Source organism: Pseudomonas sp. TCU-HL1, assembly GCF_001708505.1.
Taxonomy (GTDB): Bacteria; Pseudomonadota; Gammaproteobacteria; order Pseudomonadales; family Pseudomonadaceae; genus Metapseudomonas.
In genome coordinates, this window is the sequence record NZ_CP015992.1 from 4,466,282 (window position 1) to 4,523,576 (window position 57,295).

53 protein-coding genes and 3 pseudogenes (2 of these 56 cut by a window edge) are annotated in these 57,295 nt (G+C 55.0%); 23 read left to right on the top strand and 33 right to left on the bottom strand.

The genetic code is table 11. The features are described from left to right. Together THL1_RS20590 and THL1_RS20595 are read left to right on the top strand one after the other, a co-directional pair. Positions 1 to 158 carry the final stretch of an SDR family NAD(P)-dependent oxidoreductase gene (locus tag THL1_RS20590; protein WP_069084970.1) on the top strand. The gene continues 589 nt to the left of window position 1, outside the view, so only the last 158 of its 747 coding nucleotides appear in the window; its start codon lies beyond the left edge, outside the window; the stop codon is at positions 156 to 158. A 221-nt stretch (positions 159 to 379) separates the two neighbouring features. Next, a complete protein-coding gene (locus tag THL1_RS20595; protein WP_069084971.1) occupies positions 380 to 1,216 on the top strand; it encodes an alpha/beta fold hydrolase in 837 nt (278 codons plus the stop codon). Between the two features lie 120 nt (positions 1,217 to 1,336). Here the strand turns inward: THL1_RS20595 and THL1_RS29835 are convergent. The 4 genes and pseudogenes from THL1_RS29835 to THL1_RS30810 form a co-directional block, all read right to left on the bottom strand. Further along, positions 1,337 to 1,429, bottom strand: a pseudogene (locus tag THL1_RS29835) (IS5/IS1182 family transposase); the annotation flags it as partial. Positions 1,430 to 1,514: 85 nt separating this feature from the next. Next, positions 1,515 to 2,081, bottom strand: a pseudogene (locus THL1_RS20600) (LysR substrate-binding domain-containing protein); the annotation flags it as partial. Between the two features lie 67 nt (positions 2,082 to 2,148). Beyond that, positions 2,149 to 2,760, bottom strand: a complete 612-nt coding sequence (locus THL1_RS29195) for a TetR/AcrR family transcriptional regulator (protein WP_145928353.1) — start codon at positions 2,758 to 2,760, stop codon at positions 2,149 to 2,151. Positions 2,761 to 2,857: 97 nt separating this feature from the next. Continuing rightward, the gene (locus THL1_RS30810) at positions 2,858 to 3,091 is read right to left on the bottom strand and encodes a hypothetical protein (protein ID WP_237234854.1); all 234 of its coding nucleotides are present in this window, start codon (positions 3,089 to 3,091) and stop codon (positions 2,858 to 2,860) included. On the opposite strand from THL1_RS30810, the gene camD reads away from it, so the two are divergent. From camD to THL1_RS20630, 5 genes are all read left to right on the top strand, one after another. Continuing rightward, complete coding sequence (gene camD / locus THL1_RS20610; protein WP_069084972.1) at positions 3,040 to 4,125, top strand: 5-exo-hydroxycamphor dehydrogenase; 1,086 nt, start codon at positions 3,040 to 3,042, stop codon at positions 4,123 to 4,125. The genes THL1_RS30810 and camD overlap by 52 nt on opposite strands. Positions 4,126 to 4,151: 26 nt before the next feature. Continuing rightward, positions 4,152 to 5,399 carry a cytochrome P450 gene (locus THL1_RS20615; protein WP_069084973.1) on the top strand — a complete coding sequence of 416 codons (1,248 nt, stop codon included), beginning with the start codon at positions 4,152 to 4,154 and terminating at the stop codon, positions 5,397 to 5,399. 19 nt (positions 5,400 to 5,418) lie between these two features. Then, complete coding sequence (locus tag THL1_RS20620; protein WP_083246076.1) at positions 5,419 to 6,687, top strand: NAD(P)/FAD-dependent oxidoreductase; 1,269 nt, start codon at positions 5,419 to 5,421, stop codon at positions 6,685 to 6,687. A 64-nt stretch (positions 6,688 to 6,751) separates the two neighbouring features. After that, complete coding sequence (locus THL1_RS20625; protein ID WP_069084974.1) at positions 6,752 to 7,075, top strand: 2Fe-2S iron-sulfur cluster-binding protein; 324 nt, start codon at positions 6,752 to 6,754, stop codon at positions 7,073 to 7,075. Between the two features lie 544 nt (positions 7,076 to 7,619). Next, a complete protein-coding gene (locus tag THL1_RS20630) occupies positions 7,620 to 8,600 on the top strand; it encodes an IS5 family transposase (protein WP_069084975.1) in 981 nt (326 codons plus the stop codon). A 165-nt stretch (positions 8,601 to 8,765) separates the two neighbouring features. On the opposite strand, the gene THL1_RS20635 is transcribed toward THL1_RS20630, so the two are convergent. The 5 genes from THL1_RS20635 to THL1_RS20655 all read right to left on the bottom strand — a co-directional run bounded on the left by THL1_RS20635 (position 8,766) and on the right by THL1_RS20655 (position 13,697). Then, the gene (locus tag THL1_RS20635) at positions 8,766 to 9,428 is read right to left on the bottom strand and encodes a TetR/AcrR family transcriptional regulator (protein WP_069084976.1); all 663 of its coding nucleotides are present in this window, start codon (positions 9,426 to 9,428) and stop codon (positions 8,766 to 8,768) included. Between the two features lie 215 nt (positions 9,429 to 9,643). Beyond that, positions 9,644 to 10,492: a 3-hydroxybutyryl-CoA dehydrogenase gene (locus THL1_RS20640; RefSeq protein ID WP_069084977.1), complete on the bottom strand. Its 849-nt coding sequence runs from the start codon at positions 10,490 to 10,492 to the stop codon at positions 9,644 to 9,646. Positions 10,493 to 10,527: 35 nt separating this feature from the next. Continuing rightward, the gene (locus tag THL1_RS20645; protein ID WP_069084978.1) at positions 10,528 to 11,715 is read right to left on the bottom strand and encodes an acetyl-CoA C-acyltransferase family protein; all 1,188 of its coding nucleotides are present in this window, start codon (positions 11,713 to 11,715) and stop codon (positions 10,528 to 10,530) included. A gap of 181 nt (positions 11,716 to 11,896) precedes the next feature. After that, the gene (locus tag THL1_RS20650) at positions 11,897 to 12,781 is read right to left on the bottom strand and encodes an SDR family NAD(P)-dependent oxidoreductase (protein ID WP_069084979.1); all 885 of its coding nucleotides are present in this window, start codon (positions 12,779 to 12,781) and stop codon (positions 11,897 to 11,899) included. Between the two features lie 130 nt (positions 12,782 to 12,911). Then, positions 12,912 to 13,697 (bottom strand): enoyl-CoA hydratase/isomerase family protein, encoded by a 786-nt coding sequence (locus THL1_RS20655; protein ID WP_069084980.1) that lies wholly within the window; start codon positions 13,695 to 13,697, stop codon positions 12,912 to 12,914. 309 nt (positions 13,698 to 14,006) lie between these two features. Between THL1_RS20655 and THL1_RS20660 the strand changes: the two genes are divergently transcribed. From THL1_RS20660 to THL1_RS20670, 3 genes are all read left to right on the top strand, one after another. Then, positions 14,007 to 14,789 carry an SDR family NAD(P)-dependent oxidoreductase gene (locus tag THL1_RS20660; protein ID WP_069084981.1) on the top strand — a complete coding sequence of 261 codons (783 nt, stop codon included), beginning with the start codon at positions 14,007 to 14,009 and terminating at the stop codon, positions 14,787 to 14,789. Between the two features lie 203 nt (positions 14,790 to 14,992). Further along, a complete protein-coding gene (locus THL1_RS20665) occupies positions 14,993 to 15,460 on the top strand; it encodes an NUDIX domain-containing protein (protein ID WP_069084982.1) in 468 nt (155 codons plus the stop codon). Between the two features lie 427 nt (positions 15,461 to 15,887). Next, the gene (locus THL1_RS20670; RefSeq protein WP_069084983.1) at positions 15,888 to 16,526 is read left to right on the top strand and encodes a TetR/AcrR family transcriptional regulator; all 639 of its coding nucleotides are present in this window, start codon (positions 15,888 to 15,890) and stop codon (positions 16,524 to 16,526) included. An 18-nt stretch (positions 16,527 to 16,544) separates the two neighbouring features. Here THL1_RS20670 and THL1_RS31450 read toward each other — a convergent pair whose 3' ends face one another. The 5 genes and pseudogenes from THL1_RS31450 to THL1_RS31460 all read right to left on the bottom strand — a co-directional run bounded on the left by THL1_RS31450 (position 16,545) and on the right by THL1_RS31460 (position 19,166). Next, positions 16,545 to 16,826, bottom strand: coding sequence for a cytochrome C oxidase subunit IV family protein (locus tag THL1_RS31450; RefSeq protein ID WP_083245968.1), 282 nt, complete (start codon positions 16,824 to 16,826; stop codon positions 16,545 to 16,547). Continuing rightward, the gene (locus tag THL1_RS20680) at positions 16,823 to 17,422 is read right to left on the bottom strand and encodes a cytochrome c oxidase subunit 3 (RefSeq protein WP_161490984.1); all 600 of its coding nucleotides are present in this window, start codon (positions 17,420 to 17,422) and stop codon (positions 16,823 to 16,825) included. Before THL1_RS20680 ends, THL1_RS31450 begins: the two co-directional genes overlap by 4 nt. Positions 17,423 to 17,505: 83 nt before the next feature. Continuing rightward, positions 17,506 to 18,246, bottom strand: a complete 741-nt coding sequence (locus THL1_RS20685) for a hypothetical protein (protein ID WP_069084985.1) — start codon at positions 18,244 to 18,246, stop codon at positions 17,506 to 17,508. Between the two features lie 446 nt (positions 18,247 to 18,692). After that, positions 18,693 to 18,794 (bottom strand): annotated as a pseudogene (locus THL1_RS31455) (hypothetical protein); the annotation flags it as partial. Positions 18,795 to 18,824: 30 nt separating this feature from the next. Then, the gene (locus THL1_RS31460; protein ID WP_083245970.1) at positions 18,825 to 19,166 is read right to left on the bottom strand and encodes a transposase; all 342 of its coding nucleotides are present in this window, start codon (positions 19,164 to 19,166) and stop codon (positions 18,825 to 18,827) included. A 491-nt stretch (positions 19,167 to 19,657) separates the two neighbouring features. Between THL1_RS31460 and THL1_RS29200 the strand changes: the two genes are divergently transcribed. Both THL1_RS29200 and THL1_RS20700 read left to right on the top strand, forming a co-directional pair. Continuing rightward, positions 19,658 to 20,101, top strand: coding sequence for a hypothetical protein (locus THL1_RS29200; protein WP_083245971.1), 444 nt, complete (start codon positions 19,658 to 19,660; stop codon positions 20,099 to 20,101). 726 nt (positions 20,102 to 20,827) lie between these two features. After that, a complete protein-coding gene (locus tag THL1_RS20700) occupies positions 20,828 to 21,184 on the top strand; it encodes a histone-like nucleoid-structuring protein, MvaT/MvaU family (protein ID WP_069084987.1) in 357 nt (118 codons plus the stop codon). A gap of 557 nt (positions 21,185 to 21,741) precedes the next feature. On the opposite strand, the gene THL1_RS20705 is transcribed toward THL1_RS20700, so the two are convergent. The 3 genes from THL1_RS20705 to THL1_RS20715 form a co-directional block, all read right to left on the bottom strand. Next, positions 21,742 to 21,948: an antitoxin Xre/MbcA/ParS toxin-binding domain-containing protein gene (locus THL1_RS20705; RefSeq protein ID WP_069084988.1), complete on the bottom strand. Its 207-nt coding sequence runs from the start codon at positions 21,946 to 21,948 to the stop codon at positions 21,742 to 21,744. Positions 21,949 to 22,069: 121 nt separating this feature from the next. After that, complete coding sequence (locus THL1_RS20710; RefSeq protein ID WP_069084989.1) at positions 22,070 to 22,324, bottom strand: BPSL0761 family protein; 255 nt, start codon at positions 22,322 to 22,324, stop codon at positions 22,070 to 22,072. 308 nt (positions 22,325 to 22,632) lie between these two features. Then, positions 22,633 to 23,721, bottom strand: coding sequence for a site-specific integrase (locus tag THL1_RS20715; protein WP_083245974.1), 1,089 nt, complete (start codon positions 23,719 to 23,721; stop codon positions 22,633 to 22,635). Between the two features lie 290 nt (positions 23,722 to 24,011). On the opposite strand from THL1_RS20715, the gene THL1_RS29840 reads away from it, so the two are divergent. Together THL1_RS29840 and THL1_RS29845 are read left to right on the top strand one after the other, a co-directional pair. After that, positions 24,012 to 25,043: a hypothetical protein gene (locus tag THL1_RS29840; protein ID WP_145928354.1), complete on the top strand. Its 1,032-nt coding sequence runs from the start codon at positions 24,012 to 24,014 to the stop codon at positions 25,041 to 25,043. A gap of 35 nt (positions 25,044 to 25,078) precedes the next feature. Then, positions 25,079 to 25,918: a hypothetical protein gene (locus THL1_RS29845; protein WP_145928355.1), complete on the top strand. Its 840-nt coding sequence runs from the start codon at positions 25,079 to 25,081 to the stop codon at positions 25,916 to 25,918. A 1,197-nt stretch (positions 25,919 to 27,115) separates the two neighbouring features. On the opposite strand, the gene THL1_RS20725 is transcribed toward THL1_RS29845, so the two are convergent. From THL1_RS20725 to THL1_RS20735, 3 genes are all read right to left on the bottom strand, one after another. Next, positions 27,116 to 28,771 carry an ATP-dependent nuclease gene (locus THL1_RS20725; protein WP_069084991.1) on the bottom strand — a complete coding sequence of 552 codons (1,656 nt, stop codon included), beginning with the start codon at positions 28,769 to 28,771 and terminating at the stop codon, positions 27,116 to 27,118. A 643-nt stretch (positions 28,772 to 29,414) separates the two neighbouring features. Further along, a complete protein-coding gene (locus THL1_RS20730; RefSeq protein WP_069086587.1) occupies positions 29,415 to 29,669 on the bottom strand; it encodes a BPSL0761 family protein in 255 nt (84 codons plus the stop codon). A 368-nt stretch (positions 29,670 to 30,037) separates the two neighbouring features. Further along, the gene (locus tag THL1_RS20735; protein ID WP_069084992.1) at positions 30,038 to 30,949 is read right to left on the bottom strand and encodes a site-specific integrase; all 912 of its coding nucleotides are present in this window, start codon (positions 30,947 to 30,949) and stop codon (positions 30,038 to 30,040) included. Positions 30,950 to 31,126: 177 nt separating this feature from the next. Here THL1_RS20735 and THL1_RS20740 point away from each other — a divergent pair, with 177 nt between their 5' ends. Further along, the gene (locus THL1_RS20740; protein WP_069084993.1) at positions 31,127 to 32,107 is read left to right on the top strand and encodes a DNA-binding protein; all 981 of its coding nucleotides are present in this window, start codon (positions 31,127 to 31,129) and stop codon (positions 32,105 to 32,107) included. A 270-nt stretch (positions 32,108 to 32,377) separates the two neighbouring features. Here THL1_RS20740 and THL1_RS29850 read toward each other — a convergent pair whose 3' ends face one another. Then, complete coding sequence (locus THL1_RS29850) at positions 32,378 to 33,202, bottom strand: hypothetical protein (protein WP_145928356.1); 825 nt, start codon at positions 33,200 to 33,202, stop codon at positions 32,378 to 32,380. Between the two features lie 280 nt (positions 33,203 to 33,482). On the opposite strand from THL1_RS29850, the gene THL1_RS29855 reads away from it, so the two are divergent. Genes THL1_RS29855 through THL1_RS29860 form a run of 4 tightly spaced genes read left to right on the top strand, consistent with a single transcriptional unit; the run spans position 33,483 to position 39,387 of the window. After that, positions 33,483 to 34,154, top strand: coding sequence for a TnsA endonuclease N-terminal domain-containing protein (locus tag THL1_RS29855; protein ID WP_145928357.1), 672 nt, complete (start codon positions 33,483 to 33,485; stop codon positions 34,152 to 34,154). After that, complete coding sequence (locus THL1_RS29215) at positions 34,151 to 36,073, top strand: DDE-type integrase/transposase/recombinase (protein ID WP_083245976.1); 1,923 nt, start codon at positions 34,151 to 34,153, stop codon at positions 36,071 to 36,073. Before THL1_RS29855 ends, THL1_RS29215 begins: the two co-directional genes overlap by 4 nt. Next, positions 36,051 to 37,025, top strand: a complete 975-nt coding sequence (locus THL1_RS20750; RefSeq protein ID WP_069084995.1) for a TniB family NTP-binding protein — start codon at positions 36,051 to 36,053, stop codon at positions 37,023 to 37,025. Before THL1_RS29215 ends, THL1_RS20750 begins: the two co-directional genes overlap by 23 nt. Beyond that, a complete protein-coding gene (locus tag THL1_RS29860; protein WP_145928358.1) occupies positions 36,988 to 39,387 on the top strand; it encodes a hypothetical protein in 2,400 nt (799 codons plus the stop codon). The genes THL1_RS20750 and THL1_RS29860 overlap by 38 nt, the downstream gene beginning before the upstream one ends. Before the next feature lie 339 nt (positions 39,388 to 39,726). Here the strand turns inward: THL1_RS29860 and THL1_RS29865 are convergent, their stop codons facing one another. From THL1_RS29865 to THL1_RS20760, 3 genes are all read right to left on the bottom strand, one after another. Next, entirely contained in the window at positions 39,727 to 40,524 is a 798-nt protein-coding gene (locus THL1_RS29865; protein ID WP_145928359.1) for a hypothetical protein, read from the bottom strand. A gap of 189 nt (positions 40,525 to 40,713) precedes the next feature. Further along, positions 40,714 to 41,082 carry a hypothetical protein gene (locus tag THL1_RS20755; RefSeq protein WP_069084996.1) on the bottom strand — a complete coding sequence of 123 codons (369 nt, stop codon included), beginning with the start codon at positions 41,080 to 41,082 and terminating at the stop codon, positions 40,714 to 40,716. Positions 41,083 to 42,012: 930 nt separating this feature from the next. Next, positions 42,013 to 43,449, bottom strand: coding sequence for an IS1182 family transposase (locus tag THL1_RS20760; protein ID WP_069084997.1), 1,437 nt, complete (start codon positions 43,447 to 43,449; stop codon positions 42,013 to 42,015). A gap of 337 nt (positions 43,450 to 43,786) precedes the next feature. On the opposite strand from THL1_RS20760, the gene THL1_RS20765 reads away from it, so the two are divergent. After that, complete coding sequence (locus THL1_RS20765; RefSeq protein WP_069084998.1) at positions 43,787 to 45,442, top strand: ATP-dependent nuclease; 1,656 nt, start codon at positions 43,787 to 43,789, stop codon at positions 45,440 to 45,442. 541 nt (positions 45,443 to 45,983) lie between these two features. Here THL1_RS20765 and THL1_RS20770 read toward each other — a convergent pair. Then, the gene (locus THL1_RS20770; RefSeq protein WP_237234739.1) at positions 45,984 to 46,331 is read right to left on the bottom strand and encodes an ArsR/SmtB family transcription factor; all 348 of its coding nucleotides are present in this window, start codon (positions 46,329 to 46,331) and stop codon (positions 45,984 to 45,986) included. A 71-nt stretch (positions 46,332 to 46,402) separates the two neighbouring features. On the opposite strand from THL1_RS20770, the gene THL1_RS20775 reads away from it, so the two are divergent. Genes THL1_RS20775 through THL1_RS20785 form a run of 3 tightly spaced genes read left to right on the top strand, consistent with a single transcriptional unit; the run spans position 46,403 to position 48,122 of the window. Continuing rightward, positions 46,403 to 47,290 (top strand): MBL fold metallo-hydrolase, encoded by an 888-nt coding sequence (locus THL1_RS20775; protein WP_069084999.1) that lies wholly within the window; start codon positions 46,403 to 46,405, stop codon positions 47,288 to 47,290. After that, complete coding sequence (locus THL1_RS20780; protein WP_069085000.1) at positions 47,287 to 47,709, top strand: YeeE/YedE family protein; 423 nt, start codon at positions 47,287 to 47,289, stop codon at positions 47,707 to 47,709. Before THL1_RS20775 ends, THL1_RS20780 begins: the two co-directional genes overlap by 4 nt. After that, entirely contained in the window at positions 47,706 to 48,122 is a 417-nt protein-coding gene (locus THL1_RS20785; RefSeq protein ID WP_069085001.1) for a DUF6691 family protein, read from the top strand. Before THL1_RS20780 ends, THL1_RS20785 begins: the two co-directional genes overlap by 4 nt. A gap of 353 nt (positions 48,123 to 48,475) precedes the next feature. Here THL1_RS20785 and THL1_RS20790 read toward each other — a convergent pair whose 3' ends face one another. The 8 genes from THL1_RS20790 to THL1_RS20825 all read right to left on the bottom strand — a co-directional run. After that, positions 48,476 to 50,971: an efflux RND transporter permease subunit gene (locus THL1_RS20790; RefSeq protein ID WP_202969647.1), complete on the bottom strand. Its 2,496-nt coding sequence runs from the start codon at positions 50,969 to 50,971 to the stop codon at positions 48,476 to 48,478. Between the two features lie 42 nt (positions 50,972 to 51,013). Continuing rightward, positions 51,014 to 52,108 (bottom strand): WD40/YVTN/BNR-like repeat-containing protein, encoded by a 1,095-nt coding sequence (locus THL1_RS20795; protein WP_083245977.1) that lies wholly within the window; start codon positions 52,106 to 52,108, stop codon positions 51,014 to 51,016. Positions 52,109 to 52,201: 93 nt separating this feature from the next. Then, positions 52,202 to 53,920: a DUF1302 domain-containing protein gene (locus tag THL1_RS20800; protein ID WP_069085003.1), complete on the bottom strand. Its 1,719-nt coding sequence runs from the start codon at positions 53,918 to 53,920 to the stop codon at positions 52,202 to 52,204. Positions 53,921 to 54,225: 305 nt separating this feature from the next. Continuing rightward, positions 54,226 to 55,224 carry a spirocyclase AveC family protein gene (locus THL1_RS20805; RefSeq protein WP_083245978.1) on the bottom strand — a complete coding sequence of 333 codons (999 nt, stop codon included), beginning with the start codon at positions 55,222 to 55,224 and terminating at the stop codon, positions 54,226 to 54,228. Between the two features lie 15 nt (positions 55,225 to 55,239). Then, positions 55,240 to 55,509, bottom strand: a complete 270-nt coding sequence (locus tag THL1_RS20810) for a cytochrome C oxidase subunit IV family protein (protein ID WP_069086590.1) — start codon at positions 55,507 to 55,509, stop codon at positions 55,240 to 55,242. A gap of 5 nt (positions 55,510 to 55,514) precedes the next feature. Continuing rightward, complete coding sequence (locus THL1_RS20815) at positions 55,515 to 56,102, bottom strand: cytochrome c oxidase subunit 3 family protein (RefSeq protein ID WP_069085005.1); 588 nt, start codon at positions 56,100 to 56,102, stop codon at positions 55,515 to 55,517. Beyond that, positions 56,099 to 56,812, bottom strand: coding sequence for a hypothetical protein (locus tag THL1_RS20820; RefSeq protein WP_069085006.1), 714 nt, complete (start codon positions 56,810 to 56,812; stop codon positions 56,099 to 56,101). The genes THL1_RS20815 and THL1_RS20820 overlap by 4 nt, the downstream gene beginning before the upstream one ends. Positions 56,813 to 56,880: 68 nt before the next feature. Next, positions 56,881 to 57,295: the end of a DUF1329 domain-containing protein gene (locus tag THL1_RS20825; protein ID WP_069085007.1), read on the bottom strand. Its footprint extends 944 nt past the window's final position; 415 of the gene's 1,359 nt are visible here — the last part of the coding sequence; its start codon lies beyond the right edge, outside the window — the gene reads right to left on this strand; the stop codon is at positions 56,881 to 56,883.

Here is a 57,295-nt window from a genome sequence, read left to right on the forward strand (position 1 = left end):
CCGATGAGAGCGGCGGGGATGCGCTGGGCCTGATTCCGCTGGGCCGTATAGCCGATCCCAAAGAGGTCTCCAACCTGGTGCTGTTTCTTGCCTCGGACGAGTCCTCCTACATCACCGGCAGTGAACACCTAGTTGACGCCGGGATGCTGGCTCAGTAACCAGCCCATCCTTGCAGATCAAAGCAGTCGTGCTTAGGATTTCTTTGCCAAGCTCGAAGCGTCAACAGCCCCTCGCGGCGCCCCAACTCGAGCGCTGCGAAGGGCTCAAAGCCGCGTGACTGGATCCGTGGCTGGCCAGCTGATTGCCCACGGCTCCCTGCTTCATTGAGCCGCCCGGCTTTCGGCTAATTCCTACAGCAAAGAAGCTGTGAGGCGAGAAAATGCGCAAGATGCGATTCAAGGGCGCCGCGGGCGTCAGCCTGGCGGCCGATGTCGGCGGCGATCCCGATCGTCAGCCCGTCGTGTTGCTGCATGGCGGGGGACAAACTCGTCACTCGTGGAAGAATACGGCGCAGCGTCTGGTTGACCGCGGTTATCACACAGTGTCGCTGGACTTGCGAGGCCATGGCGACAGCGACTGGTCGCACGACCAAGACTACAGCCTGGATCTCTTCGTTGCAGACTTACGCGAGGTACTGGGGACCCTTCGCCGACCACCTGTACTGGTCGGAGCCTCGCTCGGCGGGCTGACTTCGCTACTCGCCATCGGCGAGGCCCGTCAGCCGGCCCGCGGCCTGGTGCTGGTGGACGTAGTGCCGCGGATCGAGGCCGAGGGTGCAGCGGAGATCCTCCGGTTCATGCAGGCCGCCCCGAATGGCTTTGAAAACCTACAAGAAGCGGCCGATGCAGTCTCCGCCTACCTTCCCCATCGGCAGCGACCGACCGACTTCGCAGGGCTCGAGCGCAACCTGCGTCTGTGCGCGGACGGCCGCTACCGCTGGCATTACGATCCGGCGTTCACCTCCCCGGACAACCAACGCACTCGGCACGCCGAGCGTCTCGAAGCTGCTGCCTCCGGGGTGGGTATACCTACGCTGCTGATCCGTGGCGGCGCCAGCCGGCTGGTCAGTGAGAAGGGGGTAAAGCAGCTACTTGCGCAGATTCCGCACGCACGACTGGCCAACGTGGCCGGCGCCGACCACATGGTCGCCGGCGACAGCAACGACGCGTTCAACGATGCCTTGTTCGACTTCCTGAGCAACTCGGTAGAGGCTTAGAAACCATCCGCAAATAATGTTGATGGTCGGTGCAACCATTCGAAATGACGATGATTGCTGCGGCCAATCGGGAAGGGCAAGGAAGCTTCGCTCACGCTTTTCGCACGGGCTGTGGACGCTTCACATAGGTAGCCATAGCAACCCGCAGGCCTTGGCTACCATGCTTTCGTAATTTCGTTTCAGCTTGTCATATCGGAACGCCACAGCACGGTAATCATTTTGCCCAGTAGTGCGGACCTCGAACTAATTTCACCTCAACCCATACGCCTGACATTTTCAATTTATGCCAGTCCTGGCGCTAGGGCTGCCTCATGCCGCCCCCAAGCAGGAGAGCCTGCTTCGCCTGAGCCATTTCTCGCAGAAAATTCCAGGCTGCCTTCATTCGTGCAATGTCCTTCAGTTCAATTGGCATCAGCATCCAGAACGTCCGGGTGAACTCAATCTGCTCGCTCAACACTCGTCTCAAGCGCAGATCCGAATCGGCAGAGAATGACGGGAGGATCGCGATACCGGCCCCTGAGGCGGTGGCCTGCTGCTGCGCGAGAATACTGGTGCTTCGCAATGCAACATGCCGAGGCTTGCCGATTTCATCGAGATAGAGGAGCTCCTTGCTGTAAAGCAAATCATCGATATAGCTGACAAAAGCATGATCGCGCAGATCCTCCCGATGCCGAATGGGCGGATGCTGCTCCAGATAACTGACGGAGGCCTAGAGCTTGAGCACGTAGTCGGTCAGCTTGGTAATGATGAATGGCCCACGCACGGGACGTTCCAAGGTAATCACGATGTCGGCTTCGCGGCGCGACAGTTGCACGGTCCTAGGCACTGCCAGCAAATCGATCCCCAGGCTCGGATGACGTTGGGTGAATTCGGCCCGGTCGGCGAGCAGCCCTGAAGCCAAGGCGAAATCAGCAGGCCGCGAATAGGCCTGCCTACTCCTTTTCAACATTGAAGAGTGCAGCCAGAGTGATCTCGAGCATGGCCCTTTGCAGGGCCAGGTCTTGGGTGTCCTCGGCCTCTTCCCGGCTGACCGTGTACGTCAGCGAACCCAATGCCCCCATCCACAGCAACTGCGCCGTCTCCCTCGGCGGATACTTCAATAGCCCGCGCGCATGGAACTGGGCCAGGTCGTCAGCCAAGCCTCGCAGGGTATCGGCGACCAGGCTCGGTGGCTCTCCCGCCATGATCTGCTGGATCACTATGCGACACATATTCGGCTCTGAGTAAGCAAACTTCAGGAAGGTTGCCCACCCATCGCGAATCCCCTTGAGCGGCCCCTTCTCGTCGGTGCCGTCGTGATAGGCCTCGGCAACCTGCAGGTAGGTTTCGTCAATCGCAGCCTTGTGCAGCCCCTGCAGATCACCATAGTGGTGATACAACGTTGGCGGCGTTACACCTACCTCCGCACAGATCGCCCGCATGGTTGCACCGTCGCGTCCCTTGGTGCTCAGCAGGTGCATTGCTGCACGCAGCAAGTCCTGCTTGATATCGCCATTGCTGGGGTCGATCCGACCTTTTTTTTCCAGAGGGCACGCTGTTGTCAAAGTAAGTCCTCACTGCCGTGTTCGATCCAGGGCGACCCAAGCCACTCGGCTGCTAAACGCCCCTCCGGAAAACCGGTCCGCACAATACCAGCATGCTTCACAAGTCAAAACCACCCATCAACCAGGCCGTTGAATATTTTTCACCGCGCATGTTGACCATCAACGCCATCGTCCATATATTTACTATATCACCGATATACAGCTCAACCTGACCCGTTGAGCAACGCGGCTCGGCCTCGCTGGCCCAGGCCCAAAGCACAATAAAAACGAGGTGTAACAATGCAATATGCAAGAGCAGCTGTGATGGTCGAGCAAAATCGGGTCGAGACATGGAAAGTCCCGATTTTTGATCCTGCACCAGGCGGAGCCCTGGTACGCGTGGTCCTCGGTGGCGTGTGCGGCAGTGATGTTCACATTGTTTCCGGCGAAGCAGGCACCATGCCCTTCCCGATCATTCTCGGCCACGAGGGTGTGGGCCGCATCGAAAAACTCGGGGCCGGCGTCACCACGGATTACGCAGGAGTTCCGGTCAAGCAGGGTGACATGGTGTATTGGGCACCCATCGCCCTGTGCCATCGCTGCCACAGTTGCACCGTTCTGGATGAAACCCCCTGCGACAATTCAACCTTTTTTGAGCATGCGGAAAAGCCCAACTGGGGCAGTTACGCCGACTTTGCCTGTCTGCCCAATGGCATGGCCTTCTACCGCCTGCCCGATCATGCCCAGCCGGAAGCACTGGCCGCACTCGGCTGCGCCCTGCCAACTGTGCTGCGCGGCTATGACCGCTGCGGCCCCGTCGGCCTGGATGATACTGTCGTCGTCCAAGGTGCTGGCCCGGTCGGACTCGCAGCCGTGCTGGTTGCTGCAGCATCGGGTGCCAAGGAAATCATTGCCATCGACCACTCGCCGGTTCGCCTCGAAATGGCCCGTAGCCTCGGCGCGACCGAGACCATTTCGCTCAAGGACACAACGCGGGAAGAACGACAACGTATTGTCAGCGATCGCTTCGGCAAGCGTGGCGCCAGCGTGGTGGTGGAAGCGGCCGGCGCCCTGCCGGCATTTCCCGAGGGCGTGGATCTGACCGGCAACCATGGTCGCTACATCATTCTCGGCCTGTGGGGCGCGATCGGTACTCAACCCATCGCCCCCCGCGACCTGACCATCAAGAACATGCATGTTTCCGGGGCTACCTTCGCCAAGCCCAAGCACTTCTATCAGGCGATGCACTTTGCCGCCCGGATGCAGGGCCGCTATCCATTGGCCGACCTGATCACGCAGCGCTTTTCCATCAATGATGCCAACAAGGCGCTTGAACTGGTCAAGACAGGTGCACTGATCAAGCCCGTGATCGATCCGACGCTCTAGCCGCCCCCTTTTTCCGGAGAACAAAAATGAGTACTGAAGCCATACAGAGCAATGCCAATCTTGCGCCCCTGCCGCCCCATGTACCTGAGCACCTGGTTTTTGACTTCGACATGTACAACCCACCGAACATATCGGAAGGCGTGCAGAAAGCCTGGGCGACTCTGCAGGGACCGAATGTACCGAATATTGTATGGACTCGATGCAATGGCGGGCACTGGATTGCCACCCGGGGACGATTGATCCGTGAGGCCTTCGAAGATCCCGCACACTTTTCGAGCGAGTGTCCGTTCATTCCCCGCGAAGCGGGCGAGGCCTACGACTTCATTCCCACTTCGATGGATCCGCCGGAGCAGCGCCAGTTCCGCGCCCTAGCCAGCAGCGTGGTGGGTATGCCGGTAGTGGATAAAATGGAAGGTCATATCAGGGAGCTGGCGTGCTCACTGATCGACAACATCCGCCTTCAGGGTCACTGCAACTTTACCGAAGATTTTGCCGAGCCCTTCCCGATTCGGATCTTCATGCTGCTCGCGGGGCTGCCGGATAAAGACATTCCGCATCTGAAATACCTCTCGGATCAGATGACTCGCCCGGATGGCAGCATGACCTTTGCTGAAGCCAGAGACGCGCTCTATGAGTATCTGATGCCAATCATCGCAGAGCGCAAACTGAAGCCTTGTACTGACGCCATAAGCGTAATCGCCAATGGCCAGGTCAACGGGCGCCCAATCACCAGCGACGAAGCCAAGAAAATGTGTGGTCTGCTGCTGGTTGGTGGCTTGGATACCGTAGTCAATTTCCTCAGCTTCTGCATGGAGTTTCTGGCCAAAAGCCCAGAGCACCGCAAAGAGTTGATCGAGCATCCAGAGCGCATTCCGGCTGCCACCGAGGAACTGCTCCGACGCTTTTCGCTAGTAGCTGATGGCCGAATTCTCAAGTCCGACCTTGAATTCCATGGCGTGCTACTAAAGAAGGGCGATCAGATCCTCCTGCCGCAACTGCTGTCGGGCCTGGATGAGCGTGAGAACGCCTGCCCGATGCACGTCGACTTCGGCCGCCAGAAGGTATCGCATACGACATTTGGTCACGGCAGTCATCTGTGCCTTGGCCAGCATCTAGCCCGCCGCGAAATCGTCACCACCCTACGGGAATGGCTAGCCAGGATTCCTGACTTTGCCATTGCCCCGGGCGCGCAGGTGCGCCACCAGAGTGGCATTGTCAGCGGCGTGCATGCACTCCCGCTGGTCTGGGATCCGGCCACTACCAAAGCGGTATAAACACGTGGGGGTGGGTGCAGTGAACGCAAACAAAAATCTGGTCATCGTCGGTGCTGGCCACGCAGGGGTTGAGGTTGCTTTTAGCCTGCGCGCCAACGGCTGGGAAGGTAATATCTGGCTGGTGGGGGATGCAGCAGTTATTCCCCATCACCTGCCGCCCTTGTCCAAAGCCTATCTGGCTGGCAAGTCCACACCGGAAAGCCTGTACCTGAGAACCCCGGATGCCTACGCGGCGCAGAACATCCAATTGCTCAGCGGCACGCAGGTAACGGCGATCAACCGCAACCGACGGCAGGTCAGCCTGTCGGATGGCCAGGTACTGGACTACGAGCGGCTGGTGTTGGCTACTGGCGGACGTCCGAGGCTGCTACCGGTAGCCAGTGGCGCAGCCGGCAAGGCGGCCAACTTTCGATACCTACGCACACTCGAGGATGCCGAGTGTATCCGCCAACAGCTGATTCCCGGCAATCGCCTGGTAGTGATTGGCGGCGGCTATGTCGGCCTTGAAGTGGCTGCAACCGCCATTAAGGCGAACGTGCAGGTCACCCTGCTCGACACGACAGACCGCGTTCTCGCGCGAGTTACCGCTCCGCCGGTTTCGGCCTTTTACGAACGCCTGCACCGTGACGCCGGCGTTGACATACGAACCGGCATGCAAGTGTGCGGATTTGAGATGTCAGCCGACCAGCAGAAAGTGACCGCCGTACTGTGTGAGGACGGCACGCGACTGGCAGCAGATCTGATAGTTGCCGGGATTGGTCTAATCCCGAACTGTGAGCTGGCCAGTGCGGCCGGGCTGCTGGTAGATAACGGTATCGTGGTCAACGAGCAGATGCAGACCTCTGATCCCGTGATCATGGCGATCGGCGACTGCGCCCGGTTTCACAGCCAGATCTATGGCCGCTGGGTACGTATCGAGTCGGTGCCCAATGCATTGGAGCAGGCGCGGAAAGTTGCCGCTATCGTCTGCGGCAAGCCAACGCGCAACGAGACTGCCCCTTGGTTCTGGTCCGACCAGTATGAAGTCGGATTGAAAATGGTTGGGCTGTCCGAGGGATACGATCGGATCATTATACGGGGCTCTTTGGAACAGCCCGACTTCAGCGTTTTCTACCTGCAGGGGGACCGAGTGCTGGCGGTTGATACGGTGAACCGTCCGGTGGAATTCAACCTCTCAAAGCAGATCATCACGGATCGACTTCCGGTTGAACCAAACCTACTGGATGACGAAAGCGTGCCGCTGAAAGAAATAATTGCGACAGCCAACACTGAATTGAATAGGGCCTGAAATTTTCCCGCGATCGGTACCCGCTATAGATCGCCGTTTTTGCCCCAAGAGTGCGAGGATAAAAATGTCTAAAGTAGTGTATGTGTCACATGATGGAACGCGCCGCGAGTTGGATGTTGCTGACGGAGTAAGTCTTATGCAGGCTGCGGTCTCCAACGGTATCTACGATATTGTCGGCGATTGCGGCGGCAGTGCCAGCTGCGCAACATGCCATGTGTATGTTGATAATACCTTCATGGACAAGGTGCCGACTCCCACCGAGCGAGAAACAGGAATGCTGAGTTGTGCTGCGGCCGAAGTGAAGCCGAACAGCAGACTTTGCTGCCAGATATTCATGACCTCTGACCTGGACGGTATTGTAGTGAACATACCAGACAAGCAATGGTGATTTGCGGTATTGACGAACAGCGACCAAGGCCTGCCGGACAGACGTCTGTCCGGCAGCAATTCGAGATACGCCCTGATCGCCGCAATTGCACAGGGTCGCAAGACCTTGACGTGAACCTTGCGACTGCGGCTCTCCGCTCCCACCTGAACACCAGCGCCTGCAAGGCAAAGGCATTACTCGCTTCGTCCTATCCATTCATTGCACGGCAGAGGCCGTCAAGGCGTGCGTTTCATGCTTGAAGGTCTTTGCAAGGATGGACCATCAGAAACGTGCAACATAGATGAAAAGTTGAAAACGGGTGGCGCGAGAGTATAGTGCCGACACTGTGCATATAGAAACATCATAACTTTGCGATGAAATTCCCTCCCCTTACCGCCAAATCCACAGAACAGTAGATCGGGATACCGACAAAGACATTTCATGAATTTAAGATTGTCCCGATATCATGACCGAGCCCAGCTCTTGAACCAGGTCTCTTGGGAAATCCTGAAGAAGACTTCCTGAATCTGGTGAAATACGCCGATCCCGTTGCATGAGTTGCCCGATGAAGCAGATGACCTTCGCCGACGCCGAGTACGCCGGCAAGCGCAAGCAGACCCGCAAGGAGTTGTTCCTGATCGAGATGGATCAGGTGGTGCCGTGGCAGGGTTTGATGGCCCTGATCGAGCCACATTACCCGAAGGGCGAAGGTGGCCGCCCGGCCTATCCGTTGAGGGCGATGCTGCGGGTGCACCTGCTGCAGAACTGGTTCGGCTACAGCGATCCGGCGATGGAGGAAGCACTGTACGAGACGACGATCTTGCGCCAGTTTGCCGGGCTGAGCTTGGCGCGTATCCCCGACGAAACCACCATCCTCAACTTCCGTCGTTTGCTGGAAAAGCACGAACTGGCGGCCGGGATTCTGGCCGTGATCAATGGCTATCTGGGGGATCGCGGCCTGTCGCTGCGCCAGGGCACCATCGTCGACGCCACGCTGATTCATGCGCCGAGTTCGACCAAGAACCAGGACGGCCAGCGCGACCCGGAGATGCACCAGACCAAGAAGGGCAACCAGTGGTACTTCGGCGCGAAAGCGCACATTGGCGCCGACGATGAATCGGGACTGGTGCACAGCGTGGTGGGCACGGCGGCCAATGTCGCGAACGTCACCCAGGTCGACAAACTGCTGCATGGCGCGGAAAACGTGGTGTGTGCCGATGCTGGCTATACCGGGGTCGAGAAGCGTGAAGAGCATGCGGGGCGCCAGGTCATCTGGCAAATTGCGGCCCGGCGCAGCACCTACCAGAAACACGGCAAGCGCAGCGCCTTGTACAAAGCGATCCGCAAGATCGAGAAAACCAAGGCCCAGGTGCGAGCGAAGGTCGAGCATCCGTTCCGGGTGATCAAGCGCCAATTCGGCTACACCAAGGTGCGCTTCCGCGGCCTGGCCAAGAATGCAGCGCAAATGGTCACGTTGTTCGCCCTGTCGAATCTGTGGATGGCGCGCCGACATTTGTTGGCCACAGCAGGAGAGGTGCGCCTGTAATGCGGGGAGTAGCCGCCGCGAGGTGCTCGCAGCGGCTCAAAACATAGAAAAAAGCGGATGATCTGGGTGTTTTGGGTCGATTGACCGCTTTCCAAAATCGGCGGGGTCTGAAGTCAGCCGGAAAGACATGGCTACTTCAGACCATCCCTTGATCCTGACGTCAGGTCAGTCTTTCTGCATTCCAGTAAAGAATATATTGCAAAAAGCATCTGCCACCTCCTTGGCCGAAAACTTGCTTTTTGGGGTGTACCAGCGGTACGTCCAGTTCAACATGCCGAAGATAGTGTTGGCTGCCAGGCTAGCGGGGATATCATCCCGGAAGCTACCCTCGGCCACGCCCTGCTTAATCAGAGCTAGCACCGCATGCTCGAAACCCTTGGTTTTTTCAAGCATTTCCTGCGCCCAAGGAGTTTTGGCATCGGCGATCTTGTGCATCTCCTCCTGAATATAGACATACATGTAAGGATAGCTATCGCTGTATGACTGCATCAGCAGTTGTACCAGTTGCCTGAGCTTTTCCCGGGTACCTATATCCTCGCGGGCGAGCATCTGTTCGATATTCTTGGCATTCTGCTCAACACCACCCTTGACCGCATCGCGGAAAAATTCCTCTTTGTTGCCGACGTAATAATAGACGCTGGCCCGATCCATACCAGCATAATTGGCAATGTCGTTGAGGGTCGTTGTCTGATATCCCTTTTCCTTGAAAAGATCAGCTGCAAGGCGGATCAACTCATCTCTCTTGGCCTTGTACTTGACTCCCCCGTCATTCAAGGCAGTCTTGCGACGCCGGGATATATTGCTACTCGGAGGTGACGAATTGGGCATGCTGCAGGTTCTTCCTTAAGTCAAATGTAGTGACCCATTTGCTGATCACTTTTCAATCAATGCTACCGATTATCAACGCATGCGTAAAGAAGAAGATATTGCCACCTGACTGCTCCAACCACATGCTGCGGCACCTGAGCAATCTACAGCCAGCCGCACCGGCTTCCAGCCTGGCGCGTGCCGGCCTATCTTCAATCCAATGTCGTTAGGCAGCCTCAATAGCTGTAAAAGCCTTGGCCGCTCTTGCGTCCCAGATAGCCGGCTTCGACCATCTCACGCAATAGCGGTGCTGGACGGTACTTGGAGTCATTGAAGCTGCTGTAAAACACTTCCATCACCGACAACAGGGTATCCAGGCCAATCAGGTCTGCCAGCGCCAGTGGCCCGATGACATGGTTGCAGCCCAGGCGCATGCCCTCATCGATCGCCCTAGCACTGGCGATCCCTTCCTGCAAAACGAATACCGCCTCATTGATCATCGGTACCAGAATCCGATTCACGGCAAAGCCCGCGCTGTTCTTTACCGAGATAGCAGTCTTTTTGATATTTTCTACAAACTGCTCTGCTGCCTGATGGGTGGCATCATCGGTCTGCAGCCCACGAATCAATTCGACCAGCAGCATAACCGGCACTGGATTGAAAAAGTGCATGCCTATGAAGCGGTTCGGCGCGCTACTTGCCGCCGCCAGTTTGGTGATGGACATGGATGACGTATTGCTGGCAATAATCGCGTCTTTACGTACCGTTTTGTCCAGGGTCTGGATGATAGCCAGCTTGACTTTCTCCACCTCGGAGGCAGCTTCAATCACCAAATCTACATCAGCGAGATCGGCGTAATCGGTGGTGCTCTTGATGCGCTGCAGGGCAGATTCGCGGTCAGTCGGCGATAGCTTTTCCTTGCGCACCAAGCGCTCAAGGCTACCAGACACAGTATGGAAACCTCGCTCCAGTGACCGCTGATCAATGTCCAGCATGACCACGCTGAGCCCCGCAGTGGCACACACCTGAGCAATACCGTTACCCATGGTACCGGCTCCGACGACACCAACCTTGTTGATCTGCATAGCTGTTGTCCAACCTCTATAAAAAATGCTGTCTATTACACACGCTCAAATATGGCGGCAATACCCTGCCCGCCGCCGATGCACATGGTGACCAGGGCATAACGCCCACCTGTACGTTGCAGCTCATAAATGGCCTTGATGGAAATGATTCCACCGGTAGCACCGACCGGGTGCCCGAGAGAAATACCCGAACCATTGGGGTTCACAATCTCTGGATTCAACCTCAACTCCTTGATCACCGCACAGGCCTGGGCGGCAAAGGCTTCGTTAGCCTCAATCACATTAATCTGGTCGAGATTGATGCCGGTTTTCTCCAGCACCTGACGAACCGCCGGCACCGGACCTATACCCATGTAATCTGGATCGACTCCGGCATGGGCGTAGCCAACTAGGCGGGCTAGGGGAGTCAGGCCTAACGTCTCTACTGCCTTGCCCTCCATGAGTACTAATGCTGCGGCACCGTCGTTCAGACTGGAGGCATTTCCTGCGGTAACCGTGCCATTTTCTTTGACAAAAATCGGCTTCATGGCTGACAGTTGCTCGATTGTCACGTCGGCGCGGACATTTTCGTCGCGGCTGAAGTAGTTGGTGCCTTTGCGAGTCTTGAGTTCGACCGGCACAATCTGCTCGTCGAAGTAGCCCTTGGAAATTGCACGGGCAGCGCGGCGCTGACTTTCAACCGCGAGTTCATCTTGCGAAGTACGGTCAATGCCATAACGGACAGCCACATTCTCGGCGGTGACCCCCATGTGCATGCGCTTCCAGGGGTCATGCAGAATGCCGTTCATATAATCGATGGCTTCAGCATTGCCGAGCCGCGCGCCCCAGCGCAGATTGCCCATGATGAACGGACCGCGGCTCATGCTTTCCGCTCCGGCACCGATGGCAATATCCGTGTCGCCTAGCAGAATCGACTGCGCGGCGGATACGATGGCCTGTAGAGCGGAGCCGCACAGACGATTGACATTGAACGCTGGAGTTTCCTGCGGCACACCGGCATCGATGGCAGCGACTCGGCTCAGGTAGGCGTCCTTGGGCTCGGTGGGAATCACATTTCCCATGACCACGTGCCCGACCTGTCCCGGCTCGATGCCGGCACGCTCAATTGCCGCCCGTACCGCTACGGTAGCCAGAGTGGAAAGCGGAAGGTCCTTCAGGGAACCGCCAAAACTGCCAATTGCGGTGCGTGCAGCCCCCACCACAAATACCTGACGCTGTGTCATGTGTAGCCATCCTAATCAGTAATTTGGTAGCGGCCTTGGCGACAGTGCCGTCCCTATACCTTAAAAAAGAAGGGCCTGACTGACATTATCTGCCAGCGGCCCAAAATGGAGCGTTGCCACAAACTAAACCGGAAGTGCGAACTTCAGGGTAATTACCGAAAGTTCTCGTTACCCCGATACTTCAGCCATTCCTGTTCGGTAGCCAGCCGACCTTTCCGCTCTCGGTATTACCGATCCGTGCGTTGAAACTCTCAACCGCCTGCGCCACCACTCCGCCGATATCAAAGCCGGTCATGGAGGTTAAACCTCCGTCAACGGCAATGGACTGGCCGGTGACATGCGCAGAAGCATCGGAGGCAAAGAACAGTACCGCTTCAGCAATATCCTTCGGCTTGCCGGCCCGGCCCAGAGGAATCAGCTTGCCGTAGGGCTCCTCAAGACTTTCAGTGAAGGCCGCGTAATGCTCAGGTGCCACATCGCAAGCGGTACCAATGATTGGCGTGAGAATTAGACCGGGCGCGACCACGTTGGATCTGATTTGCTTGGGCGCCAGTTCATAAGAGGCTGAACGTGCCAGGTGCAGTACTGCGGCCTTAGCTGCATCGTAGGAAACCGATGACCAGCCGGCTTCGATACCGGCAATACTGGAAATTGAAACGATGCTACCGCCCTGCCCCTGGGCAATCATCTGACGCGCAGCATACTTGTGACCAAGTGCCGCAGAGCGAAGCAGCAGGGTTACCGTTTTGGTAAAACCGTCCGCATCAAGGTCGATCAGCGCGGTCTGATCGCCAAGGGCACCGGCGTTGTTAACCATGATGTCCAGGCGTCCGAAGCGTTCAACCGCATAGGTAACCAACGCCTCAATCTCGACATCGCTGGTCACATCCGTACGCTTGAAGGCAACCACCTCCGCGCCAAGCTGCGATTCGAGTTCGGCAGCCTGATCATTGATGTCACCGACCACCACCTTCGCACCTTCGGCAACGAAGGTCTCGACAATGCACTTGCCAATACCCCGCGCGCCGCCGGTGACGATAGCTACCTTGCCCTGCAATCTCGACATGCTAACCCCTTCTTGTCTTCGTTCATTTTAGGGGCACTCTTGCACATCACCGCCCCAGAAATCAACACATAAGTTGATTTGCGCTTCGCATTTGCTCCCCACCCCGAAGAGCAAGCGCATCAACCCTACCTCAGCGACGCCGCAAGCCTTCCAGCAGCGCTCTAAACTCGCAGGTAGCCATGCAGGCGATGATGGATTGCGCCTCGGCCTCAAGCTGCTGCTCAAATGGAACTGAGGCCGATTGCCAGACCAGACGTTTTGTGCCGGACACCGCTGCCGGGCTCAGCTCAGCCAGACGCTCAGCGTATTCACAGGTTTTGGCTTCCAGTTCGGCCGGCTCGACCACCCTGGACAACAAACCGAGTTGCCTGGCCCCATCAGCGTTCAACTCCGGCTCGTCCAGAAATATCTGCAGGGCGCGCCGAGCCCCTAGGGCCTGCACCAGACCGATCGTACCGCCACCGTCAGGTGAAACACCGATCTGCGCATAGGCCGGACGAAAACGGGCATTGGCCGCGGCAATACAGAAGTCCCCCATGAAGGCCATGGAAAAGCCGGCACCGGCGACCGCACCATGCACACTGGTCAGCACCAGCTTGTCCATGCGCCGCAGCACCAACAGAAAGCGGTTGAAATGCGCCAGTAACTTGCTGATCGGCGGTGCCAGATCGTCGATATGGGAGAGGAACAGATTGACATCACCGCCGGCACAGAACGCCTTACCCGCACCACGAATGACCAGCACCCGGACGCTATGGTTCCGCTCAACAGTCAAGGCCAGCTGCTCCAGACATACCGCCATATCTATATCTATTGCATTGAATGAGCTGGGACGGTTGAGCGTGATGATGGCAATCGCACCATCCATCTCCAAAAAGGCCGGCGCATCAGCTGACCGCGTATTCGTAAGCGTCATATGGCAGCGGAACCTGGGTTGATCGAAGGAGGCTAGACCCGAGCGCCCGCCCGACCTGCGGTTAAGTTCAAATCATGGTTGCATCACCAACGCCACCAAGTCAACGATTATGTTGATTATTCCAACAGAAAATCAACAAAACTGTTGACTTGCACATCCCTATAGCACCATCCTTGAAGGCGCCAGCGCTGCGCAGCAACTTGGCACGGCCATTTCCGGAACGGTCGGGAGGTTCGGCACGACGCCTTACGAGCCTCAGGTTTAGGCATACAGCCCTTCGATCAATAAGACAGAGAACAGGAAGGCAACATGAAACTGCTAGAAGGTAAAAGAATCATCGTAACCGGCGGCGCACAAGGTATTGGTGCGTCCGTGGTGCGGGCCTACATTGCCGCGGGTGCAACTGTTGCCTCAATGGATATGAACGACACGCTCGGACAGCAGGTGGTTTCCGAAGCTGGCAAGGCCAATCCCGGCTGCAAATCCCGCTACTACCATTGCAACATTGCCGACCGTCCCGAAGTGGAAAAGGCCTTTGCTACAGCGGCTGAGGATATGGGCGGCTTGGATGTCATGGTCAACGTGGCGGGAGTCCATCGCCACTCCCCGCCGGACGCCATAGCGGAAGAACTGTACGACATGCTTTTCCGCGTCAATGTACTAGGAACCATCAACACCAATGCCGTTGCCTATCGGCTTATGAAGGGGCAAGGTATCGGCAATATCATCAACTTCGGATCAGAATCGGGACTGACGGGCGAAATTAACAATGCCCTCTATTCTGCTACCAAGGCGGCGGTTCACACCTGGACACGCAATGTCGCCCGCCAATGGGGTCCTGACGGCATCCGCATCAACGCCGTTCTGCCTTATATGGTCACCCCCATGTATGTCGATTTCCGCAATGCACTGTCATCGGAAGATCTAGCTGCCCATGATGCCGCCACCAAGACCGACATACCGCTGGGCGGAAAATTCGGCGATGCCGACAAGGATCTGGCACCGGTAATGGTGTTCCTCGCCAGCGACGCGTCCCACTTCATGACCGGTCAGATGTTCCCGGTGGATGGTGGCCTGATCGCTGTACGCTAGGCGTCCCAAAGGCTCCAGCCATTCGGCTGGAGCCCCCACCTCAGGTTTCAACCACAAACGCGCCCCAGACAGGCTGAAATTGGACAAATCAGAGAGCGGCAGAAAAAATCAACGCACGAGTTGACTTTTGTCGATTTACGGCTAATCATTACGACAACGCCATTCCCCTACACCACCGCTTGTGCTGACTAATGGAGCACACCATGGGAAGTCAACGCGAATCAGCTATACAACGATTTTCCGGAAGCGTCTGCGAGATTGTTGCGGCCGTTCTTTCCCATAAGGGGGAGCTAGCTCTGCTACGTCGCAGCAATCTGGTAACAGGTGATGTCGGGCGCTGGAATTGCATTACCGGGTTTCTCGACCACGATCGCGATCCGCTTTCTCAGGCCCTGACCGAAGTGGAAGAAGAAGCCGGTATCTCAAAGCATCACCTGAAACTGCTCAGTAGCAGCGTGTTGCACCTGCTGGGGCAAGATGGTCGGACGTGGCGCGTTTACGCCTTTCACTTCCACAGCCTGACTCGAACGCTCACGCTTAACTGGGAAAACGACGCCTCAGTCTGGCTGGCGCCGCATGAACTGGGTCAGGTGCCCACCGTCTCCTGGTTCGCACACATCTTGAATGCCTGCGAGCTCAGATCCTCGTCAATGACGGCTAACCTAAGCTAAAACTCTCATTCACGTCCCGCCTACTGTCTACCAATCCCCAACAAGGACACTCTGAACATGTTTACTGGGGGACTATTCCTTCGTACATACCGGCTTCCTTGGACTCCCGCTAACTGCTGCTGAAGACAGCGACTCGGCCACCAGCTATGCCGAGGATACCGGCGAAGCCAGCGAACTTCTGATCAGTACCGCATGGACAGCCTTGCCAACAGCCATATCATCGATACTCGACTATCAATGGCGGCGTCCGTTGAGCAGAAAGATCAAAGTCAAGCAGGCATCTACTTAAAAGGTGAACGACTATCTGGCGGTAGTCGGCTACTACTACCCCAAACTGAATACATTGCCCCCACCGCCGACAAATCAGCTCTAGCCTGCAACTGCGTGGCAGGCCATGATCTGCGACAAAAATATTGCAGGAGATAGGATGGCCCCCTCAGAAAGCTGGCGAAAGAAACCGCAACAGGCGCGCTCAAGGCTGACAGTCGAAGCCATTTTGCACGCTGCAGAAGCACTGTTCGTCACCCATGGTTACGAAGCCACGACGCTGGAGAGAATTGCCGAAAAGGCTGGGGTGGGAATAGGGTCAGTATACGATTACTTTACCAATAAGCATGCCATTGCTCTGACCCTATATGAGCTGACCTCGCAACAAGCTGCACTGGACTCGCGGAAGCTGCTGATTGATCCGGGTATCGAGGATATCGAAACCAATCTGCCCAAGATCATCCGCGGCGTTTATCAATGCTACCGGGATCACCAGTCCATACTGATTGACTTAGTGGATGAGGTCGTTGAGCTGCGGGCGGCAGAAGCCTACTCCTTCGAACGGCTGATTTACCGAGCCAGCTTCATGTACCTGCAGATATACGAGGATCGATTTGCGCAGCATGATCTGCAGTCTGCACATGCTTATCTCATATTGATGGTCACCAGTACCATAAAGCAGTACATCAAGTCCGCACCGACGCAACTCAGCGAGGAAGACTTTCTCGCACACCTATCCCGAACCATACTAAGCCACCTGCTTGCCGAACCACCTTCTCCTCTCCTATTACGGCACTGAGAATTCGGAGCGCCGATCTCAAGGTACGATATAAACACCTACCAGTATGACTGACGCGGCAGCATAGACCCAGCCTCCATACAGCCGCCTCCAGGGTTCGGGAAAATGCCGAGCCTCCATGTAAAACATGATCACCAACTGAGCCTTTACTGCGGCAATCAGTATCACAAGCAATGCCACACCCTTCTGCACGGAACCAATTTCTCCAGAATAGACCGAGACCAAGGTTAGCAGCATTAGACATCCGCACAGAAAAACCGGTGTACGCACCAAACTCGCCACTATGGATTGTCCTTTCATACAAGATACAATAATGGAAAAATAAAAATCCACAACACATCGATAAAATGCCAGAACAACCCAGCATTCTCGACCCCTGACAAATGAACTGCAGGTTGATTATTTTCCTGAAACGCCCGCCGATAGCCATTCAAAAACAACAGGCCTGCCAGAACATGTAGCAGATGCACCATCGTAATGAAAAAATAGAAAGCGATGAACGAATTATTTATATCAATTGCAACACTCAACTCCTGGTAATACTCAAGCAGTTTGCTCAGGCAGAAAACGCCCCCCAGTGTTATCGCAAATCCAAGCTGCCGTGCAGCTCGTACCGAAAGCGCCTGGCGCGCGCTGCAGACAGCCTCGAACACTAGCCATGAACTCAGCAGCAAGATTAGAGTGTTCACCAATCCGAATAGCGGATTCAGTTGTTGCTGCCCCGCGATGTACTGCTCCAGATTGGCCCGCCGCTCCGTCATGAAGGCCAGAAATACCAGCAGAAAAATACCCATGTCCATCAACACGAAGATCCAGATACCTTCAGTGCCCGGTGCGGACTTACCTACTTTCATCCGCTCCGGGCTTGCAGCAGTTATTTCTTGCCACTTTGTCATATATAGGCCCCACATCGGGTCAGCGAGAGTCCCTCCCCACGCTGCTTTTCCGCAGAGACGGGGAGGGACAAGACAGTCACACCTCAGTGGGCATAGCTCGACGCGACTACCGGCATTAGAGTCGAGCCCTTCTTCACTGCCTGGATCATGTAGTAACTAAACGGGGCAAAGAATAGGAACAACCAGGTACCAAAGACGATGTAGAAATTCCACGTGCCGTTGACGGCAAAGGGGCCAGAGGAGACAAAGGGGATCAGCACCAATGGCATGAAGATGATACCCACCGCGATCGCGCCCCAGCCCGTCCAGCGCGGGAACAGATTCTGGCTCTTGGCTAGTACGACATACAGACCCAGCCCGGTCAGTTGTACCGTCGTGATCATGAAGGTCGTGTCGTAGATGAACCAGGTGAAGACGTGGACGAGCTTAAGCATCTCGGGATTCATTTCGTGTGCGAATATTGCACAAGCAGCCCAGATTGCAGGGCAAAAAGCGAGTACCCAAGCGGTCAGGATGCCACCGCCCAACTCCATATAGCCGAAAAGGCTGAAACTTCCATCTTCATCTCGGAGCATCCAAGCTAGCAAAATGGACCAGGGCAGATAGAGCATACCAAAGACAGCAGACCCGATCATGCCAACTGCGATCATGTTTTGGTACTTTCCGTAATGATTCGCCACCAACTCCTCTCCGGACATACCCATCATATTCGGCGGCGGCAAGTTATTTCCCATGATGGCCCAGAAGACAATGTAGGCAAAAATAAAGAGTGGCCCTATCCATGCAATTGCTAGCTCGACTTTTTTTCTTGTTTCGTTATCCACGGCAAAGCACCTCGATTGCGTTTAGTTAAGGTTCTCAAGCCCTAAGCTTGAACTGAAGAGCGACCCTCAGGATTGACACTAGGGATTGAGTTTTTAACGATCAATACGAATAGGCCTCGGTTTCATCTCGGAATTTGCTCGCATTTGGCGCAATACTGGTCACCACGACCGGTATGGTGAAGGAGTCCGGGTGAAGACCGCTTGTGCTGAACCGCTTAGAACAGAGCCCGTTAACCAACTCGGTGGTCAAGCGCTCTCCACAGTTTCACAAGTGATTACATCCTTCAGGCCAGCTAGCTTCAGCCATTCCAGTCACCCCTAATCGGTGGCTATGCATGTGATGCCCCATCCAGACCTCGTTGGGACGGGTCGGCTCGAAAACCTGCCCCAGCCTGCTCCAGTTAGTTCTCTGCCACCTGTAGCGCGTGTGTCGAATGGATGATTGCCTAGAAGTTGCTCCTTTGCCGGCATCGAAAGCCCAGTTTGCGACGCAGGCGGGTAATACGGTCGTACCCAGCAATAAAGCCGTCTTTCGCCAGCTCCGGCTGTAGGCGACGTGCTTTTTAAGTCTCGCGGGTCTAGGTGTGAGCTACTCGAATCGCCATGCTCAACCGTTCGTTCTCCGGTAACGGCGTTAGCCTGCGTACAAACCGGGTGCAGCCTTCGGGATCGAAGGCTGGCCATTTCACGATCAGCGTTTCTTGCCCGTACGGCAGGTCGTTGGTCACCGTCGCCTGGGGATGGCACTTTGCCCCGACCTTCAATGAAACAAATGCGGGCATGTTGGTGAATGGTTGGTCGCGGTAGAACGATAGCCACTTGCGCACGACATTGGCGTTGACACCATGGCTCAGGGCAACACTGGCCACCGCGGCACCAGGTTGCAGGCATTCCTTGACGACCTGGGATTTGAACGAAATTGGTTAGGAGTTTCGTTGGCAAATGGCGATCCGCTTGCAGGAGCCTGAATGGTGTCCACTTGAGATAGGTGGGCACCATTACCCTTGACGCAAGGATCAGGAAGGTGTGTTTGCTGCCAGCTTACGTAACTCGCAGCGCCACCATCCCTCATCTATCGAAATCGGTCGAGCGTGACGGTCGCGTCAGGCCACGCTTGACGACGGGAGGGCTTTCGCTCAGCCGTGACCGCCTGCTTCGAAGCAGACTGAAAATCGGTCCCGTTGCTGGCAGAGCGGGAGTGGTTAACCAAAGCGACTCTGAAGGTTGTGACAGGTCATGAAGCGCGTATTTCGGGAAATTTAATCGCGACAACCAGCAAAAATAGGTATCTACTAAAATTAGTGCGACGCTCTTACTGTTCGCCTAGCAATGTCACCTGCACAACCCAGTGGAGGAATCCGAGAACAACTCTGAACCTGAATCGCCAACTTCATTGAGCAGGAGGCGAGTCATGAATATAAAACGCTGGTCTAAACTTATAACAATCGCAGCTTTCCTAGTTGGCTGTACGACGTCCCAGAACCGCCAGGTGGCCAATATCCCGTTAACTCCCAGCATCCACAATGCTGGACAGATTGGGCAGGCAACCTTGGCATCGGCAGGAAAAGAAACAGCCCTATCAATCTTTATCAGCGGCGTTCCAAGCGACACAACAAGGCCGGTTCACATCTACACTTTTATCTACTCCGGCACTTGTAAGCAACCAGAAAGGACACCAGCATTTGAAATGAACCAGTACGCGCTGGCAGGCAAGGCATACGCCAAACGCGGATGGACCATTTACAGAAGCGCTCCTGTAAAACTAAGCACGCTTCGAACCGGTGGCTATTCGATCGTGCTCCGCGTCGGCCCGGCCGATGGGAATCGGACGATATTCTGTGGAGAAATCACGTAGAGGTCAGTGAGAAGCGGAGGAGATCTCTCCCGGCCGAGTGGTCGCTACATTAAGGTGGACCTCCGCCTCAAAAGCAGCCTGATGTGGCGCCTCCATCTTGGCATATTCCTTGCCGCGCTTCTCCAACTCACTTTGCCTACGTTGCGCGTTCCTTTCTGCTCGGCGGGACGCTGCCTGCATGGAGCGCAATGTTCCCTTCCATCCCATATTCGTGACTCCCCTTTGCTTCCCTATCGGTCTCTGGGTACCAGAAATACCGAAGCAACGTCATATAGCCATCACAGAGTACCTGAACGTAGGGGAACCTCAGGAGACCAAGTTTTAAAGCGAATTCGCTCGCAGCACAGCTGACGCTCTTGAAGCAACCTGCAAGTTGGCGAATACTGGCTTGCTTACTGACACCAGGCACCGCAGTTTGACTTTATTGGACGCTACAATTGCCCTCTTGCTCGCCGCTCAGATTCACTGTTCGGATAAGGCCATCAAAGCCACAGCGAAACGCTGCGCCCAACGTCTTCCCCGCAGCAAACGAGATTTGATGTTCTCCATCATCGACAGCGCCGAACCACTCAAGCTTGTCAGGTACATAGCAGAGAATTTGGACTGATGGATTGGAGGGTCGAGCTACCCTCGTAACTCGATCAAGGGCAATGGCATCCGCCAAAGTTATAGCAGACGATATCGGTCAACTGTGGTGTTTATTTGCATCACGCTAAGGAGAACGCAATGAGCAAACTGGCTGAATTTAAACGCCTGGAAGCCCAGCTGGCAGAACAACTAGCAGCCTTGGACAGCCTCAAGAACGACACGGGGCTCAAGCGCGAAATTGAGTTTGAAACCAAACTCAGAGCGCTGCTGGATGACTACGGCTTTGGGCTAAAGGCAGTAATCAACATCCTTGATCCAGGTCGCACGCGCACGCCACTACCAGCTCAAAAAGGCCAACGACGCGAGCGCACCGTCAAGGTCTACAAGAATCCGCACACCAATGAAGTGGTCGAGACGAAGGGCGGCAACAACAAGGTGCTGAACGCTTGGAAAGCTGAGTATGGGGCAGCAGCAGTAAAATCTTGGGGCCAGTGAGTCCGCGCAGCTTAAGGTCGGTAACGCCCGGCCTTAAGCACTCCCACAGCTGGTGATGTGAGCGAGCTGCTCGCCGTAGCAAATTTTAGGCAATCGGACCAGCCAAACGCCCAGCTGGCTCAAGCTCTCTACCTTTCTCCAGGCCGACTCTGAGAAAACGACGCTGATTGCCGGAGATCGCCCCGGCCGAACAGCGAGTTTTGGCTTTGGAGTCGACGACTTCCCGCAGCTTAGACAGGCGCGCTTTCGCTTTCATGGCCTTCACCAAGGTGTGGAATCCCGACAAGACTGCCCAGGCACATTAGCCGAGGGGACTCTCGGCCCCCGGGTCGCACCAGTTCCGCAGCGATCAGGTGGCCAGCTTCCAGCACCAAGGCGATCACCGCATCAAGCAGGGCGCGATCGACGTTCTGGCGAGCTAACGCTTTAGGTGACAACGGCTCAGGTCGTTCACGCATGCTGGTACCCTTACAGTGGGCTGGTGCAGGGACTGGCCTGCCGCCTCACCGGCAGGCAGGTCACGCCTGGGCGTTAGCGGTGGCCCTAAAAACTCAGGGTCAGTGATAGACCCCATACTCGATGCGCCCAAGAAAGGTCTCGAGCACTTCCAGGTCCTCTGCGTTAGAGAGCATGTCGATCGGACGACGCCGCTCGAGCCCCAAGGCCGGCGCCGCCATCCAGCGCTCGGCGGCCTCTCGACTGCCCAAAACTTGCGTGGCGCGCTTCAGCACTTTGGAATACTGCACAGCAAAATTCTCAGTCATGATGGTCGCTCCTCTCCGGGCCATGCAGGCGCCCGGTCCCAGTTAGCCAAGCCTAGTCACCACCAAGCGTCATGACGCGGGACTCAGCGCTGCTGACTGGGTTCTGTTGCCGAGCATGCGGTTAGTGGTCAATGGACCGCGTTCGCTTAAACTCTGTCGCCGAGCTAAACACAGGGCCCAAGGCACCTAAAGGCAAGGTTTCCGCCTGCTCCTCGATTTTGCCGGCCAGCAGTACATCGTGCTTGGTTGGAAAGTGACGCAAGAGAAAGCGGGCGGCGCGGCGCACGCGCTCTGGCAGGGTCGCATCACGGGAGAGCTCAACCAGAAAATCGTAGGTCTGTACCACCGCGCGGGTACGCTCGTGGGGCATCGTCATAATATCCACCTCGACAGGGCCACAGGCCACTGTGCTCCTGATCATTGTCCACTTGCACCGCCGTTGCTCGCCAGTACCTCAGGACCAGGAAGCTTGGTCTTCGCCGAGGGAGGTTAGCCCGATAATTTCGGCGTGGTCCCACATTACCGGAGAGCGGGGCCTTGTGAATCCCCTAGAACTCAAGTCCCTACCACTATGTGCTAGGGAAGGCGCCGGGATGAGTCATTGCGGACGTTGAACTGCTCCAGAATTCACGTAGCCCGTAATAGCCCGGACCAGGACCGCCGCCAGATAACCCGCGAGCTCCATTAACGGCGAAGCTCACCAAACGGCATGTCGGGTTCCACATAGCGCAAGGCGGCCTTGGCATCGCGCCAACCGACGTAGCCCATCAGCGCCTTGGCGCTCCACTGGTTGCGGCTCGCCCAGGTCGCAAACCCGCGGCGCAGGGAATGACTGCTGTAGCGTTCCCCCTCCAAGCCACTGCGGACCATCGCCCGGCGAAGGATCCGCGACACGCTGTAGGGATGCAGCCCGGTGTCGGCCAGATGCCCCCAGCGATCCAAGGCCCGAAACACCGGCCCTTGCTGTAACCCAGAGACCGCAAGCCAATCGAGATAGGCCTCCACCGGACACAACCGTTTCAATGCCGGCACCGTGAACGACCGCCCGGTGTTGTCGCGGTCGCCCTTGCTGCTGGGCAAGAACAAGTCCATTCCCTCCCCTGGCCGCGCGTCAATGAATTCCACCCGCAGGCGGCACAGGTCATCGCTGCGAAACGCCCGCCAGAACCCCAACAGGATCAGGGCGCGGTCGCGGCGGCAGCTCAACAGGGCGTGGCGGTCGATCTGTTCCTGCGCCACCAGCCAGTCGATGCAGCGGGTCAACTCGGTCAATTGCAGCGGCTCCGCCTGCCGCTCGAGCCGCGGGTGCAGGGCCTGGATGCCGCGGAGCACCTCCCGCACGTGCGGTGCTTTGGTCGGATCGGGAAAGCCCAGACGCAGGTGCCACTTGGCCAAGGCGGCAAGGTTCGCCCGCAAGGTCGAGCTGGCCAGGGTCTCGGCGTAATCCGCCAGGTAGCGGGCAATCGCCTCACTGGTCGCCGGCAGAAAGCCGCCCCAGGTGTCCTCGAAATGCGCGAGCGCCTGCCGATAACGGCGCTCGGTGCTCTCGCGCCGCGCGGCCTGCCGGTAGCGCTCCACCTTCTCCGTCACCGTTTTGCCCTCCTGCATACTGGAAAAACCGCCCTTTCCCCCTCCTCCGTCGCTGAGGTTTGAGAATGCCCGCTTCTCAAGCGCCAGCTCGTCCGGATATCGGACCAAAGCAGAAAGTAACCAGGCTTGATCTTCGAATAGATCATCAAACCTGGCACACCGAGCCACATCCCGGTTGCCCATGTCGCTCGGTCTAATTCAAGGCCCGAGCTGGCTGGACAGCCATGGAATCATCACCTACCTTCGAACGAATGATGGCCACAAGCCATACCAGCTGATTGTCCGGCAAATACCGATATTTGAGCCGGACGATCTCTTGGAAATAGAGGCGTACAAAGCATCGGAAGGGTGGTTGGGTAACGCACTATTCAATCGGAGAGTCCAAACGGGAATAAACCAACTTTCCAGGGAGCAATCTGAGCGGACCACTTTAGGACGCGAATTTACAATGGCAAATTAGGGAGCGAAAAGGAATGCGAAGATTTGTCTCGATAAGTTTTCTGCTTGGATTTTCGGCTTTGAACGCCAGTTCGGTTGCCGCCCTCGACGAGCCAATCGATGCAGCAATCGCAAGTGCTGGGGAGGCGCCGGGGAGCGTTGGATATGTCTCCCACTCTGGCGTAGATGTCATTAATGCGCAAATCGGTCGCTGGGATACGCCCTATCCATACCCAGATACCGGCGAATACGCACCTGGTCTTCAACCTATAGGCTATAGCACTTTTGCAATCGACGTCGACGTTAATGATGGAGGTCTGGTTAGTTTTAGGTACCGTATGCAGACTTACGACGCAGGAATCTATGACTGGTTCGATATTTTCATGGAAACGCCGACAGGTACCGTTCCAATCATTCAAAAGCTTGGTAAGCCAGGGTCTCAATATGGCACCTATTGGAGGAGCCCTACAACGACCACTTCGCAGTCGCTGGACGCATGGAGAAATCAGCGCGTACGTTTCGTTTTTCGCGTGATGCAGGACGGATGGGGTGACCAGACCGTCGGTGAGCTATTCGGCCTTTCCTTAAGTACCTGTGATGTTCCACCACTGACACCACTCACAGATCCCGCCGCAACTGCGTTCGAAAACGGTAATCGCATCGACACACAAAACCTAACAGCCGCTGCTCAAACTGGCTTGGCCTGCATGCAGAATCGGGTTGCTGCACTCGGCGGCGCGATGACGCTCTCCTCGGCCTATCGACCAGTGGCTTATCAAGATCACTTGCGGGAAGTGTGGGATACTTGGGATGCGGTTCGCAACAGGCAAGAAGCAGAATGCCGGACAGTGCGAAACGAGGCCCAGGCCGAGTTCCAGAATCATGGGTTGCTCCTCACCCAACGGCCAGCTGCGGGGAATCCAATGTCACCTCATGCGCGAGGGATTGCCATTGATGCTACGTTGACCGGCTTGCCCCCCGGGGAAACGCAAGACACGGTAGCCACCTTCTGTGGGATGTATCGGCCATGGCCAGGGAACGATCCAGTGCATTACCAACCTCGTTAACAGGCCGTTGAGATAATTTGGAAGGGATGACGAAGATGATCAGCAACTTCAAGAATCTATTGCCTGGTGTTGCGCTGCTTTTTATGAGCGCATCTCTCTCCGCAGGCCCCCGGGATGACCAAGTGGCGAATGTTGGAGTGTACGTACAGTCACACGCTGACCTAACCGCTTATACTTACACTATTCGAAACACCGGCAATCAACCTATCCTCGGCTTTTCGATTGGCTTTGATCATTACACTGGAGCCAGCGAAATAAGTGGAGACGCTCCACTAGAAGTTATTTCTCCGACCGATTGGAAATCACGCATCATTGCATTGGAGGAAAGCCCATACTATGAGGTGCGGTGGGAGCCGGCAGCAGAAACCGGTCGGCTTGAGCCCGGCACAGCGCAGAGTGGCTTCACCGTTGTGATGCGGAACCCCAACCCTCAACTTCAAAACAGTCATTGGACGGCGATTATTGATGGACCACCGACTTATGCGAGCTCGCAGCTTACAGTACTTGATGGGCCACCAAACGACTTGGATACGATTCCACCAAGCATTTCGGTTGAATTTGAGCCTAGCGTAGTCTGGCCGCCAAATAATAAAATTCGCAATATCACGGCCAGTGTCACGGCATCTGATGACAAGGACCCAGCGCCAGCTATCACCCTGGTTTCTGTAACTTGCAATGAGTGTGATCTACAGAAGGATGTGCAAGGAGCGGAAGTCGGAACAGCTGATCTTAACTTCTCTATACGTGCCAAGCGTGGAGGGCAGCCCAAGTCTGGTATTGTCTACACCGTTGTTTATTCAGCCACTGACGCGGCGGGAAATAAATCCGAGACCTCCGCAACAATCGCTGTGCCTCACGACCAGCGGAAGGAATAAGGCTTCACCGGGTTAAACCCCGGAATGACAAAGACCATCCCGGATGAGGTTTCCGTATCCGGGATGGTCCGCTCGGAATCCGCAAAAGCAGCCGTTCACTCCCCGCAGGCATGCATCTCTTGCATGATTAGATTGGCTCAGGCCTCTTGGGAATCCTGGCCTTTAGGCCTCAGATGTGAGCGAATGGTGAACTTCATGTTCAGTGATGAGGACCAAGACCTCTGCGATTTCAGGCGCGTTGCTCGCAATGAAATATACAATAACGGCGGCAACTCGGCCTCCTGATTTCCCTGCTGGGGCGGCATCCCAGAACTTTTATTTCAGTCCTTGCATCGCCCAGGATTGCGTGCTCCTTTTGTCCCGAGTCCCGGGACTAGGGACAGTTGGATCGGGTATTACGTGAAAGGTCAAGACATCCGTACTACTCAAGTTGGTTTGCCTGCAACGGCCTGTATCGCGCGGTAAGGCTGTGGCGGCTTCCCGGCTTGGACTTACGCTTCTAGTGCGCTGGAGAATCACCGGCTGCATGCGGTAGCGGTCGCAGTACACAAGCAGGCGATCGGCATCGTAGTCGTTGTCCGCCAGTAACCGTACCGGACGCGTGGCGCGTCGCGCGCTTAAGTGAATGCCGAGCCCCTATCCTTTACCGACCTAAACACGCCACTCTGCTCGCGCAGAAATCAAGAGGAGCGGCCATCCAAAAAGGGCTAAGTAAGTGCCATTCGGGGCAAATTTATTTTTATGGTCTGACTGCCTCCAGAGGGGCGACTCCGGTCGCTCTTGGCTGGTTTCTGCCGGCAGTGACAGGCCAGAATTGCCTCTAAGCTGCAGGTGGGAACCGGCAGAAACCGGCCAGAAGCTGCCGGTTGGGTCAGTTCTGGCCTGCCAGAAGTAGGCATTCGATAATAACCACGACGATTCTTCATTGAGTTAAGTACCGTCTTGCGATGTCTTAAAACATGCAGAAGAGGCCAAACTCTACGATAGCTCGGCCCCGGCAGTGTCAGGCAGCAGTTGCGAGGCGGAGTGAGCGTCGATCCGTGCGGGTAGAATGACCCGGCCTATCTAGTTGCCGGCCGCGACAGGTAAGATCTGGCGTTTGAAGCCGAATGTCTACAGCGGTCTGCGCCCGACTTTTTTCTCGATTCCCCACACATTTCCCGATAAAGGCCAAGGCTTTATATTTACTCGCGAGGGCTAAATGTCTTGCTTTTCAAAGGCTTTATTGATTGCTTTAAATAGCGCAAAAAATTTCTGACTTGAGTCGTAGGTTGTATCTTCATCATAACGATCCAAGATGTACTCCATAAAAGCTTTCTTTGAGCCGTCGCGAATTTTAAATGATATCAGTTTGTCATCGGCATCAATGACTGGCAAGCCGCCATTAAACCAAGCTGCCTCATACTCATACGCATCTTTAATCCATGAGTCAGGAAACAAACCTTCTATTGGGTGTCCACCGGGGATGAGCACATACTCTTTATTTCCGTCAAAGCTATACTCCTTGTTTGAACAGAAGCTAGACATCGCTCTAGCAGCATCAACCCCAGCCTTGTCTCCATCAAAAAGAGCTACAGAACAAATTTCGGTGCGGAATAGCCCAAAATTTGACTTAATAAATCCGAGCAAGTCCTGCACACCAGTAAAGTCCTTTATCAGTAACTGGCTTGAGTTAAGGTAAGGATAAAGTTCTTTCTGGTGAGGTTGCATCTGGGCCCAGACGTGCTCGATATAAGCTTTATCAGTTTCGCCCTCTACGAACAGACTAAATTTAGCAAGAGCAAAATAGTCAGAAAATTTCACGCCAAGTGATTTTCTGATCGACTCCGTCGCTTCTCTGTGAGTTGTAAATGTCTTTACAACAGTATTTTGAGCCTTACCAGAACGCCCTACACCCTGAACTAGGTTAATATCCGATGGGACAAAATTTATAGCATGGGTTGTTTTGACTACGGTGGATATTGCTGAGAGATCATCTAATATTTTCGCCGCCTGCAAGGCAAGCGAAGGGTGCATGTATGTTTCAGGTTCCTCTACAAGCCATATAACGTTTAAATTCTTTTGTTGCTCGGTTATCCACTTAAACGAAGAGAGAAGCACAGCAGCTTGCACGCCCATTCCCTTGGAGTAAATTGAGCTAATGCTTGGGTCAGAAACGCGCAGGTCGAAACTGGTTATTAGATCCTCGACAGTCCCATTGGGGATATCAAATCCGACGGAGATATCATCTAGACCGTTTTTATGTAGCACGCCATTCATGCTTTTCGCAATGGCTGCGACACTTTGTCGGATTTTTGGTAGGTGCTCCTCTAGGGCGCCCGCCACCTTCAAACGAATAAATGGCAGCACAAATTCGTTATAGAGTTCGTCGATAGATTTTTTGGACGGTATGTAGTAGCACTTGAAAGCATCCAGTACAGATTGCACAAATGCTTTCTGGGCCATGGAATATTGGGGTGATTTCCCCTCAGGCCTTTTCACTCCCGGGTAAACTTGATAGACGGGATTGTTGCCACTAAAGTAAACATTTATTGAGAATTCGTCGCTATCATCATCTTGCCCTAAAAGAGCTTTCAATTTACCCAGTTTTTCGAAAAGCTCCTCGTCCCCTGGCTCTCCTTTAAAGTAACAAGTCAAACTGGTTTTTACAGATTTATCGCCATGGGAAAGATCTGAAATATGATTATAAGAGTTAATATTTTCATAGCCAGTGAAGAACATGTGAAGAGCTAACAGGGCGTTTGTCTTTCCGGCATTATTTGGGCCAACTAGCGTCAGGCCATCTGAAAGCTTCAAAACCTGTTCTGTGGAAATAGTGCGGAAATTCTTGATCCTTAGGCTATCGATTTTCATATGGCATCCGTGTCGCGATTGAAATTTTCCGCCGATAATCTCAAAACGCCACCAAATCCACAACTGAGTGGTATATGAAATGGAAGAAAAATGACAGCTTATCCGCTGGAAGCAGCAATCTCCCTTGTCCGCCAACGCGGGAAAAGGGATAGCAAGAAGAAAGGGCAGACTTATTTGCCCAAGGTTAAATGTCTTTCCTTGGCCGCAAGCGGCTAATTGCTTACGGCTGCTAAGGGGGGCGAACGCACTCGGTCATGAGGGGCTGCTAATGGCCGGTTTCTGTCTGATACAACAGGCAGGTTTGGGTCGACTCCGGCCTGTCACGACCGACAGAAACCGGCCCAAGCCATGTAAAAACTCCCGTTCAAACTTGAGGGACGCGTCGCTACAGGAAATCTGGCGGATTTTTTGCGTCCGAACCTGCCTGGATTTCCCTGGAGAGCGCCAAGCTTAATCGTCTCTTGATCAGTGCTTGGTCTTCAAAGCGTTTTACACAGCCTCGGTCAAAAGCAGACCCTAATCGTTACTCAATTCGGAACTGCTGCACCGTAGCGTGCTGAATCGCCCCTGGTTTCGTAGTCCCCCCAAGCCTCAAGCCTCGGGACTCAGCGCTACTGACTGGGCTCTGTTGCCGAGCATGCGGTTAGTGGTCAATGGACCGCGTTCGCTTAAACTCTGTCGCAGAGCTAAACACAGGGCCCAAGGCACCTAAAGGCAAGGTTTCCGCCTGCTCCTCGATTTTGCCGGCCAGCAGTACATCGTGCTTGGTGGGAAAGTGACGCAAGAGAAAGCGGGCGTCGCGGCGCACGCGCTCTGGTAGGGACGCATCACGGGAGAGCTCAACCAGAAAATCGTAGGTCTGTACCACCGCGCGGGTACGCTCGTGGGGCATCGTCATAATATCCACCTCGACATGGCCGCAGGCCTCTGTGCTCCTGATCATTGTCCACTTGCACCGCCGTTGCTCGCCAGTACCTCAGGACGAGGAAGCTTGGTCTTCGCCGAGGGCGGCTCGCCCGATCATTTCGGCGGGGTCCCACCACGCCGGAGAGCGGGGTCTTGTGAATCGGCGAGCCAACCGGAGCCTGACGGCGCGGTGGGCAGCCTGGCGGGGCGGTCGATCCCGGCGGGGACGCCGGGACTCGGCGATGGCTGTTGGCGCGCGGCAAGTTGGCGGGGCGGTGCCGGGAGTCGCCATTGCCACGGCTAAGGACCGCCGGCAGGCCTGTCTCGGCGGGCCACAGTGCCCGCCTCAGCAGCGTCCGGTCAACTGAGTGGAAACACCGGCGCCGCTTCGATGTAGCGCAAGGCAGATTTCGCATCGCGCCAGCCCACATACGCCATGAGGGATTTCTGGTCCCAGCCATTGCGGGTGGCCCAGGTCGCGAAACCGCGGCGCAGAGAATGGCTGCTGAACGCCTGGGCCTCCACACCGGCGCCTTGCAGCGCTTGCCGCAAGATCGGAATGACGCTGTTCGGGTGCAACGCCGACGCCTGCACCTGTCCCCAGCGGTTAATCGCGCGAAACACCGGCCCTTCCTGCAGCTGCGCCGCCGCCACCCAGTCGAGATAGGCCTGCACCGGACAGAGGCGTTGCAGCGCCGGTGCCTTGTAGGTCACGCCGAGGTTCTCCCGATCCCCCTTGCTCTGCGGCACAAACAGCTGCAGGCCCTCGCCGGCCTGGGCCTGAATCAGCTCGACCCGTAAGCGACACAGCTCGTCACTGCGAAACGCGCGCCAGAAGCCGAGCAGGATCAGGGCGCGGTCACGCAGGCTGCGGCGATAGCGGCCCCGCTGCCCCGCCGCCAGCGCGACTTGGGCTTGGGTCTCCAGTCGGTCGACCGCCGCCTCCAGTTGCTGCAGTTGCAGCGGGGCCGCCTGCCGCTCCGGGTTCGGGTGCAAGGCGCGGATGCCCTTGAACACCTGGCGCACCAGCTCGGTCTTGGTCGGATCACTGAAGCCCTGCTGCCGATGCCAGCGCGCCAAGGCGGCCAGCCGATGGCGCAGGGTGCTGGTCGACAAGGACCTGGCGTAACAGGCCAGGTAGCGCGCCACGCTTTCGCCGCTGGCGGGCAACAGCCCACCCCACACCAGCTCGTAATGCGCCAACGCGGTCCGGTACGAGCGCCGCGTGTTGTCCCGTTCGGCAGCTTCGAGGTAACGATCGAGCTCGGTCATGCTGAGTGCCCCTGCGTTGTACTGCCCGCCCCGGCCGATTGGCCAGAAAAGTCCCCTAACCGTGGATAAATCTAGATTATCCACGGTTAGCCCGTCGCCCCATTCGGCCCACCGCCTCCCGTCCATACAGCTGTAATCCCATACTCTGGAACACACTACGAAATCGTCGGAGACCCCATGGCACGCGGCGGAATTAACAAAGCCCTGGTCCTGAAGGCCAAGCAGGCGCTCCAGGCCCGCGGCGCCCGGCCGACTATTGATGCAGTCCGGACGGAGCTAGGCAATACGGGTTCCAAGTCCACCATTCATCGATACCTGCAAGAACTCGCAAGGTCGTCGGAAGCGCCACCGCCCTCACTGAGCGAAGAACTTGGGTCACTGATTGCCCATGTGGCCGACCGCCTGGTTCTCGAGGCTGAGGCCAAAGTAAGCACGGCACGGGAAGCCGTTGCCCGGCAGCACAACGAAAACCTCGCCCAACGGCGTTATAGCGAGGAGCGCATTCAAGAACTGCAGGCGGGAAATGCTCGCTTGACCGAGCAACTGAACGATTGCCAACAGAACCTGGAGCAGCTGCGTGATCGTTACCAGGCCAGTGAGTTTGAACGTGCTCGGCTCGAGCAAAGCCTCCACGGTCTTCAGGAGCTGCTGGAAGAGCGCGCCAACCAGTTGCAATCACTGGAGGATAAGCACCAGCTCGCCCGCCAGGCCCTCGACCACTATCGAGAGGCTCGCAAAGAGCAGCGCGAGCAAGAACTCCAACGTCATGACGCGCAAGTGCAACAGCTGCAGGCCGAGCTGCGCCAGCTTCGCCAGAGTTTGCTGAGTAAACAGGACGAGCTTTCCACGCTAAATAGAGATAACGAGCGCCTCTTGGTCGAAGCCCGAAACACGGTGAAACACCAGTCGGCGATCGAGAGTGAACTGGCCATGCAGCGCAGCGCGTTACAAACTCTTCGCCAAGAATTGACGGCACGCAGCACGGAAAAAGCCGCATTGGAGGAGCGATTGAAACAGCACAATGCGGAGCGCTTACGACTTAAGCATCAGGTACAGCAGCAAGCCCGGCAGCTCGAAGTTTTGCAAGCTCGACTGGTCACCCTGGCAGGTCTAACCCCACCATCCGAGGCCGCTCCCCCTCCCTCCCCAGCGGGATAACCAGCGGCCCCTCCATGTCGACAGAACAGAGGTCTACCTATCGTCCCAGTTGTGCTCATTGGCACTCCTGATCAGGATTGCCAAGAAGCACCTAAGGATTCGACGAGTACGCGTTCCTCACGTCTTCCACTGGGAAACGGCGAACTGAGAAAGGATCGGTATTCTGCTCGCTATGCCCTAGTCCGGGTGGAGGCGACGAGTCGGTCTAATTGGCTCGCCTCACCATGCCTGCTGGATTCGAGCGAGCCAGACGACGCCCTCGTGGAGCAGTTATTTAACAAACCTCGATTTCAAATAGGCTTTGCGCACGACCTGCAGCCTGTATCGAACGAGACTGGGACACCCAATCTGAAACTCCCAGCGCCTACGCCTTAACCGGTCAACAAGTCGCAAACGGTACTCAACATCAAACCCAAATAAAATCCAAAGTAGCAAATAGGCACCAGGTTTTACTTCAGGCACCCACCCCTTTTGCACCGCCCTGCCTGCTAACAGCTTTAAGAACCGCAAATTTCGACGAAACTCTCGCTCATTGGCAGGCCAAAAAGGAATAGCCGGAATACCGAAACAACCTTTACTCGTCAACTCTCCAAGTCGACGATAGAGCTCGGAACTGATGTGAGAAAGCGGCGGTGCAAGACAGGTCATTTGCACATACACAGATATATTTTTGCTGACCCAGAGACGGTGCAATGCGTACCAGGCAGAAGTTGTACGCAGCAGCATCAACAAAAGTCCCAATCGATACCACTCCGGACAGGCAGCAAACGCCGCCAGCTTTGGTTGGCTGAAAACCCTTAAACGCTTCCCCTCGCGTTCTGCCAGGATCGCAGCCTCCCAATCAATCCTCCGTCCATGTTCCTCGGTCAAACTCAACCAGAGTGGACTATCAAGGATGGGCTGCAGCACTGGGAATAGATCAACCAACTCTTCCAGCAGGTCGCCTCTGGCCAAGCGCCCGTTGAAAAACGCGTACCACTTGTTGTCCCGCTGGGATCCCTTCGCCTCTCCCCGATGTCGCTCATACCAACGAGCTAATGCATATCCACTGTGCATACAACGTGCCGACGACGCCAGTGTATGCGCAAAAAGCATACCCCGGAGCCTTCTGGCGGCGGTGTCGAGTTGCCGCCCCCAAGGCAATTTGCGGCGTGGCTTTGCCACCCATGGCCTCGCGACAAATGCTGAATTTTTTCAACCACAGAATACGCGCAATAGAGCGGTTGCAGAGCAATTCAGCCACACGTCAGTGGCAGTCTTACGAGCTTGTACAAACGAGAGCAGCGTAGAACCCACGCCAGGACAGGCCCGCCGAACGTCCTACCAATGGGACAACGGACTCACGCAGCGGTAGGAGTCTACAGAGGTGAATGGCATGAACGGGCAATCCGTGGGATATCCCCGATCGCTAATGACGTCTCCCCCGAAAAAGTTAAGAACGGGAGAATATGGCAAACACATCACCTACTTTCCCTCCCAAAAAAATCGCGAATACATCTCGTGCGAGTCGCTATTGGAGTCTGACTTCTGCCTGTATCTAGAATACCTACCAGCCGTACAGAGATACATCAGCCATCCTATTCGTTTCATCTTAAATTTCGGACCAACAAAAACATTAAAATACACTCCTGACTTCTTTGTAAAACTGGCAGATGGTTCCTGGGTCTTCTACGAAATCAAACCCGACTCTCAACTCGAAGGAAGCCGAACCCAAGAAAAGCTCCTTTGTTTTCAGCGCGCACTCGCCGAACATGGCTATCTACTTGAAACAATAGCCGAATCCCATTTCCGAAAGCCCACACTATTCCACAATCTCAATTACTTATATGCCCATAGTTTTGGCGCCACTCAATTAGGAATCGCACGCGTTGTCCATATTGTAGAGGACGCCCCCTCGAGGACCATCAGAGTTCACCAACTTCTCGAAGTTTTAAACCCACCCACAGTCTCGGATATTGCCAGCGCTGTTTTTAATCGTAAAGTCCATGCAAATCTGAACAGATTCTTCAGCACTCAAACTCAGATTTCCGTAGGAGAGCGAAGATGAAAGATACTCTAGAGATTAAGATCGGAGAACGTTATCGGTACCACGGAAAGTCATACGAAATTGTTGACACCAGAGACGATCAAGTGCAAATGCGAAGCACGGATCGAGACAAGTCCGTTATATTCCAGAGCAAAATTAAACTCCAAACAAAATACAACAAAGGTGAGCTGGTTAGAACCCAAGAGGCGCCAATATCCCGAGATAATGCCCAAGTCTTGCTTTCACTACCAGAAAAGCATCAAATAAATCTAAAGAGAAAGCTAACCTATGTTGATAGAATCCTCGCAGAATTCTCCGGGCGCCTTCCTTGTCACGCAACCAAAAACCTCATAGCTAGCATCGCGAAAGAGATAGACGACCTTAAACCGCCAGCCTATTCCACCATTTATATATGGCTATCCGCATATAAACACTCAGACCGAAATCCCTTCTCATTGCTCGATCCTCTCTGCAGAAAGAAAAATAGCCGGTTTGATCGCCAGCACCCTGAGATCCGTGAAGCACTTCGTTATTATCTAGATGCACTGTATTTAATTAAGCGTCCATCGACCATTACAGATGTAATTGATGCCGTGCAAACAAGCGCGAAAAGCTCAAACCACCAGAGACCGGCTTGGGACCAGATTCGAATTCCATCCATCACCACTCTATACAGGCTAATTAAAGAACTGGACCCGCTGGCGGTCAGCGTGAAACAGAATGGGTTAACGACGGCAATTCGACGCCACAGTTGGAGCAAACGCTTTAGCGAACCATTAAGGCTCTTTGACTTGGCCGAATGTGACACACATACCGTTGACATAGTAGCGGTTGACGAACTTGGACGCCCAATTGGAAAGCCCTTCCTAACCATAATAATTCTTATTAAACCCCGTTACGTCATTGGATTTGATCTCTCGCTAAACCCGCCTTCTGTGTCGAAGACAGTGCGCGCCATCAAGCATTCTCTCGCTAGCGAGCGGGAATACACAGGGCAAGCTGCGCACTACATTATGGATAATGGACCGGATTTTAGATCCGTACACCTTCGTGAAAGGTTGGAGCTGATCGGGGCAAAGCTCACCTATTGCGAACCGAGGAATCCCAATCAGAAGCCTCATGTAGAAAGCTGGTTTAAGACGCTAGTCGTTCAATTCACCCATCACTTGCAAGGCACCACATTCTCCAATCTGGAAGAGCGGGGAGACTATGACTCCGAAAAGGAGGCCGTTTTCACACTAGAAGAACTCCGCCTCAAGTTTGAAGAATGGCTGGAAATCTATCACTCGAGCTTTCATCGTACCCTGAACATGTCCCCTAGACGTGCGTGGGAAACCATGCGAGACGATCAATTCCCCGCCAGACGCTACTCACAGGACCAGTTGGATGGCCTTTTTCTGAGCCAAACGTCCTCAAAGGTCATAAAAGGACGGGTAAGACACAACAATTTGTTTTGGACTGGCCCAGGCATAGCCCGAATCGGATCGTTACTGAAAAAGAATGAAGAAGCCATTGTTCTCTACGACGAAAGCGACCTTGGCAAAGCCATTGTCTATCATCCGCGCCTACCGGAAAACCGGTATATCGCCGATGCAGTTGACCCAACCTACCAGTGCGGACTGACAATGTATGCACATAATTTGGTGCGTGCAAAAATACTAAAGGAGGCCAAAAGATTCTCTTACCGTGAAGCCAAAGAGGCTCGCTTAAGACTGAACATGGAACTAGCACAGGGTAAATCCAAGTCCACAAGACGAAAGAGGGCCATCCTGGAAGACTTGCAAGGAATTGTAGATAACTTTCTGGACGACACAAAAGATTCGCCTGACTACTGCGACATCGCTGAAGAGGTCGACGAAAACTCCTTCCTGAACGAAAGCACTACGCCAACCACATACGCCACCGTAGAGGTGAGCCATGAACGCAGAAATCGAAAGTAGAGTAGATGAGTTTGAGAGGCAGATCGTGTTCTTTCCTCCTTATCGAAGGGCCTTCGAGTTATTGAACCTGGCGATAGAGAGCACAAAACTCAGAGGAATACCAACCTCAACGGTAATCTCCGCGCCTTCTGGTGCAGGCAAAACTACCTTGCTCAATTACTTCCATGACCAATTCGAGGCTGAAAGCGAAGAGTTGACTGCGGAAGGTGTCCGCCGAATCATACCGGTCATTTATCTTTCAGTCCCCCCCAAAGTCACGATCAAAGACCTTGCAAAGGCCATACTTGAAAAACTTCACGTGTTCGGCGTGAAAGGTGACACGGTAGACTTGACGAGGATGGTGATTAAAAACCTGAAAACTTGTCAGACGCGCGCCATCCTTCTCGACGAAATTCAACTATTTGCCAAACACAATCCCGCCAAGAGTGTCGAGGACGCAGCCGACTGGCTACGCAATCTTCTCGACCAAATCAATATAGCAGTGATTGTTGCCGGCACTCCGGAATGCAAGGAATTTATTTATGGAAGCAGCCTCCTTGCGCGACGGTATCCATACCTGGCGACCCTGGGCTATTTCAATTTCGACGACTCACCGGAATGCGACTACACCATTACTTTAAAAGAGCTAGACAAAAAAATGTATTCGATTGGGAATCTGCATAAGGGCGCTCACCTTACCGATTCCGGAATACGCATTCCTCTCTATGTCGCAACAAGCGGAAACCTTGAATACATTCGCCAGATCCTTCACTTAGTATTCTTGCACTGCCTACGGAATGAGGCATCTGGTCCTTGCATAAACGACTTCGCCATGAGCTGCTCTCTACTTGAGCTAAAACTAAATCTGGCCAAAACCAGAAATCCGTTCGAGATGAATCTCGCAGATAATCTTAATCTAATTGAGAGACATCAAAATGAAAGCCCTAAACTTCGTCGCCACCTCGCTGCCTAATGAGAGCCCAACCAGCCTATTAAATAGAACCGCTTACGCGAATGGCCATAAAAACTTTCGCAGGTTCAGGACCCATTACCTGGGCTACAGCGCCTTGGTCAGAGAATGCTTTATTCCGGATTTTCAAACAGTCAACTTCCTCAAAGAGGAAAGTGCCTCATACGCTGACAAAACCGTGGTAGCATTTTACCCAAGAACTTACGAGGCCACAAAGCACGCGCCCTTGATCGTCCATGGAATAAGAGTGCCACAAAAACTCCTGCGACTTGAGTACGCAGCGATTTGCCCGATATGCCTTCAGGAGGGTTGGGAGCGATACATCAAGGACATTCGCCTTGCTGATTACTGCCCTTATCATTGGGTCGAGTATATGACCGCCTGCCCAAACTGCCGAAAGCCTTTTGTCTGGTACAGACAAGAGGAATCAAAATGCGCGTGCGGCTTCGACATGCGCAGACTTCAACCAACGCCACTAAATCAGCCTCCTCTGGAGACCCAACTCTTAGACATATTCAAAGCTGGCGACCAACAAAGATTCAACAGACTTCTAGAGTCACTAATTGCCGTGGGCCATGATCGCACCAAAGGGCAGTTACCACACAACCGGAAGTTATTGGAAGCCGGCTTCGCCATATTGAATGGCAACGTCGAGGGGATCGTAAGCTATCTAAACTACTTATCGAGACGGCATCCTCAGATCAACCCGCACTTGATTGCCGCCAGCCTCCCCATCCAGGAGCAGGAGGGACTCACAAAAGCTGTCTCAATTTTCCTAAATGCGCCCCCATCATGTGCCGAATGCACGATTAATGAAGACTTTACACTTCTTACCAATCAGGTTAAAAAATACCTTGGAATAAGCACTCGGCAATGGCTAAGAATAGTCCACCACCTCCCTATCAATCGCCACCAAACCACCAACAATCGTTACAACTTATCAGAAATCGATTGTATAGCGTCATTCTTGCAGCAGACAACAACTTGCTCGTTGAACTATACACCAGCCAGTTACACCACCCTGAAAAAAGCGGCCATAAGACTTGGCGCTCACTATGAGGCCTGCCGACGCACCGTGAGAGCGGGACTCCTAGAAGGCAAGAAAACAAGAGCGGGGATTCTTATCCCATTATCAAGCATCGAAGCCTTCGAGAGAAAATATATATTCTCTACAAAGATTTATAAGATACTCAATAAATCAGCCCAACCGGTATTAAAAAAGATCAGGGAAAGCCTTATTGCCCCAGTTTCCAGCGCTGAAATTGACGGTAACTTTATACCAATTTTTCCACTCGCCGAAATACAAGAACTAATTAGCACCCCAGGCTTCCTGGAATCACTAAACCCGTCTAGAAAGCCAACCAAAAAAACGTTTGTCTCGCATTTACCTCGCGCCAGAAAAATATCAACAACCAACTATAGCAACACCAAGGAAACAAGTAATCTTCTCCACATCCACCCAGACCTAGCCCGTCAACTAATTCGGACAGGCCTTTTAGGACAAGCATTTGGCGGCCGGGGCAATAGTGTTCTTGTAGAGAACAAAAAGATTGAATCGTTCCACCGCGACTATGTTTTCACAGAAGAGCTCTCTAAGGAGCTCCATTATCCGCGCCGCTACCTAGGCCCAGCATTGCAAGCGCTTGGAATATCGGCCGCATCAGGCCCACTTGTGGATGGAGAACATGTTGTTATTTACCGGCGATCAGACCTTCCCTCTGACCTTGACACACGCTTGGAGAATCAGCCTTACAGGTTTTATCGTTACCCCACCCGATCAAGGCCTACGCATCTAACAATTAAGCAAGTCACACAAAGACTAGGATTATCAAGACGCGAGGTATCCAGATTAACGCTCAACAAGACCCTGACGCTGGCGAAGTCCGCTCCCGGACTTCGTCCACCGCAACCTGGAATCTCTATTGTCTCCGTAGAGAGATTTGAAAGGCTGGTGAAAACCCTTGTTCCACTGAATGACGCCATTCAATCACTCCAAATAAGCGCACATCATTTTGCCAGACGCTTTGTGGCAAGTAAATTTCTCGAGATCATCACCTATAAACACGCCAAGTACATTTCACAGCACGACCTAAACCGAGCAATTGAACATATGCACAATTTTTGCAACTATGGCGACTCAGATCGGCTTGTTGGCGCAGCGAAAGGCTTTACTCGTTACTGTGTAATTTCTGGCAAACTGAGAAACCCACCAGCAGAAAGAGCCAACGGGGTCAAGACAGTTAAACTTATAGCCAAAATGGACATTCTTGCTCTCCGACCGACGTTACCCTGGCTGGTTAACGATAAGAAGAGCGAGAACGGCTCGGAAGTTAACTCGATCAAGACGAGCATCAAAGCTGTCTAACCAGTTTTGTTTTAATGCTCGTCACTGGTTGCGGAGTCCGCCGTACCCGGAACGCATCAAATACGGGCTCAGCACCTGGCATCAGATAGCGTCTCGGGCGACTGGCACGTTATCGCGTTGGCCGCCAGATCGACCCAAGCAAAACCACCAACGAAAACTTATGCCCGGGTATTCAGTCTTGCATAATGGCCTTGAGACACCGTACCCCATGCGGTAAGAGCCGAGCGTCGAACCGACCGACCGAACAATAGGAATTTCTTTTGAGGCTAATGCTGGAATTTCCGGCACTGCCCAAGTAAGGAAGAAGAACCCCCGGATATGTGCCGGGCTTCCGTTCGCTCAGTAAGGGTATTGCTTCAAGTTCATGTATGGCTGGGTGTGGACACCAGATTCATTATGCATAAGGACCATCCCACTATCTAGCGGAGCTTCAGGCCATAGTTGATGCACAAGCGGAACAGTCATCAGTCTAAGAGAGACTATGTCGTCAGGCATTTCAAAGCAATTTGAAATCTCCAAGACGGACTTAAAGGGGAAGGTATAAGTTGGATTGTCGAAAACAAATGCAATCGCCAGCGGATAAGTTTTGTATGCACTGATGGTTATAGGGGTTACACCTTTCAGTATGCTTGCAATTCCAACGCTGTTAAGGAGGACTTGATCTTTGTATGGAAACAACCAAATCCCGATCCGCAGACGGGGAGATCGCTTTCCTTTAAACACAAGTCTACGAAGGTCTCGCGCAATTGGAGCTTTGTAGTGGGCTTGCTTGGAGTATGCAAGAAGGTGAGCGGAAGCTGCCCTTATTGCCTTCTTTAGATCAACGTCTCTAACAATGATTGATCCGCCGCCTAGAAATTTTAGATAGCCAAGCTCTCTGTCCACGTCCTTGTACAGTTTAGTTAAATGGGGATCTAGATAGGTGCCAAGTAGTGAATTGTTGCAGTGCTCACATATATTTGACTCTGTGTATCCGTTTTGCGCGATTTTTGTGGGCTTTGACGTTAAAGCGGCTCCGAGTCTTCTTCCTATGTCACTTACTCGACGCTGTACCTTTTTCGTAATTGATCTGGGAAAAATATGGTCCCTGCTCATCTTCGATCGGCGCAAACAGATATTGCATCGTCTCATACTCATGTAACGCTCCGTTCCGTAAGCTTGTGGATATCGCCCGCTTGAGCAGGTGGGCGTAATAGTGATTTCCAGTCAAGGTATGGTGGTTTGTAATGGCTACAGGGAAATTTTTGTGATAGGACGCCGGCGTACAGTCGGCGAAATTATGGCGAAAGGAGAAAGGAGCCCCGGTAAGGTGCCGGGGCGTCTTTGTCACCCCTTGGCGGGGACTCGCTTCACTGATGGTGTTCCCACTTTATAAAGAGCCGCTGCATCGCCGGTTTCATTCCAGACAGTTGCTTTCAGATTCCAGTAAAAACGGTGGACTACTTGTCCATTGTCTTTGGTGTACTTCCGCGGAGTGCCGCTGCCCGTTCGGAGGGCCACAAACTCCCCTTTTTTGACAATGCGGGAGGGAAACCAGAAGGTATGACGGTGCTTATCGCTTAGGTTTCCCTTGGCGTCATATGTGTGATCGGCCACCAAGTAATCACTTAATTCCAGTTCTTCTGTGGCCTTAAAGAACACATGCTCTTTTTCCAGGACTCCTGCCTCATAGACACCTTGAATAACCAGGTTCACGCGATCGACTCCTTTCTTTGGAAGAAGCGTAACGGTAGCGAAAGGCCACCCAAGCGTCCATAGCTAGGCATAGGCGCTGCGGAGACGCCCCCCTCTCTCAAACTGCACGCTCGGCGGACTACTTGGTGGTGTAGAGGTGCGTCAGGCGCCGTGGCCGGGCCTGGTCGCCCGCGGTGACCTTTTTTCTGCCCAGTCTTCTCGTCGCGGTACCAAGCGACTATACCGGTCTAGCCCCATAGCAACTCAAGGTAGAGTGCGGCGCAGGTTCACTCCTTCTCCACGTGGATTCGCCAGACCGCTGCCGCTGGCGGGCAGCGGTCTGGCGAATCCACGATCAATGCCGATTCAGCTGCAGGTGAACTGCTAAGTCGCGGCACTACTTTCCATGAAAAATAAATCCAAGGCTTGATGAAAAGCTACTCCCTAAGCCATTGTTTTACTTGATCTTCCCCTTTGATGCCTATTGAAAAGCAACGGCTGGGATTGATTCCGGACCGCGTAACTTTTCAACAAACACTGAAACTTTTTCACAGAACTTTGCAACGATGCACCGATACGGTGCAGGGAGGCAGCGGCGCTGGCCATCGAAAGGTGGCCTGAGTAGTAAGGTCGAGAGCATCGCCCCCGAGGAATGGGGGTGAACGGAGAAGGGGCTGGACAATCGCTCAGGGTCGAGTGCAGGCCTGGACTAGCGACCAGGAGATGCCATTCAAGAAATGGTAGCTTTCGACCCCATAGCTGCCGGCGGGAGCCGGCAGAAACCGGCCCAGGCTGTGTGAAAAGAGCAAAACTCGGGGTTCTGCATCGCTCCTGGTCCATGGCAAGGGCTGAGATGGGATTTGGGCCGACATAGCGTTCTGCTTGCGGTAGTAGGTCTCTGAGGTCTCCGATGGCATCGGGAGACGGCAAGGAACGTGGAAAAAGTCCTCCTCAGGACTGCAAGGCCGCCACCGCTTCGCGGATGCCCAAGATGCTCATCAACCGCTTGAGGTTGTAAGCGAGCACATGCAGGCTCATCTCCGTGCTCACTCGGGGTAACGTTTTGGTCAGGAAGTGCGTCGAGCCCATCCAGTGCTTGAGCGTGCCAAACGGGTGCTCGACGGTCTGGCGGCGGATGCCCATCATCTCTGGCTGATGATCGAGGCGACGCTGCATGGCATCGATGACGTCCTCGTGCTCCCAGCGTCGAACTCTCCTGAATGGCTCACTGGTGCATTGCGATCGGATTGCACATTGCTTGCAGTTCGAGCTCCAGTACGCATGTGTCGTCAGGCCGGCCTCGAGATTCGTGTAGCGATAGATCAGGCTCTGCCCCGCGGGACAGCGGTACTCATTCTTCTCCGGCACATACACAAAATCCTGCTTGCCGAAGCGCCCATCCGCCTTGCTATTGGATGTCAGCGGCTTAGGGACATAGGCGGTGATGCCCGATTGGTCGCAGGCAAGTATTTCTTCGCCCTTGAAGTAACCACGGTCGGCGACGACGGTCAGGCCCTCAACCCCGGTGGCGCTACGCGCCTGCTCGGCCATTGTCGCCAGTGCGGCGCGATCATGGCCGACATTGGTGACCTCATGGGCGACGATGAGGTGATGCTGGGTATCGACGGCCGTCTGCACGTTGTAGCCGACCACGCCGGTTCCTTTGCCGCTGGTGGCCATGGAGCGGGCATCAGGATCGGTGAGAGAGACCTGTCCATCCGGCGCTTCTCGTAGCTGCTGCTCCATCTCCTTGAGCGCCTGCATCTGCTGCTGGAGCTTCTCGATTTTGTCCTGGAGGCGGCTGGCCTTGGCCTCGGCAACATCGGATTGAGTCCGATCGGCGGTGTCCATGGCCGCCAGATAACGGTCGATGCTTTTCTCGATCTGTTCCATGCGGGCACGGAGCTTGCCCTGGGTGAAGTTGCGATCACGATTGTTGACGGCTTTGAACTTGCTGCCGTCGATGGCCACCAGAGACTGCGAGAACAGATCGAGCTGGCGGCAGAGCACGACGAACTGCCGGCAGGCATTGCGGATGGCCTTGCCGTTGTCACGACGGAAATCGGCGATGGTTTTGAAGTCCGGTGCCAGTCGTCCGGTCAGCCACATCAGCTCGAGATTGCGCTGACATTCACGCTCCAGACGCCGACTGGACTGGATGCGATTAAGGTAACCGTAGAGGTAGATCTTCAGCAGCACGGCGGGGTGATAGGACGGTCGTCCGGTTGCAGCGGGGGCCACCCCGTCAAACCCCAGGGTCGCCAGGTCGAGTTGCTCGACGAAGGCTTCGACCACGCGGATCGGATTGTCTTCAGCGACGAAGTCTTCCAAGCATTCGGGAAGCAAGCTGACCTGAGTCCGGCTCACCTCTTCGATGAATCGCTTCATACGCCGCCCCCGCTGACGTTGCTTCAGCAACTCTAGGCGAGGCCGACGTTTTCACACAGCCTGGGCCATTAGCAGCCCCTCATGACCGAGTGCGTTCGCCCCCCTTAGCAGCCGTAAGCAATTAGCCGCTTGCGGCCAAGGAAAGACATTTAACCTTGGGCAAATAAGTCTGCCCTTTCTTCTTGCTATCCCTTTTCCTGCGTTGGCGGACAAGGGAGATTGCTGCTTCCAGCGGATAAGCTGTCATTTTTCTTCCATTTCATATACCACTCAGTTGTGGATTTGGTGGCGTTTTGAGATTATCGGTGGAAAATTTCAATCGCGACACGGATGCCATATGAAAATCGATAGCCTAAGGATCAAGAATTTCCGCACTATTTCCACAGAACAGGTTTTGAAGCTTTCAGATGGCCTGACGCTAGTTGGCCCAAATAATGCCGGAAAGACAAACGCCCTGTTAGCTCTTCACATGTTCTTCACTGGCTATGAAAATATTAACTCTTATAATCATATTTCAGATCTTTCCCATGGCGATAAATCTGTAAAAACCAGTTTGACTTGTTACTTTAAAGGAGAGCCAGGGGACGAGGAGCTTTTCGAAAAACTGGGTAAATTGAAAGCTCTTTTAGGGCAAGATGATGATAGCGACGAATTCTCAATAAATGTTTACTTTAGTGGCAACAATCCCGTCTATCAAGTTTACCCGGGAGTGAAAAGGCCTGAGGGGAAATCACCCCAATATTCCATGGCCCAGAAAGCATTTGTGCAATCTGTACTGGATGCTTTCAAGTGCTACTACATACCGTCCAAAAAATCTATCGACGAACTCTATAACGAATTTGTGCTGCCATTTATTCGTTTGAAGGTGGCGGGCGCCCTAGAGGAGCACCTACCAAAAATCCGACAAAGTGTCGCAGCCATTGCGAAAAGCATGAATGGCGTGCTACATAAAAACGGTCTAGATGATATCTCCGTCGGATTTGATATCCCCAATGGGACTGTCGAGGATCTAATAACCAGTTTCGACCTGCGCGTTTCTGACCCAAGCATTAGCTCAATTTACTCCAAGGGAATGGGCGTGCAAGCTGCTGTGCTTCTCTCTTCGTTTAAGTGGATAACCGAGCAACAAAAGAATTTAAACGTTATATGGCTTGTAGAGGAACCTGAAACATACATGCACCCTTCGCTTGCCTTGCAGGCGGCGAAAATATTAGATGATCTCTCAGCAATATCCACCGTAATCAAAACAACCCATGCTATAAATTTTGTCCCATCGGATATTAACCTAGTTCAGGGTGTAGGGCGTTCTGGTAAGGCTCAAAATACTGTTGTAAAGACATTTACAACTCACAGAGAAGCGACGGAGTCGATCAGAAAATCACTTGGCGTGAAATTTTCTGACTATTTTGCTCTTGCTAAATTTAGTCTGTTCGTAGAGGGCGAAACTGATAAAGCTTATATCGAGCACGTCTGGGCCCAGATGCAACCTCACCAGAAAGAACTTTATCCTTACCTTAACTCAAGCCAGTTACTGATAAAGGACTTTACTGGTGTGCAGGACTTGCTCGGATTTATTAAGTCAAATTTTGGGCTATTCCGCACCGAAATTTGTTCTGTAGCTCTTTTTGATGGAGACAAGGCTGGGGTTGATGCTGCTAGAGCGATGTCTAGCTTCTGTTCAAACAAGGAGTATAGCTTTGACGGAAATAAAGAGTATGTGCTCATCCCCGGTGGACACCCAATAGAAGGTTTGTTTCCTGACTCATGGATTAAAGATGCGTATGAGTATGAGCCAGCTTGGTTTAATGGCGGCTCGCCAGTCATTGATGCCGATGACAAACTGATATCATTTAAAATTCGCGACGGCTCAAAGAAAGCTTTTATGGAGTACATCTTGGATCGTTATGATGAAGATACAACCTACGACTCAAGTCAGAAATTTTTTGCGCTATTTAAAGCAATCAATAAAGCCTTTGAAAAGCAAGACATTTAGCCCTCGCGAGTAAATATAAAGCCTTGGCCTTTATCGGGAAATGTGTGGGGAATCGAGAAAAAAGTCGGGCGCAGACCGCTGTAGACATTCGGCTTCAAACGCCAGATCTTACCTGTCGCGGCCGGCAACTAGATAGGCCGGGTCATTCTACCCGCACGGATCGACGCTCACTCCGCCTCGCAACTGCTGCCTGACACTGCCGGGGCCGAGCTATCGTAGAGTTTGGCCTCTTCTGCATGTTTTAAGACATCGCAAGACGGTACTTAACTCAATGAAGAATCGTCGTGGTTATTATCGAATGCCTACTTCTGGCAGGCCAGAACTGACCCAACCGGCAGCTTCTGGCCGGTTTCTGCCAGTTCTCACCGGCAGCTTTGGGTCTGAGGCGGCCTCACACGAGAGGCCGCAATTGGTCTCAATGTCATCCTTCGGCTTCAAGCCTGCGAGAAAAATGCGGATAGGGCGTGAAATCAGAATCCTGATCGAGAGCCAACTGGCATTTTTTTATATCCATGTGGTCAGTACGGGCAGGACCGACTGGTCATTTCGACTGCCGACGGCCCTTGGTGCGGCCGCAGTAGGCCTCGTGCAGCGCATGCATGACGCCCAAGGCGGGACTGTCCGTAAGCGAGTAGTAGATGGTCTGCGCTTCACGGCGGGTCGAAACTAGTCCGGCCTCGCGGAGCACGCTCAGGTGCTGCGAAAGGGCCGACATGGATAGCGTGCCGCCAACCTGCAGTTCCGATACCGATGCCTCGGCATCGACCAAGCGGCATAGCACCAGCAGTCTCGCAGGATGTGCCAATGACTTAAGGAGAGCGGCGGCCTCTTCTGCGTGGGCAGCCATTTCCTCTAAATCCGGTGACTCGGTTTGCTGGCTGGATTTCATCGGAGCGCTTGACCGTTATTTTAGAATTATCTAATTTACAAAAATCTAAAGTTAATGACAATGACGATCCCATGCCTCGTTCAGCGTCTACCGTCCTGGTCCAGCCATTCTTCGACAAGGACACCAGCACTTTTACCTATGTGGTCTATGAGGGTGACGGCGGCGCAGCAGCCATCGTCGATCCCGTGCTCGACTACGATTCGGCTGTCGCTCGGACGTCATCCCAACCAGCGGACGTCATACTGGACTTTGTGCGCACGCACGACCTCAAAGTTGAATGGATCCTTGAGACCCACGCCCATGCGGATCATCTGAGCGCTGCCGGCTACCTCAAGGACAGGCTCGGCGCCCCAATGGCCATTGGACGCGGGATTATCGAGGTCCAACAGCGTTTCAAAGTGCTATTCGGCCTGGGTGACGAATTCGTCGCTGACGGGCGCCAGTTCGACCGATTGTTCGAAGACGGCGAGCGGTTTCAGGTGGGCTCGCTGGAGGGTTATGTGATAGCAACACCTGGGCACACTGACGATAGCCTGACGTACGTGATCGGGGACGCGGCTTTCGTGGGCGACACGGTGTTCGCGCCAGAGACAGGCACCGCGCGCACAAACTTCCCAGGAGGCGACGCCGCACAGCTGTACGCATCGATCCAGAAGATCCTGGCCATGCCGGCCGATACTCGTATTTTCCTGTGCCATGACTACCCGACCCACGATCACGCCCCTGCGGCGGAAAGCTCGATCGCGGCGCAGCTTGGAAGCAATGTGCACTTGGCCGGCGGGATCACTGAGGAGGACTTCGTGACCATGCGCCGCGCAAGGGATGCGTCGCTTCCAACTCCGCGGCTAATCCTGCCGGCTCTTCAGGTCAACATTCGTGGAGGTCGTTTCCCCGAACCAGATACGAATGGGCTGAGTTACCTACGTATGCCCCTCAACCAACTCGGGAGCGCTGCATGAGCAACTGGGCGCTATCTCTCGCTGGCGGTGTACTGATCGGAGTTGCCTCGACGCTGCTGCTCTGGCGCAACGGCCGGGTCGCCGGCGTCAGTGGGATGGTCAGCGGCGTTCTTTTTCAGGTGAGAGGAGATACGGCGTGGCGCGCGGCCTTCCTTGCCGGCCTTGTAGCAGCTGGAGGACTCTACCTTGGCCTGGTGCCGGATGCCTTCGTACCACGCGAGGAATTTCCGAGAACCGCACTTGTCGCCGCAGGCCTATTGGTGGGATTTGGCACCCGCATGGGTAGCGGATGCACCAGCGGTCACGGCGTCTGCGGATTGGGGCGACGCTCGCCACGCTCGCTTGTCGCGGTGTTCACATTCATGGTCACCGCTGTGATGACTACGTACCTGGTTCGCCATGTTTGGAGTGGGATATGAAGCGCTACGTACTTGCCGCACTTGCCTCAGAAGCCCTGTTCGGACTTGGTCTGAGTCTGTCCGGCATGACCGACCCCGAGCGCGTACTCGGCTTTCTGGACGTGGCAGGCGATTTCGACCCGTCCCTGCTGCTCGTCCTCGGCGGCGCAGTGGCGACCACTGTGCTGCTCTTCGGTTTCGTACTTCGCCGCAAGGCCCCCGTTCTCGCGGATAAATTCAATCTGCCCACACGGAACGACATCGACGTCCGACTAATCGGCGGTGCAGCGCTCTTTGGTGTCGGCTGGGGTATTGCGGGCTACTGTCCCGGCCCGGCCCTCGCAGGGCTCGGCGTCGGCTCGACCGAAGCGCTCTGGTTCGTTCCTGCGATGCTTGTCGGCATGCTGGCCCACCGACTCGTGCATGGGTCCTGAGAGCTCATCCATGAACCATCAGCGGTAATCAGGAGGTCGCGAATGAAGCCCAAGCCTAACCTCCTCCCTCCGGACAGTTCACACGGCTGAACGTATGGAACTGGACACTATTGAGTTCCTTCGCAGCAAAGTCTCCAAGCTGCAGGTGGAGGCGCTGCTCGTCTCGCTTACGACGTGAGCACCTGGTTAGGCAAAACCAGGGGCCCTCCCCTGCCAGAGCCGGCCCCCTGACTCGAGCTCGACTTATCCGAAATAAGGCCGAGCCCAACTTTCAATCATTCCCTCACTGCAACCCAGTTCATCACAGCAGGCAGGCGGAATTCGAAGGACTTTCCTTCAGTAAGCCAAAATCACTATGGGGCCTCGGTACCTATCGAAGCGACCTGTCGGTTCAGCTTGCTGTCCTTCACCACGACAGGCTTTTGGATGGCCGTTTCTCCGGATTCACGAACATTAAAATGCTTGTCATTAAGAAGGAAATGGGACAGCGCAGGAATCAGTACGAGCGCCGCCAGCATGTTCCAGATGAACATGAAGGCCAGCAGAATGCCCATGTCTGCCTGAAACTTGATTGGGGACCACATCCAGGTCACGACACCGACAGCCAGTGTCACACCAACCAGCGCCACCATCTTGCCGGTGAACTGAATTGCACGACGGTACGCCTGTTGCAACGTAAGCCCCATGCGCTGACCTTCCAGCTGCACGCTCAGCAGATAAAGCGCGTAGTCCACCCCGACGCCCACCCCCAACGCAACGACCGGCAGCGTTGCTACTTTGAGCCCAATGCTCAATTGCACCATCAGTGCTTCGGCGAGCAATGATGTGAGAACCAGAGGGAGTATCGCTACCACCACCGCGCGCCAGCTGCGGAATGTCACCAGACAGAGCAAAGCGACGGCAGCATATACAGCGAGCAGCATTTCAAGTTGCACACTCTTGACGATGATGTTGGTGGCCGCCTCAATTCCTGCGCTGCCGGCAGCTAGCAGGAGCTGGCGCTCCGGCACGCTGTGTTTCTCAGCAAAAGTGCTCGCCACTTCGACTATTCGTGCCAGCGTCGCGGCCTTGTGATCGGAAAGATAGGCAAGGACCGGAATCAACGAACACTCGCTGTTGAGGAACGGGGAATTCCATACCAGCGCGTTGTTAACCTGCGGCCAAACGACTCCCTTGTTGTCACTAATGGTGTACCACTTAGGGCTACCTTCGAAGCTGCCCGCAGTATAGGTACGCACGGTGTCCGCAAGCGACGCAGTGCCCTGCACACCAGGGACATGAGACAGCTCCCATGCCAAACGATCGGCTTCAACGAGTGTCTCAAAGGCACCGCATTGGTCAGGAGCCGTCTTGATCATGACGGCAAACACGTCGCTGGACACGCCAAACTTGGACGTAATGAACGCGTTGTCTTTGTTGTAGCGCGAATCTGGACGCAACTCGGGGCTGCCCGCGTGCAGATCGCCTACCTGCAACTTGGTACGCTCCACCAGCGCCAGCGCAGTGAGCGCAACGGCTACCAGGATTGCTGCAACTGCCCAGCGCTTCTCGGTGAAGCGGTCGAGGCTATTCCACACCCGGTCTATGCCTAGCTTATGGATGGTCGCGTCGTGCTCGATGATGTGCCGACGCGCCGCTTCCTGACTGATCCCGGTGAACGACAGCAGTACCGGCAACAGGATCAGGTTGGTTACCACCAGCATCGCGAAGCCGAGGCTCGCAGATAGCGCCAGCTCTCGGATGATCGGAATGTCGACCAGCACTAGCACGGCGAAGCCAACGCCGTCAGCGATCAGCGCGATCAAGCCCGGCAGGAAAAGACGGCGGAAGGTGTAGCGCGCAGCCACCCAAGGGTGCGTCCCACGGGCGATGTCTTGAGCTATGCCATTCATTTTCTGGCAGCCATGGGACACGCCAATGGCAAAGATCAGGAAGGGAATCAGGATGGTGAAGGCATCCAGCACACCTCCGAAAGTAATAACCAAGCCTTGCTGCCAGAACACGGCAATTACTGAGCAGACCAGCACAAGGCAGGTGCTGCGCACGCAACGCGTATGGAAGTAGATGATCAGCGCGGCGACCAAGGCGGCAACGATGAAGAACAGCATCACCTTGTGGATACCGTCGATCATATCGCCGGAAATCTTGGCGAAGCCGGTGATGTAAATACCGACGTCATCACTTTCGTACTTGGCGCGGATACTCTCGAGGGCCGAAGACAGTTCCTGATAGCTCAGCGGCTTTCCATCCACGGTAGGCAGCAATGGGATCTCGATCATGCTCGAGCGATAGTCGTTGGAGATGAGACTACCGACTACGCCGGCGCGAGCGATATTCATACGCAATTGCTTGATCGACTCGGGCGAGCCATCAAAGCTACCAGGCATTACCGGACCGCCAGCGAAGCCTTCTTCAGTGACCTCAGTCCAGCGCACCACCGGGGCCCAGATAGACTTGATCCATGTCTTGTCGACACCTGGAATCAGGAAGATCTCATCATTGATCTGCGACATCTTTTGCAAGTATTCAGCATCGTAGATGTCGCCCTTGCGATTCTCGATCACAAAGCGAACAGAATCGCCCAAGCCGCGCAGTTGGTCTCGGTTTTCGAGGAAATTCTTAATGTACGGGTGACTGTGCGGCAGCATCTTGTCGAAGCTGGTGGTCACCGTAAGGTTGCGCAACTGGTAGATCGAGAACAAGGTTGCGATCACGCAGAGCGCGATGATGAGCAGGCGATTGTTGAAGATCAAGCGCTCAAAAATATTGCCGGAGAGCCGGTTGAATAGTGCGGGGTCACGAATGACGCTCATCAACCCTGCTTTTTCATGCTTGCTATCAACATTCATCATTCTGCTCTCAATTTTTATTCTGCGTCTGCACCGGGTACATCAGAGACCTTCAACACGCACACCCAAAGGTCCCACCAACGCCATACGCTTTTCGTCGACCATGGTCGCTCCGAATAGCGGTATCTGGCTCGATTGCGGCAGTGCTTTGAAGGATCGCGCGCCATCGCTGCTAACCAAGACTTCTCCACTTTGGGCAATAACCAAAAGTCGGTCCTGACCATAAGGCAGTACCCGTACCACATTGCTATTGACCGGCAAGGGCACGCGCTCCCAGCTCATCCCTTGATCTGAGCTACGGAAGAAGCTCCCACGCATGCCATAGGCAAACAGTTGGTCGTGCGCTGCCGGCACAATGCCGAACAGAGTGCCGTTGTAGGGGGTGTCGATGGAAACGAACCGGTTGCTCTGCAGATCGTGGCGCCAAACTCGGCCCTGTTCTCCGGAAATGAAGAGCTGATCGCCGGCGCCGGCGATGGAGTAGAAATGCCACTCTTGTGGGTTGTCCGTCAGATGCATCAACGGCTTCCAATGCTGGCCGCCATCCTCCGTCGCAAAAATGCGGTTGAACGTGCCCACCACATAACCATGGAGATCATCGGTAAAGAACACGTCGAGGAACGGTTGGGTCTCCTTGTCCACGGCAAGGTTCTGTTCCTTAGCCAGAAGATCCGCTGCCTCAGCTAAATGCTCGGGGTTACTGGTATAGAAATCGATGGCCAGTTTCGAGGCCATTAGACCATCGAGCTGCTTCTCCCAGGTCAGGCCACCGTCTTGGCTGTGCAGAACGACACCTCCATGGCCGACGGCCCAGCCCTGGTTCGCGCTAGGGAAGGTCACTGCGACGAGATCGACACTGACCGGGACCTGTGCCTGCGTCCAGGTCTTGCCCTGATCGTCGGAGACCAGGATTACGCCTCGCAGCCCCACAGCGACCAGCCGGGAACCGACACTGGTGACCGCCAGCATGGGACTGCCGGCCAGGCGGTCACTTCTCATCGCCGGCACTTCCAGAGGCGGTTCGAAAGCTAGTGCGGGAGCTCCGGCAACTAACAGACCACTTAGGACAATACCGCTCATCACTGCGCCACGGATCCGATTTAGATCGAAACAACCGGCCAGAAAACCTTCACGCATGGCAAACCTCACATCGAAAAATTCGCATCATCACCCTGAACGTTTTCTCGAGCGGTCATCGTTGACGACCGCCCAGAAACGACCATTCGGCAATCAGAACGAGGTCTTGAAGGTCAGCGATATCCAGTCGCGGTCCCAGTACTTACCCAGCGCGGCGTTGTTGCGGCTACCAACTCCGAGTTCGTCCTTCGAGTGCTTGGAGATGAACCCGTTGTACTTAAGCTCGACGTTGTATTGGGCATAGATATCCGCAGCCAGGCCCACACTCCAACTGCCCTGCCCTTCGTTGCTGCCGAACTGCACGGGGGAGTTGCCGTGCAAGCCCATGTCGACGAACATCGGCATGGATAGATCGATGCCTGGAGAAACTTGATACCAAGTCGGTCTGAACAGCACCGAAGCACCGACTGCATCGCGAGTCTGGCAGGCAATCTCAGTGGCAATATGGTCGTTGGCGCAGTTGAAGCCTTTGCCGTTGTAGTTCTGCTCGTTATCCGTAACCTTATCCAGGTAGGAGTAGTTGAGCTCTGCAGTCAGGGTCGCAGCGTCGTAAACGGGTGACTTGCTGAAGTAAGCAATACCGTTGAATACGCCGGACCATACATTGCCGCGTGGCACCCAGGTGTCAGGATCGGTACCTTCCGGCACAAAGTTCGCGAACGGAGTAGTGGCCAGGGTGGCATCCTTGCGATAGGTGAGATCGGCGCCCCAGGCGATACCCCAGACCTGCTTCGAAAGGCTCAGACCAAACAGCTTCTCGCGCTTGTCGGACGAAAAGTCGATGCCGGTGCCGGTGGGAACCACCCCGACACCCGGGATTACCGCGACACTGGTAGTTACCAACTGAGGGAACTTGTTGGTGTACTCGCGATAGTAGAAACCAGCGGTCCCGTCCAGCCATTCAGGCGACCAACGCGCCGAGATGCCCCAGTCGCCATAAGTCTTGTCGGGCTCGTCGCTGGTGATCTCAAATGGCGTGCCGAAAACTGTACCACCACCACCCAGGCTTACACCGTCAGCCGCACCGAAGTAAGTGCCGCCATCTGGAATGACCATGGGCTTCCAATCCAGGTAGTACTGGGCGGCAACGGTCAGGTCTGGCTTGACCTGCGCACTCACGGAAATCTGGTTTAGCGGCTTGAACAACTCCTTGGCTTCGGTACCAGGAGTCGCAATGGCTTTACGAATATCAACTGGACCCTGCTGGTAGGACACCCCATTGACGAAGGAGAACAGGGATTCGCCCCAGTAGATGTTGTGCTGGCCAGCCTTCATGTCGACCGGGATGCTACCCAGATCGAAACCGGTGAATAGGAAGGCATCCAGGATCTCGCCGGACGGGCCATTGTTCCAGCGATCGGTGTAGTTGGTGTAGCTAGCACCATCGGGGCCGGCGCCTGCGCCGACGCCTGAGGCATCAAGTACCCGGTCGCCCTCGACATCACCTCGGTATGCATGGTCGTACCAACCGGCAGCACTCAGGCGAGCACCATGGCGATCCTTGTAGATGAAGTCCATCTCGCTGAGGACGTCGATGCGGTTGGTTACGACATCGCCTGCATCGGCAAACTTGCGATCGGATTGGTAGGCGGTGACATCGCCGGCACCTGCATTGTTGCCGCAGATATCCTCGTCGCAGTCCTGCACACGGAAGCCGATGTTGTAGCGCACGGTATTGTCCCAGCGCAGTGACATATCGGGATTGCCAAGATTAAAGTCGAACGCATTCACCTGTCCGACCACACAGAACATCATCACTGGCGCGGCGAGAAGACTACCGCCTGCCGCCCAATTTCGACTTGCCATCTTCATGTGTTGGTTTCCTTCTTATTATTGGATTACTCGCACATATCGACTTCACAGCTGGGTGCCCTCGACCGGATGGTCGCCAGGCTGCATCTGCGATCGCACCACTTGCGAAGTAACGTTACGCCGCAAGGCTTTCGTCCCCGTCGTCGGAACCGACGAATCCGCAAAGCCCGCGATAAAAAGCACAGGCCATACCACGCCCGGTCCAGCGACAACCAAAGGTAACTCTAGTCACAAAAGTGAATACGCAGGCTCAACCGTGCCAGCAGGGCGTATACGGATAGATCAGCGCTGCGCACTGGAAGCCTTTAATGAACCACAGGCAACCAGCGGTCATCGGAGTACATCAGGTAGGAAGGCAGCTCCACCCGGATATCGGCGAACTGGGAGAAGAGATAAAAACCACCGAAATAGATGGCCGTACATAGCGCAGCAAAGCCAGTTGCAGCGCCAAGCCTGGCCACCAGTCGGAGCCCGGCTGGCAGTTCGAATAGGCCGCGTTCGATGAAGGAAAGCCCATCGCCTCGCTTGGAGTGAGCCAGCCAGCTGTACAACGAGGCATAGATGGCTACGAGCAACGATTCGTAAAGCGGAAACTGGAATCGAGAACCGGGCCAGACGGTGAGCGAGCCGACTACGTAAGGCCATGCATAGGCTTCGGTGAAATGGATGATGGCCGATTCCGCCAGGAAATCGAACAGGAACGCCGCAGCAAAAGACAGCACCAGAGCCGCCGACAGCCCCAGCCAGGGACGGGCCAGCCGCAAGGTCACGAGCTGGATGGTAGCCAGTGCAACCCCGAAGTACATGTACATCGGCGGCCCCCAGAGCCAGGCTTCCGCATAGCGGGTCGGCCCTTCATGGCCGGGAAAGAAACCACCCCAAGTACCCATGTTGAAGGAGTGCTTGTTCCAGGCCATGTGGTAGTCGCTGAAATTGATGGTGGTATCGAGCACATAGGTGATCAGCGCACCGATCAACAGTAGTCCCTCTATCGGCGCGTGACCGGTCTTCACCCAGGGACGGACCAGATAGACGTAAAGCGCCACTACGGCGACCAGCAGACTTATCGCCTCAAGCCCGCGCAACATCAACAGGGCTTGGGCGTCCATCTCATCGGCAGCCGTCAGCGGCACCGGCGCGAACTCGCCAGAAAGCAACCATCGACCGAACACGACAAAGGAAAAACAGGTGAACAACGCGCCCAGCATGGCCCAGAGCACGATGGGGCTGAGCAGAAATTGCGCGCTCGCCCGCCGGATTGGCACCGGTGGACGGATATATGACAGCAAAGGTTCCGGCTTCATGGCAAAGCCCCCGCATCAGCAGTAGAACCAAAGCAACCCGCCGAACACCACCACCAGCCAGGCGCTGCATAGTTGGCGGATTGCGGCGGGCGCGTGGCGCACTTCCATGAAATGCAGGATCACCAGGCGCGCCTTGATCAGCGCCAGCGCCAGGATGGACGCCGGCGCCAGAATCCTACCCAGGCTCTCGCCCAGCAGATGGGTTCCCAGCGCCCAGCTGCCCACGGTGATCACCAGCAGCAGTACCCACACTGCGGTGACATTTTCTCGCACGTTCGCACTCATCAGGCTCACCCCAGGAGGTAGATCAGAGGGAAGATCACGATCCATAGCAGGTCGACCATGTGCCAGAAGGTCGCCCCGCTCTCCAGGAACGCAAGGCGCTGCCCTTCACCATGAGGCCGACTGGCCGCGCGCATCATGAAGAACAGCACCACCATGCCTACCAATACGTGAACCAGATGGAATCCGGTGATCAGGTAGTAGTACATGAAGAAATCGTTGCTTGTCAGTTGCTGCCCTTGCCACATCTTCAGGCCGTACTCGACGACCTTGAGTAGCGCGAAAGCTCCGCCACACAGCAACGCCAGCAGGAACCAGCGGCCTGCGGGTGCCAGCGGGTCGCGCCGGACGGCCTGGATGCCCTTCACCACGAACCAGGAACTGGTCACCAGGATCAGCGTGTTGACCACCCCGAAGCCTTGGCTGAGCAGTTGCTGGGAACGGCCGAACAACTCAGGCTGACCATGATAAGCATGGGCGAATACCAGGAAGAACAGACCGTAGATCAGCATGTCGCCGAGGATTAGCAGCCACAGGCCTGACTCACCCGGCGTATGGGTATGCGTGCGCGACACGAGGGAGGCTTGCATGTTCATGGTTGCACGCCCTCCTCGGCGTTCGCTTGCTGGTGGATCGCTCTAGCGATCACCCACCAGGTCACCAGGATCCAGCCGAAGAACGCCACCGCCGCCATCCAGAAGGCAAACAGGCCGTTCCAGGCGAAAGGGCCAGACTTGAAGAACACGACCATCTCACCACCAGTGAAGCCGGTCGCGACCCACAGGTTGAAGAAACCGAACCAGCGCGGCAGTACCGGTTTGGCCTCGCGCCGCATCAGCACGCAAAGGGCGATTACTAGCACCTGCAACAGGGCCGGTGGTACTGCGCCGATGAAGGTCATCCAGCTCAGGTCATGGATCACCTGTACCACTTCGGGTGCGCGTTCGGGGCGGAACGACACCACCATCCACAGTAGGCCAGGCATCAGGATCGCCACCACGGTACCGGTGGCCAACGCCAGCTGCACGTCGGCCAGCGGATGGTAAACCGCTCCCTCGATGCGCTTGAGCTGGTTAGAAATCGCCACCGCAAAGGGCCAAAACATCGCCCCGCCCATCATGATCATCAGTGCGGCAAAACGGATACGGTTGCAGCCCTCCTGATACATGAGCGCCGTATCGGCGGCACTCATCGCCGGGTCCGGTGGCGGCACCCAGCCAGCGAGCAGCAGTGCGATCCCCATCAGCACCACCATCGCCAGGGCGCCATGCACACAGATCAACTGCGCGTTTGTATTCCCTTGCATCACGACATCCCACCTGGACGTAGAAAGGCCGCAACCCACTCCGGGTTGCGGCCAGTGCCATCAGTTACTTACCGGATTCCGCCCTGGCTCATGTTTTCGGGAGTCCACATGGTGACGGGCTTCTTCTCTGTTGTCTGGAATCCACCGCCCTGGAACGCAGCGTAGGCGGGAAGCGTATAAGCGCCACGCTCTAGATCCAGGGTGAGAGTATTTTCCGGGATCATGCCGTAGCCGAACACGTAGTTCGGGATAGTAGGCATGGAGTCGACACGGATCAGCTTGCCGGTGGCATCGTAGTTGTCAGCGGTACCGGCGCCACTCACGTCCTCGTCGAAATAGAAGCGGCGCTTGGGTAGCAGATGACGAAAGCCTGGCTTCAGTGTGGCCTCGACGACCCGAACCCGGTGCAGTTCCCAGCGCATGCATTCCGGATTCGGGAAATTCTTGGTGAACAGCTTGTCCTCCGAACAGGCCTTGTAATCG

Bases quoted from the DNA above. Each gene is read 5' to 3' on its own strand.
- THL1_RS20595 (WP_069084971.1), top strand. From the start codon at position 380: ATGCGCAAGATGCGATTCAAGGGCGCCGCGGGCGTCAGCCTGGCGGCC.
- camD (WP_069084972.1), top strand. From the start codon at position 3,040: ATGCAATATGCAAGAGCAGCTGTGATGGTCGAGCAAAATCGGGTCGAG.
- THL1_RS30810 (WP_237234854.1), bottom strand. From the start codon at position 3,091: ATGTCTCGACCCGATTTTGCTCGACCATCACAGCTGCTCTTGCATATT.
- THL1_RS20615 (WP_069084973.1), top strand. From the start codon at position 4,152: ATGAGTACTGAAGCCATACAGAGCAATGCCAATCTTGCGCCCCTGCCG.
- THL1_RS20625 (WP_069084974.1), top strand. From the start codon at position 6,752: ATGTCTAAAGTAGTGTATGTGTCACATGATGGAACGCGCCGCGAGTTG.
- THL1_RS20630 (WP_069084975.1), top strand. From the start codon at position 7,620: ATGAAGCAGATGACCTTCGCCGACGCCGAGTACGCCGGCAAGCGCAAG.
- THL1_RS20635 (WP_069084976.1), bottom strand. From the start codon at position 9,428: ATGCCCAATTCGTCACCTCCGAGTAGCAATATATCCCGGCGTCGCAAG.
- THL1_RS20640 (WP_069084977.1), bottom strand. From the start codon at position 10,492: ATGCAGATCAACAAGGTTGGTGTCGTCGGAGCCGGTACCATGGGTAAC.
- THL1_RS20645 (WP_069084978.1), bottom strand. From the start codon at position 11,715: ATGACACAGCGTCAGGTATTTGTGGTGGGGGCTGCACGCACCGCAATT.
- THL1_RS20650 (WP_069084979.1), bottom strand. From the start codon at position 12,781: ATGTCGAGATTGCAGGGCAAGGTAGCTATCGTCACCGGCGGCGCGCGG.
- THL1_RS20655 (WP_069084980.1), bottom strand. From the start codon at position 13,697: ATGACGCTTACGAATACGCGGTCAGCTGATGCGCCGGCCTTTTTGGAG.
- THL1_RS20660 (WP_069084981.1), top strand. From the start codon at position 14,007: ATGAAACTGCTAGAAGGTAAAAGAATCATCGTAACCGGCGGCGCACAA.
- THL1_RS20665 (WP_069084982.1), top strand. From the start codon at position 14,993: ATGGGAAGTCAACGCGAATCAGCTATACAACGATTTTCCGGAAGCGTC.
- THL1_RS20670 (WP_069084983.1), top strand. From the start codon at position 15,888: ATGGCCCCCTCAGAAAGCTGGCGAAAGAAACCGCAACAGGCGCGCTCA.
- THL1_RS31450 (WP_083245968.1), bottom strand. From the start codon at position 16,826: ATGAAAGGACAATCCATAGTGGCGAGTTTGGTGCGTACACCGGTTTTT.
- THL1_RS20680 (WP_161490984.1), bottom strand. From the start codon at position 17,422: ATGACAAAGTGGCAAGAAATAACTGCTGCAAGCCCGGAGCGGATGAAA.
- THL1_RS29200 (WP_083245971.1), top strand. From the start codon at position 19,658: ATGAATATAAAACGCTGGTCTAAACTTATAACAATCGCAGCTTTCCTA.
- THL1_RS20700 (WP_069084987.1), top strand. From the start codon at position 20,828: ATGAGCAAACTGGCTGAATTTAAACGCCTGGAAGCCCAGCTGGCAGAA.
- THL1_RS20705 (WP_069084988.1), bottom strand. From the start codon at position 21,948: ATGACTGAGAATTTTGCTGTGCAGTATTCCAAAGTGCTGAAGCGCGCC.
- THL1_RS20710 (WP_069084989.1), bottom strand. From the start codon at position 22,324: ATGACGATGCCCCACGAGCGTACCCGCGCGGTGGTACAGACCTACGAT.
- THL1_RS20715 (WP_083245974.1), bottom strand. From the start codon at position 23,721: ATGGGCAACCGGGATGTGGCTCGGTGTGCCAGGTTTGATGATCTATTC.
- THL1_RS29840 (WP_145928354.1), top strand. From the start codon at position 24,012: ATGCGAAGATTTGTCTCGATAAGTTTTCTGCTTGGATTTTCGGCTTTG.
- THL1_RS29845 (WP_145928355.1), top strand. From the start codon at position 25,079: ATGATCAGCAACTTCAAGAATCTATTGCCTGGTGTTGCGCTGCTTTTT.
- THL1_RS20725 (WP_069084991.1), bottom strand. From the start codon at position 28,771: ATGAAAATCGATAGCCTAAGGATCAAGAATTTCCGCACTATTTCCACA.
- THL1_RS20730 (WP_069086587.1), bottom strand. From the start codon at position 29,669: ATGACGATGCCCCACGAGCGTACCCGCGCGGTGGTACAGACCTACGAT.
- THL1_RS20735 (WP_069084992.1), bottom strand. From the start codon at position 30,949: ATGACCGAGCTCGATCGTTACCTCGAAGCTGCCGAACGGGACAACACG.
- THL1_RS20740 (WP_069084993.1), top strand. From the start codon at position 31,127: ATGGCACGCGGCGGAATTAACAAAGCCCTGGTCCTGAAGGCCAAGCAG.
- THL1_RS29850 (WP_145928356.1), bottom strand. From the start codon at position 33,202: ATGCTTTTTGCGCATACACTGGCGTCGTCGGCACGTTGTATGCACAGT.
- THL1_RS29855 (WP_145928357.1), top strand. From the start codon at position 33,483: ATGAACGGGCAATCCGTGGGATATCCCCGATCGCTAATGACGTCTCCC.
- THL1_RS29215 (WP_083245976.1), top strand. From the start codon at position 34,151: ATGAAAGATACTCTAGAGATTAAGATCGGAGAACGTTATCGGTACCAC.
- THL1_RS20750 (WP_069084995.1), top strand. From the start codon at position 36,051: ATGAACGCAGAAATCGAAAGTAGAGTAGATGAGTTTGAGAGGCAGATC.
- THL1_RS29860 (WP_145928358.1), top strand. From the start codon at position 36,988: ATGAAAGCCCTAAACTTCGTCGCCACCTCGCTGCCTAATGAGAGCCCA.
- THL1_RS29865 (WP_145928359.1), bottom strand. From the start codon at position 40,524: ATGAGTATGAGACGATGCAATATCTGTTTGCGCCGATCGAAGATGAGC.
- THL1_RS20760 (WP_069084997.1), bottom strand. From the start codon at position 43,449: ATGAAGCGATTCATCGAAGAGGTGAGCCGGACTCAGGTCAGCTTGCTT.
- THL1_RS20765 (WP_069084998.1), top strand. From the start codon at position 43,787: ATGAAAATCGATAGCCTAAGGATCAAGAATTTCCGCACTATTTCCACA.
- THL1_RS20770 (WP_237234739.1), bottom strand. From the start codon at position 46,331: ATGAAATCCAGCCAGCAAACCGAGTCACCGGATTTAGAGGAAATGGCT.
- THL1_RS20775 (WP_069084999.1), top strand. From the start codon at position 46,403: ATGCCTCGTTCAGCGTCTACCGTCCTGGTCCAGCCATTCTTCGACAAG.
- THL1_RS20780 (WP_069085000.1), top strand. From the start codon at position 47,287: ATGAGCAACTGGGCGCTATCTCTCGCTGGCGGTGTACTGATCGGAGTT.
- THL1_RS20785 (WP_069085001.1), top strand. From the start codon at position 47,706: ATGAAGCGCTACGTACTTGCCGCACTTGCCTCAGAAGCCCTGTTCGGA.
- THL1_RS20790 (WP_202969647.1), bottom strand. From the start codon at position 50,971: ATGAATGTTGATAGCAAGCATGAAAAAGCAGGGTTGATGAGCGTCATT.
- THL1_RS20795 (WP_083245977.1), bottom strand. From the start codon at position 52,108: ATGCGTGAAGGTTTTCTGGCCGGTTGTTTCGATCTAAATCGGATCCGT.
- THL1_RS20800 (WP_069085003.1), bottom strand. From the start codon at position 53,920: ATGAAGATGGCAAGTCGAAATTGGGCGGCAGGCGGTAGTCTTCTCGCC.
- THL1_RS20805 (WP_083245978.1), bottom strand. From the start codon at position 55,224: ATGAAGCCGGAACCTTTGCTGTCATATATCCGTCCACCGGTGCCAATC.
- THL1_RS20810 (WP_069086590.1), bottom strand. From the start codon at position 55,509: ATGAGTGCGAACGTGCGAGAAAATGTCACCGCAGTGTGGGTACTGCTG.
- THL1_RS20815 (WP_069085005.1), bottom strand. From the start codon at position 56,102: ATGAACATGCAAGCCTCCCTCGTGTCGCGCACGCATACCCATACGCCG.
- THL1_RS20820 (WP_069085006.1), bottom strand. From the start codon at position 56,812: ATGCAAGGGAATACAAACGCGCAGTTGATCTGTGTGCATGGCGCCCTG.